The sequence below is a fragment of the Pseudomonas sp. I2 genome (genome assembly GCF_040984075.1).
Classification (GTDB): domain Bacteria; phylum Pseudomonadota; class Gammaproteobacteria; order Pseudomonadales; family Pseudomonadaceae; genus Aquipseudomonas; species Aquipseudomonas guariconensis_B.
Map to the genome: position 1 here is coordinate 1 of NZ_JBCGFQ010000039.1, position 49,590 is coordinate 49,590.

Here is a 49,590-nt window from a genome sequence, read left to right on the forward strand (position 1 = left end):
GTTCTGGCCTATTCGCGGCGGTTCGGCGCGAATAGGCCAGAACTGACACCCCGCCTTACTGGGCCGCCTTGATCGCCGCACCCAGTTGCCGGGCCGCCTTGGCCGGATCGGCCTTGGGGTCGTTGAGGAAGTTGGTGACCACGTCGAAGATGGCCCCCTGCACCGCCAGCGACGAGGCCATGTTGTGCGCCATGCTCGGCTGCAGGCCTTCGCCTTTTCCGGCCTCCTGGAAGTCCTTCTGCGACTGCTGGGTGCAGGCGTCGAACGGGCTCATGTCCATGCCCTGGCGCACCGGCAGCGAGCCCTTGGCCTGGTTGAAGGCGGTCTGGAAGGCCGGTTCCAGGGCGACCTTGGCCAGGTCGGCCTGGGCCTTGATGTCGTTGTCGTCCTTGAGCTTGAACATCGCCAGGGAGTCGATGTTGTAGGTGAAACTGCCCTGGGTGCCTGGGAACGGCACGCACTGGTAGTCCTTGCCGGCGACCTTGTGGGCTGCGGTCCATTCGCTCTTGGCCCAGTCGCCCATGATCTGCATGCCGGCCTTGCCGTTGATGACCTCGGCGGCGGCGATGTTCCAGTCGCGGCCGGCGCGGTTGGGGTCCATGTAGCTACCCAGGCGCTGCAGGACCTTGAAGGTCTCGACCATCTTGTCGCCGGTGAGGGTCTGCGGGTCCAGCTCGACGAACGCCTTGTGGTAACCCTCGGGGCCGAGGATGCTCAGCACCAGGCTCTCGAACACGGTGCTGTCCTGCCATGGCTGACCGCCATGGGCCAGGGGCTGGAAGCCGGCGGCCTTGAGCTTGTCGGCGGCGGCGAACAGCTCGTCCAGGGTGGTCGGCACCTTGGCGCCGGCCTTGTCGAACACCTGCGGGTTGACCCACAGCCAGTTCACCCGGTGGATGTTCACCGGCACCGCGACGTAGTGGTCGTCGTATTTCCAGATGTGGGTCAGCTTGGCCGGCAGCAGTTGATCCCACTGGTTGGCCTCGGCCACCTCGTCCAGCTCGGTGAGCAGGCCCAGGGCGCCCCATTCCTGGATGTCCGGCCCCTTGATCTGCGCGGCGGCCGGCGGGTTGCCCGCCACGGCGCGGCTCTTGAGCACGGTCATGGCCGCGGCACCACCGCCACCGGCCACGGCATTGTCCTTCCAGGTGAAGCCGTCCTGCTCGATCTGCTCCTTGAGGGTCTTGACCGCCGCGGCTTCACCGCCCGAGGTCCACCAGTGCAGGACTTCGACGGTGCCGTTGTTGGCAGCGATGGCAGAAAGGGGCATGAGCGAAGCGAGGGAAACGACAGCGGCGAGACGGGTGATCGCATTCATCGTGAAAACCTTTCTTGTTGTTATGCAGGTGCAAGCTGAGGCTTGCGCTTGCCCCGAAGTCTAACCAGCACACCGGCGCCGCCAGGTAACGAAGGGATGCGCGAATGTCACCGAACCGTGACATTCGCCGCTCAGTCGGCCGTGCGCGGCAAGCTCAAGGTGACCCGCAGGCCACCCTGGCGCAGGTTCAGCAGGCTCACCTCGCCACCGTGGCTGTGGGCGATGTTGCGCGCGATCCCCAACCCCAGACCGTAGCCCTGCTGCTGCCCGGCCAGGCGAAAATGCGGCTCGAACACCTGCTCCAGGCGCTGCTCAGGCACCCCGGGCCCCTGGTCGTCCACTTGCAGGACGAACCCGGTGGCGCTGTCGAGGATGCGCAGGTGCGCCCGCTCGCCGTACTTGATGGCGTTGTCGATCAGGTTGCCGATGCAACGGCGCAAGGCCAGCGGCTTGCCCGGATAAGGCGCCAGGGCGCGGCCCTCGACGGTGATGCGGCCATCGCCCAGGTAGGGCTCGGCGAGGATCTCCAGGACCTGGTTGAGGTCGATCGGCTCGATGTTCTCGTGGATGTCGGTGTCCTTCACGCACTGCAGCGCGCCCTTGACCAGCAGCTCCAGCTCGTCGAGGTCGCGGCTGAACTTGGCCTGCATCCGCTCGTCGTCGAGCAGCTCGACCCGCAGGCGCAGGCGCGTGATCGGCGTGCGCAGGTCGTGGGAGATGGCGCTGAACAACTGGCTGCGCTCGGTCAGGTAGCGACTGATGCGCTCACGCATGCTGTTGAAAGCGCGCCCCACGTCGGCCACCTCGCTGCCACCGCCTTCGGTCACCGGCGCCACGTCCGCCCCCAGCGACATCTCCCGCGCCGCCCGCGCCAGGCGCTTGAGCGGGCGGCTCTGCCAATGCACCAGCAGGCCGATGAACAGCAGCAGCAAGGCCGTGGTCAGGGCGATGAAGCCGATCTGCTGGCGTGGCAGCCGCTCGGCCTCCAGGCCCGTGTAGGGCTCCGGCAGCAACGAGGCGATGTACAGCCACTCGCCCTCGTCCAGGCGGATCTGCGTCACCAGCACCGGCGGGTTGAGCGGCTCCAGGGTCAGCGAGTAGTGCGCCCAGGAGCGCGGCAACTCGTCGAGCCTCAGGCCGCTGTTGAAGATGCGCAGCTCCTGGGGGCTGACGAACGCCACGCTGATCTCCACCTGCTGACCGAGGCGCTCGTGCAACACCTCCTGGAAGACCTCGATCACCGCCCGCTTGCGCGGCGTGACCGGCAGCAGCGGCATGTCCAGGGGCTTTTCGTTGAGCGAGACGAAGAAGCGCGTCCCGCCCATGCTGCGCAACTGGTCGAGGATCATCGGCCGGTAGGCCACCGGCAACGAGCGGAAGTAACTGACACTCGCGCTCATGGAGTGGGCCAGGCTGCGGGCGCTGGCCTGCAGGCCCTGCAACTGGCTGGCACGCAGCTGCGACACCCAGATCAGGCTCGACAGCCCTTGCGCCAGCAGGACCACCAGCAGGGTCAGCAGCAGCATGCGCCCGAGCAGCGAGCGCGGCAGCAGGCGCCAGCGCCGTTCAGCAGGCCGCGCAGACATGGGCCGCCAGCAGGTAGCCGCTGCCGCGCACGGTGCGGATCAGGCGTGGTGGCTTGTCGGTGTCGCGCAGCCGCTGGCGCAGGCGGCTGACCGCCATGTCGACGATGCGATCCAGGGGCATCGGCTCGCGGCCGCGGGTGGCATTGCCGATGGTGTCGCGGTCGAGGATCTGCTGCGGATGGTCGAGGAACAGCTTGAGCAGGGCGAAGTCGGCGCCGGAGAGGATCACCTCCTCGCCATCACGGTGGAACAGGCGATGGCTGATGGTGTCCAGGCGCCAGTCGTCGAAGGCCAGCACGGCACCGGCCGGCGCGGCCTGGGCGAATTCGGTACGACGCAACAGGGCCTTGATCCGCGCCTGCAGCTCGCGGGGGCTGAAGGGTTTGCCGAGGTAGTCGTCGGCCCCCAGCTCCAGGCCGATGACCCGGTCGGTCTCGTCGGAACTGGCGGTCAGCATGATGATCGGCACCCGTGCCTGGCGCGGGTGCTGGCGCACCCAGCGGCACAGGCTGAAGCCGTCCTCGTCGGGCAGCATCACGTCGAGGATCACCAGGTCGCAAGGCTGGCTGTCCAGTGCCTGGCGAAAGCCCTGGCCATCGGCCGCGGCGTGGACCTGGAAGCCGGCCCGGCTCAGGTAGGTTTGCAGCAGTTCACGGATCTCCTGGTCGTCGTCGACCATCAGGATCGATTTTCCGGCAGTGCTCACAACGTCCCATCCTCTGGTTGGCGCGGGTCTTCATGCCCGCTGTTGTCGGGGCTGCTGTGCAGCCCGCTTGAATCAGTCCTGCAATGCCTGCTGCAACGCCACCCCGGCACCGAGCAACCCGGAGAACTCCGCCGTCACCAGCCATACCGGCAGCCCTTCGAAATACCCGCTCATGCAGCCCTTGTCGGCAAAGCTTGCAGCGAACCCGCTGTGCAGGAACAGCTCGGCAAAGCGCGGGATCACGCCGCCGACGATATAGACCCCGCCCCGCGCCCCGAGGGTGAGCACATTGTTGCCCGCCACCCGGCCAAGAAAGCGGCAGAACTGCTCGATCACCGCCATCGCCCGTGGCTCGCCGCCCAGGGCGGCATCGGTGATCTGCGCCGGGGTCTTGTGCCGTGGCGTATCGCCGTCCAGGGCGCAGATGGCCTGGTACAGGCGCACCAGGCCGCCACCACTGAGCACGGTCTCGGCGCTGACATGGCCGATCTGCCGGTGGATCTGCTGGTGGATCGCCGCCTCGCGGGTATTGCCCACCGGCAGGTCGACGTGCCCGCCCTCCCCCGGCAGCGCCAGCCAGCGCTGTTCATCCAGGCGCAACAGGGTGCCCACGCCCAGGCCGGTACCAGGGCCGATGACCAGCGCCGGACGCGCAGGGTCCGCCTCGCCCGGGCAGACCTGGCGGTATTCGCCGTCCTGCAGGCGGGTCATGCCCAGGGCCATGGCGGAAAAATCGTTGAGCAACAGCAAGCGCTCGACCTGCAGCGCCTGGCAGAAGGCACGGCGGCTCAAGCGCCAGTGGTTGTTGGTGAAGCGGAACTCGTCGCCATCCACCGGCCCGGCCACCGCCAGGCACACCGCCGCCAGAGCGCCACGGCCGATGCCCTGCTCGGCAAGGTAGGCCTCGATGGCCTGTTCGGGGCGGGTGTAGTCGGCAGTCGCCAGCACCTGCACGGCATGCAGCCGGTTGTCGCGCCACAGGGCGAAACGGGCATTGGTGCCGCCGATGTCACCGACCAGCAAGGCCTTCATTTGAGGTTCTCCAGGGCCGAGGTGAAGGCGCTGGCGCCCTGCTCGGCCGGGCTGAACGCCATGCGCATGAAGCCGAACAGCTCGCGGCCACAGCCCAGATCGTTGCCCCGGGGTGGCTCGGGCAACTCGCGGGTGGCCATTTCCTCGGCCGGTACCATGACCTGCAGCGTGCCTTCGACACCGTCGACCCGCACGATATCACCATCGCGCACCCGTGCCAGCGGGCCGCCGTCATAGGCTTCCGGGCAGACATGGATGGCCGCCGGGATCTTGCCCGAGGCGCCAGACATACGCCCGTCGGTGACCAGCGCCACCTTGTAGCCACGGTCCTGCAGCACGCCGAGGAACGGCGTCAGCTTGTGCAGCTCGGGCATGCCGTTGCAGCGTGGCCCCTGGAAACGCACCACGGCGACGAAGTCGCGCTCCAGCTCCCCGGCCTTGAAGGCATCGGCCAGGGACTGCTGGTCGTGGAACACCCGCGCCGGCGCCTGCACCACCTGATGCTCGGGCGCCACGGCGGAAACCTTCATGACCCCACGGCCCAGGTTGCCCGCCATCACCCGCAGGCCACCTTCGGCCGAGAACGGCCGGGCCACCGGCCGCAGGATGTTCTCGTCGAGGCTTTGCGCCGGCCCTTCGCGCCAGACCAGCTTGCCGTCCTCGAGAAACGGCTCCTGGGTATAGCGGCGCAGGCCATGGCCGGCCACGGTGTTGACGTCCTCGTGCAGGAGCCCGGCGTCGAGCAGTTCGCGGATCAGGAAGGCCATGCCGCCGGCGGCCTGGAAGTGGTTGATGTCGGCCTTGCCGTTGGGATAGACGTGGGACAGGGTCGGCACCACCTCGGAGAGGTCCGCCATGTCCTGCCAGGTCAGCTGGATGCCGGCGGCCTGGGCGATCGCCGGGATGTGCAGGGTGTGGTTGGTCGAACCACCGGTGGCATGCAGGGCGACGATGGCGTTGACCAACGCCTTCTCGTCGACGATCTCGCCCAGGGGCATGAAGCTGCCGCTGGCCTTGGTCATGCGCGTGACCTGCTGCGCCGCCTCGGCGGTCAGGGCATCGCGCAGCGGCGTGTAAGGGTTGACGAACGAGGCGCCCGGCAGGTGCAGGCCCATCACTTCCATGACCAGCTGGTTGGTGTTGGCGGTGCCGTAGAAGGTGCAGGTGCCGGGGCTGTGGTAGGACTTCATCTCCGACTCGAGCAGTTCCTCGCGGCTGGCCTTGCCCTCGGCGTAGCGCTGGCGCACGTCGGCCTTCTGCTTGTTGGAGATCCCCGAGGGCATCGGCCCGCCAGGGACGAAGATGGTCGGCAGGTGACCGAAGCGCAGCGCCCCCATCATCAGGCCGGGGACGATCTTGTCGCAGATGCCCAGCATCAGCGCGGCGTCGAACATGTTGTGCGACAGGGCGACGGCGGTGGACATGGCGATCACTTCGCGGCTGGCGATGGCCAGCTCCATGCCCGGCTCGCCCTGGGTCACGCCATCGCACATGGCCGGCACGCCACCGGCGAACTGGCCGACCGAACCGATCTCGCGCAGGGCCTGCTTGATCAGTTCGGGGAAGTGCAGGTACGGCTGGTGGGCCGAGAGCATGTCGTTGTAGGCCGAGACGATGGCCACGTTGGCGGCGTTCATCATCCGCAGGGCCTGCTTGTCCTGGGTGCCGCAGCCGGCCACGCCGTGGGCGAAGTTGGCGCACTGCAGGCCGGCGCGCATCGGTCCGTCGCTGGCAGCGCCGCGAATCAGCTCCAGGTAGCGTTCACGGGTGGGACGGCTGCGTTCGACCAACCGTTCGGTGACCTCAAGGATGCGCGGATGCATGTACTGGACTCCAGGCTAACAGTGGGGGTGGTCTCACAGGGCATTTCCCCTTCAAACGATTGCGACCTAGGCTCAAGGAAAAGGTGCCTGAGGCAATCGAGGGAAGGCTGGCCCAACCACTCGTTGTAGGTTTAAACAAAATACTGCCATCAAAAAGGCTTGTTTTCTATCTGTCAGTGAATAATCTTGTAATTCCAACAACAAAACCGTTTCAGTGAAGCTGCTCTTTTTGCCACAGGCTTCACCCGGACCGCCAGAGGTAGTGCCATGACCCTTCGCATCGCCATCAATGGATTCGGCCGCATCGGACGCAACGTCCTGCGCGCACTCTATACCCAAGGCTACCGCCAGGACCTGCAGGTCGTCGCCATCAACGACCTGGGTGACAGCGCCATGAACGCCCACCTGCTCAAGTACGACAGCGTGCATGGGATCTTCGAGGCCGATGTCCAGGCCGATCACGAGAGCCTGACGGTCAATGGCGACCGTATCGCCGTCAGTGCCATCCGCAACCCGGCGGAGCTGCCGTGGAAAGCCGAGGCGGTGGACGTGGTGTTCGAATGCACCGGGCTGTTCACCGAGCGCGCCAAGGCCGCCGCTCACCTGGCCGCCGGAGCCGGCAAGGTGATCGTCTCGGCACCGGCCAAGGGCGCCGATGCCACGGTGGTGTATGGGGTCAACCACGATATCCTGCGCGCCTCGCACCAGGTCATTTCCAATGCTTCCTGCACCACCAACTGCCTGGCGCCGATCGCCCAGGTGCTGCACCGCGAGTTCGGCATCGAGCAGGGCCTGATGACCACCATCCATGCCTACACCAACGACCAGGTGCTCACCGATGTCTATCACGGCGATCCGTACCGTGCACGTTCGGCGACCCAGTCGATGATCCCGAGCAAGACCGGCGCCGCCGAGGCCGTGGGCCTGGTGCTGCCGGAACTGGCCGGCAAGCTCACTGGCATGGCGGTCAGGGTACCGGTGATCAACGTGTCGCTGGTGGACCTGACCGTCAACCTCAAGCGCGAGGCCAGCGCCGAGGAAGTCAACAGCTTGTTCCTCGAGGCCAGCCGGCATTCCCGGGTGCTGGGCTACAACGCCCTGCCGCTGGTGTCGTGCGATTTCAACCACAACCCGCTGTCGTCGATCTTCGATGCCAACCATACCCGGGCCAACGGTCGGATGCTCAAGGTATTGGCCTGGTACGACAACGAATGGGGCTTCTCCAACCGCATGCTGGACAACTGCCTGGCGCTGTGCAACGCCCGCTGATCGCTGGCGGGGTATGGGCAGGGCTGCTTTGCAGCCCATCGCCGGCAAGCCGGCGATGGGGCGCGAAGCGGCCCCAAATGGCCGTTGAGGCCTTGACTCACCGGCATTGGGAAAGCGACGTGTGAGGAGGTGTTGTGTTTGGCACTAAAGGAAACAGTGGGAAGAAGCGGGAAGAAGCTGGAAAAGCCAGGAAAAACGGGAGGTCTAGACGAATCGTCGGTGCCAAATAGGGCGTGATTGAAAAACGACCAATTTTAGGAAATTTGAGTTAAAGAACTGTTTTCGAGCGGGATGTTTGGCACCGACCGCAGCCGGCGTTGCTATCCCTGAAGCGCCCTAGAAGCGGGAGCTGAAACTGCCACGATGACTCACATCCCGTTCGTTTCAGCTGATAAAGCAAACGAACGCCCAGTTCTTTTGTGGTATCCAGCTGGAGCCCTTGATTTTAGAGGGCTCCAGACATACGTCCTGCCTATAGAGGGCGCACCAAAACGAAACTGAACCGCTGTTTAGATCATCCAGCCACCCGCCCACACTATCCGACCCACGACGTGAAAGCTGTCCATCTGATCAGGCCTAACCTTGATTGTCGCGTAAGCCGGATTCGAACTAATAATGTCTACTCCCCCGTCAATCTGGCGCTGTAGCCGCTTTGCGTAAAGCAGGTCATCCAGGCGGATCACATAAAAAGCCTCGCCTTGAAGCGTATTCCGGCTTAAATCGACCATAACCGTATCGCCATCACTAAGCACGGGCTCGTTCGAGTCCCCATCTACTCTCACAGCGGCCAACTGGCTAGGCTCAAGCCCTTTCCGGCGCAAGCTGTGCCTGGTGAAGGCCAGCATTGTAAGAATTCGCGCCCCTTCAAGCCACGCGCCATGTCCTTGGCTGATGCGTGCGTCATACAGCGGGATGTAAGCGTATCGGTCCTCGGAGGAGTCTTGAACATCAGTATCCATCGCGCCGAAAGCAAGCCAGACGGCGTCAACGCCTGAGGCGTTCGCAATTTGGGTGAGTCGGTCAAGGGTTGGATAGGTCTCCCCACTCAGATAACTGCGTATTGCTCCTTCAGACAACCCGCAATCGCGTGCAAATCCGCGCGCACCGGCCCCTTTCATGGCCTCTTTAAGCCTTTCCCTGAAACGTCCGATTCCATTGGCCAGAATCGGATGCTCGTTTTTCGGGTCATCCGATTCGTCCGATAGTCTGTAAGTCATTGATTTTACTGGGCTCACTCAAATTTACGCGCACAATGCTCAGAAAAAAGAATCGGATGCGCTTTTATCCGATTGACCTGCTCGTTTTTTCGCGCAATCATATCCGCAACAGGCAGTTAGACAGCCTAAAAACTCACTCATAAAAACGGATAGACCCATGGACATAACTGACCTGCCTCGCGACGTAGAAGCTCGCTGGGAATGGATCAAATTTCAGCTTCGGGTTCGAGGTTGCTCGCCAGCAGAGCTAGCGCGGCAAATCGGCGTTACAGACCGCGCCATACGGGCGGTTAAGCACGCACCTTATCCACGAATCGAGCGTGAAATCGCGAGCCGTCTCGGCACCACTCCGCAACTGCTCTGGCCGGATCGCTGGGATATGGATGGGAAGCCCCGTAGGCAACGTCCAAATCGCGCGGAAAAAAATCGCCTGAAGCGGACGTTAGAGGATAGCGGTTACGCCGCAGATGCGCACTGCAAAACTGATCTGGAGATTTAGCCATGCTTAAGTGGCTTACTGCACAGGAGCTTGCCGGCATGCCGGGTATGCCGAGCACTGACCGAAATGTGCGGGCGATGGCTGTTCGGGAAGGATGGGTAGGGCAACGTCGCTCAGGCACCAAAGCTATTGAGTATTCGTATTCCTCGCTGCCCTCGAAAACTCAGGCTGCAATCATCTCCAAGGCAGTGTCGGGCCGAGTCTCTGCAGAGGGGACGGAAGTTGCCGTGCCCGAAGCGAGCCCCCCCAAAGCAGCATCTCGCTTAACGGATAAACAAAGGAAGGTGATGTCCGCTCGCCTAGCATTTTGCCGAGAAATAGAACGCGTCTCTGCGCATTTCTCCCAAAAAGCAGCGATCCAAGCGATGGTGACGAACGCGCAGCAAGGTTTGTTGTCACCCTACTTACAAGCGTGTGTAGATGTTGCAAATGACCGGACAACAGAAGGTCGGGGCTTGTCGGAGCGAACACTTAAACGCTGGCTTTCAGTATGGCGCGCGTCTGGACGCGATGAAACTTCGCTAGCACCTTTGCGTCAGCGCGCCAATCTAGAAACACCCGATTGGCTGGCGGCTTTCCTGCGTTGTTACCAGCGCCCCACAAAACCAACTGTTGCCGCGAGCTATGTAGAGTTCAAAAGTGCCTGGAAAGGCGATCTGCCAAGCATCCATGCTGTTCAGCGTTTCCTGAAAAAGCTGTCGCCAGAAGCCTTGAACGTTGGCCGTATGAGTGCACAAGAACTCAAGGCACTTAAACCATTCCGTCGGCGCTCCACGAAGAACCTATTCCCTGGCGATGTGTACACCGCTGATGGACACAAGTTTGACGCAGAAGTCATTAATCCAGTCACCGGCAAACCATATCGCCCCGAGATAACAACAGTCCTGGATGTGGCTACGCGGCGCGTAGTTGGGGTTTCGGTTGGGGAGGCTGAATCGGCGATTGGCGTACTGGATGCTTTGCGTGATGCCATACGTGAGTGCATGTTCTCCATCTTCTATGTCGACAACGGGTCGGGCTTTGCAAACGACACGGTGCGTGAGGTCGTAGACCGCCTCGGCGGAACAATGACCCACTCTTTGCCATACAACAGCCAGGCACGGGGGCTATCGGAGCGAGGCCACCAAACCATATGGGTGCGCGCGGCAAAGAAACTTACCTCGTACATCGGCGCCGACATGGACAAGCACGCGAGCACAAAAGTGCATCGCATCGGGCGCAAGCAACTGCGTGAGACTGGCAGGTCCCGGCTCATTCCAGAGTTCGGCGTGTTCATGGCAGGCCTAGAACAAGAAATCGCTGACTACAACGGCACCCCGCATCGAGGTTTATCGAAGATTCGCGATCTTGAAAGCGGACTGATGCGGCATATGACTCCCGATGAGGCATGGAGATCGGCTATAGCCGAAGGGTGGGAACCAATGCGCGCGTCAAGCGAACTGGTTGAGTCACTGATGCGCCCACAGATTACTAGAACAACGCGGCGAGGCGAAATTGCTTGGGCCGGTAACAACTACTTCATGGCAGATCTCACGGCCTTACATGGGCAAGAAATACGCGTGGCTTACGACGTTAGAGATGCTAGCCAGGTCTGGGCATACACGTTAGACGGCGAATTGATTGGTGCCGCTCAGCTCGACGGAAACAGCACGGATTACATGCCGCGCTCAATGGTTGAAATGGCGCGAGATAAGCGGCAGCAGGGTCAATTCAGCAGGGCTGTTAACAAGCTGGAAACGCTAACAGGGCACCGAGTGGAAATGATAGCACCCACCATTGTGCCGTCTGCGAATTTGCCAACTGAGGCGCTGGAAGAGGCGCGAGAGTATGCGAAAGCGCTGGAACTGCAACAGCCCAAGTTTGTTGTGCCAGGCGACGACGTTGCGAGGTATCGGCTGTGGGTTCGGTTGGATCAGCGCAAGACCGCTGGAGAGGGACTCACCGCAGACGAAGCCAGGTGGCATGAGCGTTATCCAAACCACCCGGACTTCGTTGCGATGAAACAGGTATTTCAACAGCAAGCGGGCTAAGAACGGCCCGTTGTAGGAAGCAGTCGGCGTGCTGCAACACGCCAGACCAACAGGAGAAGCACAGTGAGTTTAACCAAAATCGTTCCGTTGACAAATGTCGGATTGCTGTCAGGCGCTATGAGTCGTGCGCAAGCGCGCCCAACTCATCTGCCTGGACTCGTCGCGATGTACGGCCCAAGCGGGTACGGGAAAAGCCTTGCGGCTGCCTTCGCTGCGAACCAGCACCGCTGCTACTACACCGAATGCCGCGATACCTGGAGCAAGAAAGCATTCCTTTCTGCTGTGCTCAGGGAAATGAGCGTTTTGCCCGGCCGTACTCTCTCGGAGATGGTTGATCAAATCGCAGTTCAGTTGTCCACCTCGCGCCGCCCACTGATTGTCGACGATGTTCAATATCTACTGGACAAAGCTGCAGCCAACGTTTTGACGGATATTTATAACGCCAGCGAAGGCACCATTGTTCTCATTGGTGAAGAGCGCGTGCCGTCCTCGCTTCAGCGGCTGGAACGGTTGCATAACAGAGTATTGGAGTGGGTTCCAGCGCAGGCGGCAACCATCGAAGATATTCGAAACCTTGCTCAAGCGAGCTATCCGGAGATTTCGTTCGGCGATGATCTTTTGGAAGATCTCAGAACGGCGACTAAAGGGTGCCTGCGCCGAGTCGCAGTGAACCTTCACCGCGTTCAATCCGAGGCTTCTGCTGCGATGCTTGATGCCATTGATTTGGCTGAGTGGGGGCAGCGCGGCTGGTTTACCGGCGAAGCTCCTGCACGGAGGGCTTTGTAATGGCCGGCCGCAAAGCGCATCTCGTTGTAACTGGTACGAAAGAGCCTCGCCAACGCATTTGGGAGTCTATTCGAATCCTTGGGGTTGCCTTCTCGATTAATGACATTGCAAGGCGCAGCGGCCAGATGCCTGACGACATCAATCGCTATTTCAAAGCGTTGGTTAAAGCAGGAATCATCAAGGTTATCGGCACCCCACCAGGGAAAGTTGGCCGCGTCTACTCCCTTGTCAAAGATGAGGGCGCAGACCATCCACGTCTAAATGGTAAGGGCGAGCGTACCTATGCCCACCTTGCGACCGAAAATATCTGGCGGACTATCCGAATTCTGAACGGCAACCTTACCGCCGAGGGCGTGACTCAAGCAGCGTCCGTTGGTGGCGCCACTTTGACAGTTATCAAGGTTCGCCAATACCTAAACGCCCTGACCGAAGCTGGCTATCTGGAAAAGACCCAAGTTGACCTGGCGAAACCAGAGATCTATCGACTAGTTCCAGGTAAATACACAGGGCCTCGTCCTCCAGAGATTCGAAAACTCGACTCGCTACAAGTTTATGACCCGAACTTGAGCAAGCTGGTTTACACAAAAACCACCGGCTCGTTTGGTGCTGATCGCAGCCTTATTGAACCAGGGGTCGCGCTGCTTCGCACTCGGGACTTGCTTAACGAGTGGCTGGAGTTGGCTCAAGGCGGCAACGTGATCAAGCCGTCGGCTGATCTTTTGCAGCGCACCCAACTGGAACTTGCTTCCACTGGAGAGTCTGGAGGTCTGCATTGAAAAGGGAAGTGAACCTATCGAACTGGGGAGCCGAGCCACCGCTGTTCGTGCGGCTCCTGGCCAAAGAAGTAACGGCCACAAGCCGCGCTCAAGCTGCAATCCGCATCAACATGAGCCGCACGGCGGTCAGTCTGGTGCTCGATAACAAGTATCCAAGCCCGACTACCGCAGGTGTAGAGCGCCGAGTGATGGAGGTTCTAGGTCGTATCGAATGCGTTGCTATCGGCGACACGCTGACGGTTGAGCAGTGCCAAGGGTTCTATCAGCGCCCGGCGCCCACTCATAACCCGCACGCCATGCAGCACTGGCGTGCCTGTCAGCAGTGCCCTTTTAACCCGAACTGCTCTGGAGGTCGAAATGACTCTGTGCATTAAAGATGGCCAGATAGAAATCCGCGCCCAGGCCAAAGGAATGCTGCGACTGTATCGAGAAGGAAAATGCGTAGGTTTCGCCGCTACCCTTGCTCGGGCGCAGGCGAAAGCAGGTGAGTTGCGGGCTCTTTTTAAGCTTCGCGAAAGTTCGGGCGAAAAACTGGCATTCGAACAGATTACCAAGCCGACCGTTAGTTCCGTAGTGGATGAATCCCCAGTGGTGGCGTCTAGCACACGGGAAACGGCATGGGTGATCGAGGCGTATTGCTGGAATGGGACCAAGTACGCCCCGGTCACGGTGGCTGCCAAATGTGGTGAGGTGGCTGCCAAGGCGCTGTTGTTGGAGCTACAGGACTATCACAAGCCCAAGCCCGAACTCACCGAGCCTGATGCGTTGATGAAATGGCGAGAAGGCCACCCACTCGGGGGCAAGGCGGTGCACGCGAGCCACTTCCGCGCTCGGGAAATCCCAATCCTGCCGGGGGTGCACTGATGCGCACTCGTTGCCCTAACTGCGGAACAACGCTTTCGCTGGATGCGCTGATCGCACACGACGGCGCCCGCGAAGCACTGGGGGTGGCGTTCAAGCTCTCCGGCTCGCTCGGTCACGCCTTGGTGCGCTACCTGGGGCTGTTCCGCCCTGAAACCCGCGAGCTGACCATGGATCGTGTGGCCAAACTCCTCACAGAGTTGTTGCCGGACCTCCAGGCCCAGCGCATCGAGCGCAACGGGCAGGTGTTCGAGGCACCGCCTGAGTGCTGGAGCTGGGCAATCGATCAAGCTCTGGCTGCGCGAGAGTCAGGGCGTCTTGTGACCCCACTCAAGGGGCACGGCTGGTTGTACCAGGTGATGTCGCAATACCAGCCAGGTATGGCTGGTGCTGCGCTGGTTTTGGCACCAGAGGCGAGCCGGAGCCTTTCTGTTCGCCGAGGCAGTCCCAGTCAGACGAACGCGGCCCTCGCCGCGCTGGAGGCGCGCGCCCGTGGGTAAATGGTTGGAGCGTGAAGTAGCGTCGGGGCTGATGGGCTTGATTGCTCTGCGCCTGGACGGAGCGCCGGCCGCAGACACTGTTTCTTCAACGCTCGATATATGGCTGGTCGCGCTCACGAAGGGTAGAGAGTGGGAAGAGCACATCGACGCAGCCCGAATCCGCAAAGCATTCGAGGTGCTTTTTGCAACGTGCGAGCGATGGCCTGCACCCGCTCGGCTCCTCCGTGAGCTGCCGCCACGGACACCAGCCTTGGCCCTGCCAAAGCCGAAGCGAACCGAAGAACAAATCAAGACGGGTAACGCCGCCCTTGACGGGATTATCTCCGGCATGAGGCGAGGCGCACGAGCGAACACCGCTCAGAAAACAGACAGGCAGCTCGACACTGCCAAACAAGAGGCTGAAGCGCTGCTGCAAGAGCTGCAAAGCAGGCCTCTACCTCAACAAATGCGGAGAAACACAACAAATGAACAACGTTCCTGAAGGTTTTCTGAAAGACGCCAAAGGCCACCTGGTTCCGCTGGAGCTGGTTAAGCCAATCGACATGGCACGCAATGACCTGGTGCTTGAGCTGGTGGCAAAGGCGCAGGTGGTATCGGCCACGCTCGCCGCGTTCAAGGCCGCTGCTTTTGGCGACATCAAAGCCTTCGTTGACATGTCGGCTGAGCAGTACAAGACCAAGGTCGGCGGCAAGAAAGGCAACGTCACGCTGATGTCGTTCGATGGCCAATACAAAGTTGTGCTGGCCGCTCAGGACAACATCCGCTTTGACGAGCGCCTGCAAGCCGCCCGCGCCCTGATTGATGAGTGCCTGACCGAGTGGACCCAGGACGCTCGATCCGAGGTGCGCGCCATCGTCAACGAGGCGTTCCGGGCCGACAAGCAAGGCGAAATCAGCACCGGCCGAGTCCTCGCCCTGCGTCGTATGGAAATCAAAGATGCCCGGTGGCAGCGCGCCATGGAGGCCATCGGTGACGCCGTCCAGGTCGTCGGCTCCAAAAGCTACATCCGCGTGTACCAGCGGATCGGTGAGTCGGAGCAGTACGTGCCGATCCCGCTCGACATTGCCAGCGCTTCGCTGACCCCAACCCACTCCGTGCACTGATTCGCCTGCAATCACCACCAATTTTCTGTGAGTAGTAAGAATGGCTAAGTTCCAGATCACCGTAGAAGACAACGAAACCGGCGTATCCATCAGCGTTGATAACCATGCCGAGATGCACGGCAGCGCAGCTGGGCGCGTCGTGGGCGCCATGATGAAGGGCGCAAAACTGCTCGACCGCATCCCGATGCCCATCGTATCCGCAACACCTGGTTGCGACTGCGAGGTGTGTGAAGCCTACCGCGAGTTGCTGCTGTTCAAGCCAACCATCCACTAAGCGAAACCGCCCCGGCCTAGCCGGGGTTGGTCTGCCCGCCGTGGTGGCCGGGTACTGACGAGCAGCCGAGGACAACATGCAACAAGCTGACTGGGATGAGCTGAGAGAGCAGATGGATAGCCCCTACGGGGCCATGAAGTTGAAGTGCGATGACTTCGTGGTGGACCTGGTGCAGATCACTGAGCCAGACAAGAAGAGCTGGGGCACGAATGTCTACGTGAATGGAGAAATCAAAGGCATCTGGCTGAGCTGCGACCATGAAACCGGAGCGACCGAGCATGAAGAAACGCGCCGTTTCTATCGTAAGACCACCCGCAGCCTTTACTCAAAGAAAGAGCTGGAGTGGACGCGAAAAATGTACGGCAAGCGAGCAGCGGACAAGGACGCTGCTCGCAAGTGGATCACCTATGACTGGACCTGGAAGAGCTTCAACTCGCTGAAGAAGCACCTTCAAGCCAACAACACCAGCATCGAGCGCCTGAACTGAGCGGCGACACGCAGATAGGAAATCTCATGGACCGTAACAAGGCCCTGGACAAGATCAAGAAATGCCTGAGGTTGGCCACCAGTGCCAACCCCAACGAGGCGGCGGCAGCGATGCGCCAGGCCAAAGCGCTGATGCAGAAGCACGGTATCGGCCAAGCCGATGTGAACATGGCCGATGTGATGGAGTGCACCGCCGTGGCCGGGTCGAAGAAAACACCGGCGAAGTGGGAGGCGCAACTGGCCAATACCGTATCGAGGGCCTACGCCTGCAAGGTGATCTTTGCTGGTGGTGTCGGGCGCTGGAACTTCATCGGCGAGATGGCCGAACTGGCCGGCTACACCATGACGGTGCTGTTGCGCCAGGTGCGCCAGGCGCGCCGTGACTTCACGCTGAACAAGCTCCAGCGGTGCAAGCAGGCTACCAAGGTGCGGCGCGCTGATGTGTTCTGCGAGGCATGGGTTCATGCCGTGCATGAACAGGTGGCGGCATTCGCAGGCGCCACGCTTTCCCCGGCCGTTGAGCAGTACTTGGCGCACCACTACCCCGACCTGGTGCAGCAGAAGCCTCGGGATCGCAATGCAACCACCCGCCGCAAGGCTGGCGTACGGGCCATAAACGATGCCCTGCATGGCCTGCTGGCTGCGGCTGATGTTCGTCTCAACCACGGCATGACCACGGAGACGCCACTGGCGCTGTCGCAGGTGGCCTCATGAACAGGCGCAACCAACAGCTCAGCAAGATCCACATTGCCAAGAAAGACCTCGGCCTTGATGACGACACCTACCGTGCCCTGTTGAACCGGGTTACAGGCAAGTCGTCTGCCAAGGACTTGAGCCCGCTTCAGGTGGCGAAAGTGCTGCAAGAGTTTGAGCGACTGGGCTGGAAGTCGAAGCAAGGCCGGGGCAAGCCCAAACCTGCTGCGGACAAGGCAAAGCTGGTCGGCAAGATCGAGGCTCAACTGGCCGAGGCTGGCCGGCCGTGGGAGTACGGCGATGGCCTGGCCAAGCGGCTGTACCAGGTTGAACGGCTGGAGTGGCTTGACGCCAAGCAACTGGGTGGCGTCGTCGCCGCTCTGGCCAAGGACGCGAAACGACACGGGAGGCGGCAATGAGCAACGGAGAGTTATTTGACGGTGGGGAGGTCGACAAGCTAGACCCGGACAAGGTACTGGCGCACATGGAGGATGCTGTGGTGCTCGCTCGGTGGCAGGGTACGCTTGTCGAGATGTCCAGCCTTGCCGAAAACCAGCTGTTCCAGGAGCTACCGGACAGAGCGGACGATGTACCCAAGATCGCCCGCGCAGTGGTGTACGCAATCTGCCAGACGATGGGCGGCGCTGTCGTCTACATCCCGCGTGGCGATACATTACGCCGGGCACTGCGAGACGCGGAGATCTTCCGCGAGTGGCGGGACAAGAACGTACGGCCTGACGCACTGGCTCGAAAGTTTGATCTGTCGAGCCAGGCGGTTTATGACATCATTGCTCGACAGCGCGCACTGCATCGACAGCAAGAGCCTGATCTATTCGGTTATCAGGATGCGCCCAAGCGGTTGCACTGACCGCCACCTCAACAAGCCCCGCTCTGCGGGGCTTTTTGCTTAAAGCCCCCGGAAATACAGCGCCCTTGCTGCTCGGGCGAACCTAGCCAGGTCCATTCATCTGGCAGATTCGAACATGCTTGAGCACGCCACCTCTTCAGCGGAATTCGCTCAGCGCGTCATTGACGAGCGCTGCGAGAAGACGCGCCAAAGAATGATCGACGACTGCCCGAGCGAATGGCGTACCGACGTCATCTCACGGGTTGCTGTTCATCGCCGGCAAGTCGCCCTGGACGCCTGCAAAGGTGGCCAGCGCTACAGGTCAACCCCGCCCCGCCCTCCAAAACCAGGTCGCTACATCCCACCGGCACAACGCCGGAACGGTCCAGGCGTAGCCGCAAGCGCTATCGCCGATATCCGTGCCGCCCTCAAACCCACCAAGGAGGTTCATTAATGAGCCGTCTTCCCGGCCGCCTGCGTCTTCGGCGGCCTTATCGAGCACCACGCTTGACCTTCTGGACGTTGATCACCATCGGCCTGCTGATCGGGCTGTACCTCATCGCGCCATCCAAGATTGCGGTCGTTCTGTACAAGGCCGCATTGGTCACGGGTGGCGCAGTGCTGGCCTACTGGATCGACCGCGCGCTGTTCCCGTATGCGCGCCCGGATCAGGTCCGTGCAGCACACCAGCCATGGGCAGGCATCCGCCGTGCGCTGATCGTGCTGGCCTGCGTCCTTGGCCTGACGCTGGGGCTCTGACCATGCGAATCCGTATGTTTGGTCTGGCCCTCTTGGGTGTCTCGATCTTCGGCATTCTGCCCACGGCTCTTGCTGCCGTGCCGGCCGAGGCGCAGCAGTACCGCCGCGACTTGACCCGCATCGCCCAGGCCGAGTGGGGACTGGATGCCCCGGTGGCGACCTTCGCCGCGCAGGTGCACCAGGAATCGCGCTGGAAGTTCAACGCCAAGTCGCCTGTAGGTGCGCAAGGCTTGGGCCAGGTGATGCCCACGACCGCCACCTGGCTTGCCCAGCTATTCCCCGACACGCTGGGCAATGTTGAGCCCTACAACCCCACCTGGTCGCTCATGGCTCTGGTCAGCTATGACCGCTGGTTGGCTGATCGCATCAAGGGCCGCAACGGCTGTGAGCGGCACGCCATGGTGCTGTCCTCCTACAACGGCGGCCTCGGCTGGCTGATCCGTGATCGCAAGCTGGCATCGGCACAAGGCGCCGATCCGCTGGTTTGGTTCGGATCAATCGAGCGGTTCAACGCGGGCCGCTCGGCCGCCGCCTTCAAAGAAAACCGAGGCTACCCACGCCTCATCCTCAAGACCTTTGAAGCCCAATACATCGCCGATGGCTGGGGCGAAGGGGTGTGTTCATGAGTGGAATAAAGCCCGTCGTCGTCTGGCTCCTGGTCCTCGCAGCTGCGGTCGGAGCATTGGCCCTCATCCACAGCCACGGCTACGACCAAGGTTTCGCCTTGGCGAAAGCTCAGGGCGATGCAGCCCTGGATAAGCAGGACAAAGAGCATGAGGCCGAACTGCGCTACATGGCTGAGTCTGCCGTCATCGGCCTGAAGAAAGCCGCAGACGAGCTGATCGCTTCCCAGGCATACGGCAACCAACTGGCGGCGGATCTGGTCGCCAAGCGGGACGAGCTGCGGGCCGTCACCGACAAGCTCAACGGAGAAATTCAACGTGTCACGACCCTCTACCGCCGCGCCCTCAATACGCAGCCTGAGCCGCTGCCTCCTGCTGTCTTCACTGCTGGCTTTGTCCGCGTGTGGAACAGCGCCCTCTTTGGCACCGCAACCGCAGTCGCAGTGCCTTCCTCCGGCTCAACCCCCAGCGGAGCTAATGCGACTGCCGCCGGAGCCTCAGCCGCTGATGACCTGATCGCGGGTGTCACCCGCGCTGACCTGCTGGCCAACCATGTACGCAACAGCGAAGGCTATGCCGACTGCCGTGCCCAGCTCACGAAACTGATCAAATGGAATGTAAGCAATGGACGTAACTGATACCGCCACAGAACTGGAAGAGGCTTTCCGCGAGCGGGCTCTGGCGGCGCGGGCAGCGGGCCGACCCCATTACAGCGGACCTCGCATCACGCACTGTGAAGGCTGCGGCGATGAGATCCCGGCAGCACGCAGCGAGATCCTGCCAGGCGTTGAGCTGTGCGTGAGCTGCCAGGAAGACATCGAACGGGTGGGCGGCCGATGAGCACCATCGAGCTGCCGGTCTGGCAGTTGATTGCTGCCGGGGCAAGCCTGGTGGGGGTGATGGTTGGTCTCCTCAAGCTGCTGTTAGCCGCCATCGAGCGCCGACTGGATCAGCGATTTGCGCTGATGGACGGCCGTTTCGAAGAGCTGGCCAAAGATTCCGACCGGCTGCGCCAGGTCGAACTTGGTCTTGAAAAGTTGCGCGGAGAAATGCCGCTGCACTACGTGCGTCGCGAAGACTTCGTGCGCAACCAAACCGTCATCGAGGCCAAGCTCGACGCACTGGCCCTCAAGCTTGAAAACGTGCAACTCCGGGGAACCCGTCAATGAACATCGACCCAGCAAAGGTGCGCCGCGAATCGCTGCGCTGGTACATCCTGCTCACTCTCAACACTAGCCGCCCTGTTGACCCTCATGAGGCAGTGGTGCTCTCGACCGTCCAAGGCATCTATCCCGACGCAACGGCGCTGGAGCTGCGCCGCGAACTGGATTACCTGGCCGACCGCTTGTTGGTCACGCTGGTGAAATCGCCATCTGGCCCTTGGGTGGCAGGCCTGACCGCTTTGGGCGTTGATATCGCCGAATACACCGTCGATTGCCGCGCTGGCATCGCCCGGCCCGAGAAGTACTGGTAATGCCGCCGCGTAGCAAGGTCGCCGCCCTGCCGCCAGAAGTGAAGTCCTGGCTGGATCAGTCGCTGGTGGAAAATAACTTCGGCGGATACGAGCAGCTATCGGCGGAGCTGGAATTGCGTGGCTACTCCATTGGCAAGAGCGCGCTGCACCGCTACGGCAGCGAGTTCGAGGACAAGCTGGCCGCCCTGAAGATGTCCAGCGAACAGGCCAAGGCCGTTGTCCAGGCCGCGCCGGACGACGAAGGTGCAGTCAACGAAGCGCTGATGCGCCTGGTGCAAGAGCACCTGTTCAAGTTGCTCATGGCCGCTGACGGCAAGATGGACCTGCCCAAGGTGGCCAAGGCCGTTGCCGAGCTGGGGCGGGCGTCTGTCGTCCAGGCGAAATGGAAGACGGAGGTTCGCGCCCGAGCTGAAGCCGCAGCCAACCAGGTCGAGAAGATCGCCAAGAAAGGCGGCCTCAGTGCCAAGACCGTGGACGAGATTCGCCGCGAGATTCTGGGGGTGGCGTCGTGAATGTGATCCATCAATGGAGCGACGAAGACGGCATTTGGATGGATGCCAACGAGCAGAGCCTGGTATCTGCCAGGGCCGCAGGGTGGAAGACCAGGACTGTTGTCGAGCTAGCCGACGCACCGCTGCCTGAGTCCGTGCGTTGTTCGCTTATGAGTCTCATCCGTGATGACGGCTACGCAGCATCGTTCCAGTCGCTTGGGCAATACCGGACAGCATTGCTGCGGGCTATCCGTGAGGACTTGGCCCGATGACCCATGCCCTTAACCCGCTCACGCAGGCGCTCAGGTCGGAAAACGAGTCCACGACTCCCGTAGTCCTGTTGCCCTATCAGCAAAAATGGATCGGTATTCGGGCGCCGCTGAAGGTGGGCGAGAAGTCCCGGCGTATCGGCTTGACCTGGGCTGAGGCCGCCGACAACGTCCTAGTCGCTGCTGCGGCGAAGAGCGCCGGAGGGCAAACCGTTTATTACCTCGGCTACAACCAGGACATGACGGTCGAATACATCCAGGCCTGCGCGATGTGGGCTCGGGCGTTCAACTACGCGGCCGAAGAGATCGAGGAAGGCATCTGGCCGGACGAAGATCCAGACAAGAACATCAAGACTTACACCATCGTGTTCCCCTCGGGGCACCGGATCGTTGCGCTTACCAGTCGGCCCAGCAACTTGCGTGGTCGTCAGGGCGTGGTCGTGATCGATGAGGCTGCGTTCCACTCCGATCTTGCCGAGCTGCTTAAAGCGGCGCTCGCACTGCTGATCTGGGGTGGTGAGGTGCATGTCATCAGCACGCACGACGGCACGGAGAACGCCTTCAACGAGCTGATCGAAGAGATCCGCGCCGGTAAGCGTAAGGGGCATCTGTTCCGCTGTACCTTCAGCGAGGCCGTGGCTGATGGCTTGTATGACCGCGTCTGCATGCGCCGTGGCATCCCTCATATAAAGGAGGAAGAGGACGCCTGGGTCGCGGATGTGTACAGCTTCTACGGCGACGCGGCCACCGAAGAGCTGGACTGTGTGCCCAGCCAGGGCGGAGGCGCGTACCTGTCGTTGGCCCTGGTCGAGAGTCGCACAAGCCGAGACTCTCCCGTGCTTCGCCTCAAGTACCCGCAGGGGTATGAGACGGCCCCGGAACATGTGCGCTTGGCTGAGTCGCTGGAGTGGTGTGAGCGCGAGCTGCTGCCACTGCTGAAGGACTTGCCAACCGACGTGCAGAGCTTCTATGGCATGGACTTCGCCCGCTCGGGCGACCTTTCCGTCTTCTGGCCGCTGCTCAAAGAGCAGAACCTGCGCAAGCGCACTCCGTTCGTGCTGGAGATGCGCAACGTGCCGTTCAAGCAGCAAGAGCAGATCTTGTTCTACATCGTCCGGCGCCTGCCCAACTTCCTAAAGGGCGCTCATGACGCCCGAGGCAACGGCCAGCAGATCGCCGAGTCTGCTGCCGTGGAGTTCGGTTTCAACCGCATTGAGCAGGTCATGCTCACCGAGGGCTGGTATCGGGACAACATGCCGCCGTTCAAGGCCGCGCTGGAAGACGACACCCTCTACGGCATCCCGGCTGACAAGGACGTTACCGGTGACATACGGGCTTTCCGGGTGGTGAAAGGCGTGGCGCGCATCCCTGAACAGCGCACCACAGAGAAAGGCGGCGACAAGCGCCACGGTGACGCGGGCGTTGCCTTGGTCCTGGGCGACTTCGCCAGCCGCCAGGAAGTAGAAATATTCGAATCCCACCGCGTCCAGCAGTCGGCCTCGCATGATCGTCAGGTCGTGCGCGGGGCCGGTTGGCGCTCTAAAGAAGGCATCTGGTAATGGCCCGCTCTCCAATTGTCGACCAGTACGGTCGCGCCATTGAATACGATCAGCTCGCCGAGGAAGTTGCTGCGCCGCGTATTACCGGCGTGCGCAATGCTTGGCACCCATCTGTAGCAAGCGGCCTGACGCCGGGTCGGCTCGCTGCTCTGCTCCAAGCCGCCGCCGAGGGTGATGCCCGCGACTACCTGACCCTTGCCGAGGAAATGGAAGAGCGTGACCTGCACTATGCCTCTGTGCTTGGCACTCGCAAGCTCGCCCTGGCCGGGCTCAACATCCGCGTGGAGGCGGCTACCGACGACGCCGAGGACGTTCGTCGGGCGGATGCCCTACGCGAGGTGGTCGAGTCGCCTGAGTTTGGCGAGATGCAGACCGATCTGACTGACGCCCTGGGTAAGGGTTATTCAGTCGCGGAAATCATCTGGGACCGTAGTGGCAAGACATGGATGCCCGAGCGCTTTGAGTGGCGCGACCCGCGCTTCTTCATGTTCGACCGGGAAACCGGGCAAGAGCTGCGCCTGCTCGATGACGCCGACGTGGTAAATGGTGTTGCGCTGGCTCCATACAAGTTCATCGTGCACCGCCCTCGGCTGCGCACAGGCTTGCCGATCCGTGGCGGCCTGGCGCGTTTGGCTGCGGTTGGCTACATGTGCAAGGCCTGGACTTGGAAGGACTGGATGGGCTTCGCCGACATCTACGGCATTCCCATGCGTGTGGGCCGCTACGGGCCGAACGCCAGCAAGGAAGATATCGGCGTGCTGCTGTCGGCGGTGGCCAACCTGGGGAGCGATGCGGCTGCTGTCATTCCTGAATCGATGCGCATCGAATTCAACCAGGCCGCCAACGTAGCTGGTGCCGGTGACTTCTTCAAAGGCCTGGCCGAATGGTGGGATAAGCAAATGTCCAAGGCCATTGTCGGCCAGACCATGAGCGCTGACGACGGTGCCAGCCTGGCTCAGGCCAAGGTACACAACGAAGTGCGGCTTGACCTCCTGGAAGCCGACGCCAAGGCCGAATCGAATACGCTAAACCGCATGTTCGTCCGGCCTTTCTGTGACCTGAATTTTGCACCAGGTCGGCCTTACCCTCGCCTGATCATTGATGTTCCACAGCCCGAAAACCTTGAACTGCTGATCAATGCCGTAACGTCACTGGTGCCGTTGGGGCTGCGGATCGAGCAGTCGGTTATCCGCGATAAGTTCGGCTTGCCTGAGCCTGCGGAAGGCGCCGAGGTCCTCGCTGTACAGGCTGCGGCACCGGTCCCGGTGGCCACCGCGCTCAACCGCGAGCAACCAAAGGCTCCCGCAGCGGTACCAGACATCGTGGACAACCAGGTTAAGACAATGGAGGGGGCAGCCGCTGCCCCCATGGATGACATGGTGGATGCCATAAAGGAGCTGCTGGACTCGGTGGCCAGCCTTGAGGAATTCCGTGACCGGCTTATTGAGGCATACCCAGCGATGAATGCCGAGCAGCTCGCCAACGCGATGGCTGACGGATTGATGGCCGCCAGTCTGGCCGGGCGCGATGATGTGATCAGGGGGCTGTGATGCGAGGTCTTACCGAAGATTCAGCTACTCGAAAGAAGATGATCAGCTTCTACAGCACAGATGGCGTTGCCTTCCATGTGACTTGTGAGCCCGCGCCTGGCTGCGTGTCCTTCTGTATCGGAATGGAGGATGGTGAGCGTGACGTAGAGCTGAGTCGCGCCGAAGCTCTTGAGCTGGCCGACTTCATCAAGCGGGGTGTGTAATGGCTGTATCCCATGGCGCCCTGCCGTTCAAGGAACAGATCGACTACTTCAAGGGCAAGACCAATCTGCCGTCCCGCGCCTGGACGGATCTTTATGCGGCTGAGCACGACTGGGCGTTTGTCGTGGCCGGGGCAACCAGGCGCGATCTGCTGACTGACATGCGCGGCGCCGTGGAGAAAGCCATTGCCACTGGCCGCACCCTGGATCAGTTCCGCACGGACTTCGACAGGATCGTCAGCCAGCACGGCTGGGAGTACAACGGTGCTCGGGCCTGGCGTACGCGCACTATCTTCGAAACGAACCTGCGGCAGTCCTACAACGCGGGGCGCGAAGCGCAGATGGCCGACCCGGAGCTACGCAAGGCACGGCCCTATGGCCTCTATCGACACGGCGATAGCGCCAACCCCCGTCCCCAGCACTTGGCTTGGAATGGCACGGTGTTGCCACTCGATGACGCCTGGTGGTTGACGCATAGCCCGCAGAACGGCTGGGGGTGCAAGTGCAAAAAATTCATGGTCAGCGCTCGGGACGTTGAGCGCATGGGCCTTAAGGTCGGACCGGCCCCGGTGGTCGAGTATGAAACCCGCATCATCGGCGTCCACAGCCCCAATGGCCCGCGTAGCGTGCGCGTGCCCTTGGGCATTGATCCAGGATTCGAACATGCTCCGGGCCAGTCGCGGCTGTCTTCTGCCATACCCCCAATGCGCGCCCATGACCCGCTCCCTATACCTGGTTCGCGCTCCAGCTCGGCGCCGAGCCCAGGACTGCCGAACCGTCGTCCTCCAGGTGCGCTGCCTGCGCCTCGGCTGGCACCCTCAAGCCGGATCATGCCGGAGGGGCTGGCTGATCAAGAGTACGTCGGGCAGTTCTTGGGTGAGTTCGGCGCTACCGAGACAGCCCCGGTGGTGTTCCGGGACAAGGTTGGCGACAGCGTAGTGATCGGCCGGGAGTTGTTTGCTGATGCCAAATCGGGCGCTTTAAAGGTTGGCGAGCGCGGCAATGCCCGTGAGCTGTTGCTGCTGGCCGACGCACTGAAAGAGCCAGACGAGGTATGGGTAAGGTTGGAATGGCAGGCTCAACAGAACAAGGCAGTGCTGCGCCGTCGCTACATCCGCCGCTTCGAACTGGATGGCGAGGCCGCCCCGGCGCTGGCCGTGTTCGAAGTCGGTGCTGATGGCTGGGATGGCATTACGACCCTTGCCCCGGCCGGGAGTGATGTCGAGTACCTGGAGCAACTGCGCTTGGGTGTGCGGCTCTACCGCCGCTTAGATGCCGAGTGATCCAGGCACTCTATATAGAAGGAGGTGCGCATGGCCGGTGCAATGCTTGATGTAACGATGGACGCCACTGCGGTTGGGCGCGAGCTGGAGCAGCTGATTGAGCGCTTAAGCTCATTGCAGACGCCGCTGAATGACATTGCCGAATACCTGCACATCTCTACTGATGCCCGCGCTCGTCGCCAAGTAGCACCTGATGGCTCGCCTTGGGCTCCACTGTCACCGCGTACCCTGACCAGAAAGAAAGGCAACAAGATCCTTCGGGAATCCGGTGCGCTGCTCGATACGCTCCGTCACCAGGTAGGCAACGACGAACTTCAGTTCGGCACCGACCGCCCCTACGGCGCTATCCACCAGTTCGGCGGCAAGATCGAGCACGCGGCTCGATCCCAGCAGGTGTACTTCAAGGAAAAGGGTGGCGTGGTCGGCAACCGCTTCGTGAAGAAGAGCAAGTCGAATTTCTCCCAGTGGGTGACGCACGGGGCGAGATCCGTCGAAATGCCAGCTCGACCCTACCTCGGATTGTCGAGCGAGGACGAAACAGAGATTCTGGAGATCGTTGCGACCTATTTGAGGGGTGAAACAGGCCGTTGAAATACGCGCTCATTTGAGCGCGTTGGAGGGCCTAGGCGGTGCATCCGGTTGGGAATCGTGCTGGAGCACCGTTAGATTACCGTTAGATTTTGTTCTGGCCCCATTCCCGCCCGCCAACCGACACCGGGATTCTTCGAAAGGCTGGAAAACCTGAAAAAATGACCCGCTCGCCCATCACGGCGATGTAGCATTCACCTCCCTCCCGCAGTCCCCCTCAGCCGACCAAATCCTTGCGTCGAGCTTAAAAACACCTGCCCAGATCTGCCGCACACACTGGCGGCATGAAAACACTCATCGCACTCAACACGGATCTGTCGGCGCTGCCCCTCATCGAGGGGAAGGCGCCCGACTGGATCGAACTGATTCCCACCGGCCCCACCATCACTGGTCGTGACGGTCGCACCTGGCTGTGGGATGAGATCGCCCATCAACTGGTGCTTACCGCCTTTGCCAGTCGCGGAATCGACGCGGTGATTGATTGGGAGCACTCCACCGAGATAGCAGCACCGCAGGGTGCGCCTGCTCCCGCCGCTGGCTGGATTGATCAGCTAGAGCTGCGCGGTGGCGCCCTCTGGGGCCATGTCACCTGGACGCCCCGAGCCGGGGAGCAGGTCGCCGCCCGTGAGTACCGCTTCGTTTCCCCCGTATTCGACTACGACGACACCTCCCGGCGAATTCTTCGCATGGTCAGCGTCGGCCTGACGAATAAACCAAACCTGGTGCTGACCGCACTGAACCATGAGCAACCGGAGATTCATAAATTGCCGCTTCCAATTGCACTTGCAGCGTCCCTCGGACTGGACGCCAACGCTACCGATGAACAAGCCGTCGCCGCAGTGAATCAGCTGAAGGCTACCGCTACGGCTCGCAACAACGAACAGCCCAGCCTGGACAAGTTCGTGCCGCGCCAGGACTACGACCATGCCGTTTCCCGGGCGACCAATGCCGAGCAGGCACTGGAAGCCCGCAAGGCCGAAGACCACAAGGCCGTAGTGGAATCCGTGATCGATGCCGCGCTGAAGGCCGGAAAGATCACCCCAGCCACCGTCGACTACTACCGCGCTACCTGCTCGGAGCAAGCCGGGCTCGACCGTTTCCGCGAGTTCGTAAAGGCGGCACCGACCATTGGTGCGCCTTCCGGTCTGGGCGAGCACAAGCCTGATGGCACCTCTACCGCGCTCAATGCCGAAGAGAAGAAGGTCGCCAAGCTCATGGGCCAGACCGAAGAAGACTTCCTCAAGGGCCGCGTAAGCGAATAAAGGACGCAACCACATGATTATTACCCCACAAGCGCTGGCCGCATTCTTCACTTCCTTCCGCAGCGAGTATCAGCGTGCCTTTGACGGTACGCCGACCGACTGGCAGCGGATCGCTACTGAAGTGCCGTCGACCAGCTCCAGCAACACCTATGGCTGGCTGGGTCAGTTCCCGGCATTCCGTGAATGGGTCGGTGAGCGTGTGCTGCGTGACATGGCCACCCACGCTTACACCATCAACAACAAGAAGTTCGAGTCTTCCGTCAGCGTCCCGCGCGATGCCATGGAAGATGACGAAGTCGGCGTGTACGGCGCGCTGTTCCAAGAAATGGGCCGTGCTGCCAAGGCTCACCCGGACGAGCTGGTTTTCGCCATGCTGAAAGCAGGTCTGACCACGGCTTGCTACGACGGTCAGAACTTCTTCGACACCGACCACCCGCTGTATCCGAATAGCGATGGCACCGGTACGGCAACCTCCATCAGTAACTACCAGGACGGTACTGGCCCGGCCTGGTATCTGCTGGATGTCAGCCGTGCCATCAAGCCGATCATCTTCCAGAAGCGCCGCAATTACGACCTGAAGGCTATGACCAAGGTCGATGACGAGAAGGTGTTCATGGAAGACGTTTATCGCTATGGCGTCGATGCTCGGGTCAACGCTGGCTTTGGCCTCTGGCAGTTCGCCTACTGCTCCAAGGCGCCGCTCAACGCTGAAAACTACGCCGCTGCCCGCGCTGCCATGAAGGACTTCAAGGCCGATGGCGGTCGTCCGCTGGGTGTTCGTCCTGGTCTGCTCGTCGTGCCATCCAGCCTGGAAGGTGCTGCGCGCAAGCTGGTCGTCAAGGATGCCGAAGGCGGCAACGAATGGGCTGGCACCGCTGAAGTGCTCTCGCCGAGCTGGTTGGGGTAACGGGCCATGGGAACAGTGATTAAAGCCAAACGTGACGGCTACCGCCGTGCTGGCCTGGCTCATTGCGTCGCGGGCACGTTCCATGAGGACGGTGATCTTTCGGAGCGGCAACTGGCCATGCTGCGCGGTGACCCGAATCTGCTCGTTGTCGAGGGTGCGCAGGAAGACGTTCTCCAGCTCGACCAGGACAACGATGACCTGATCCAGGAACTGGGTAACACCATCGCTGGACTGGAGCACGACTTGGGCCAAGCCCGCGCAGGCCTGAAGTCGGCATGTTCTGACCTGATGGCGGCGCTCGACCGCCAGAAGGCGGCGCCGGGCCTGGTCGTGGAAGCGTTGAAGCTGCTGGAGCCAGACGATCCGACGCTGGAAGGCGTCATCTGCATCAAGGCAGACAGCCTGGCTGAACTCATCGCCGAGCTACTTCAACCGCAGCAGAAGACGCCGGAGGCGCAGGACGATGCAAACCAATCGACGCTCGGCAGCGCCGGGGATAGCGAGCCGCCGACTCCGGCGCCGGCTGCGGCAGTGGCTCAGGCAGATGGTGCTCAGGCGGGGGTTGTAAGCCCGGAAAAGACCGGCAAGCGCGGCAAGAACGCTCAGAAGGACGCTGACTAATGAACCTCTCGCTGCCGAGTGCAATCGCGGTCATCACTCGCTTTGGCTCCAGGGAAATGGCGGACCTTGCTGTCCCCAAGACCAGCCGGCCCATTGAGGGTGAGCTGCTGGAGGCTGCGGCCAAGGGTGAGCCTTTGGATGACTGGGACGCCGAGGATGTGGCGTCTGCTGTCGAGGCGCTGGCACGGATTGCTGATGCCGCGACCCGCGCTCGCAGCGAGGTTCAGTTCTATCTGCGTTATCGGCTCAAGGGCGAGGATGCCCCCGAATGGGTGGCTGATGACCTGCCTGAGCTGACCAGGTTCCACCTATACGGCGAGAAGGCCAGTGCCGATTCGGCTGTGCGCTTGCGTTACCGCGACATCATCAAGCGGCTGGAAAGCCTGGCCGCTGAAGACGAGAAGCGCGGCGCGGCTGAGGCCGGGCAGTCCGGTCTTCAGATCAGTCATCAACCACGGCTGTTCAGCCGCAACACGCTCAGGGGGCTGTGATGCTGGGTGAACTGGAGGATGCCATCCAGGCGCGGCTCGCGCAGTTGAAGCAGCAACTGCCGCGTTTACACCTGGACAGCTACGGCGGGGAGTTGAGTGACCCGGACCTGCTGGTCGACATGCTCAAGTTGACCCCTTCGGTTCTGATCACCACGCCCAAGGTGACGTTCCGCAAGGCCGGACAGAGCCGCCGATTTGCCGCCGCTGTGGTGTTCCGTCTGGTCATTTCCAGCACCTCGGTTCGAGGTGAGCGGGAAACAAGACGGGGCACGGTGGCCCGTGATCCAGGCAGTTACTGGATTTGGGAGCAGTGCATGAACCTGCTGACGGGGTGGCAACACAAGGAAGGTGGCGCCCGCGTGGCGCCTACCGAGTTCGCCAACCTGGTCAACGGCAAGTTCCAAGCCAGTCACCTTTCGGTGCTGGGCCAGAGCTTTGCCATCGAGTTGGACTGGCTGGTCCCCGAATTCGAATTCGGGTCGCCAGAGCTGCCCGACCTGGAAGGCGTGGACATGGCTTTCCATGTGCCGGCCGACAACCCCGAACCAGTGGCTCAGGACCACGTTGAATTAAGGAAGCCGTGATGCTTGTTACTGCCGCACCTGGTCATCGGGTGCCAAGAGCCGACGACCCGCGCAAGTACATCGAGTGCGCCCCAGAAGAGCCAATCGATGTGCCAGACAACTCTTACTACCGGCGCCGGATTGCATCTGGCGAGTTGGTAGAAGCCAAGCCAAGCGGTGCCAAACCAACCGCTAAGAGAGCCGCGAAATGAACATCGAATTTGACACTATCCCGGAGAGCATGCGAAAGCCGGGTGTTTATATGGAGTTCAACACCAAGCTTGCGGTGCGAACTCTGCCTACCAACGCTCAGCGTGTGTGCCTGATTGTGCCGCTGGGCGCTGGTGCCACTGCTGCTCAAAACGTACCTGAACAGGTCTACAGCTCCGCCGACGCCAAGACCAAATTTGGTGATGTTGCTGAGGAAATGGTTGCTGCTGCCATCACAGCAAATCGCTATGTCGCCATTTCGTGTGTCGGGGTGACCGTCGAGGGCGAGGTCGAACCGAGCATTGCTGCTGCATTGGCGTCGACGGCGATGGGCGGCTTCAACATTCTTGTGCCTGCCTGGTTTAGCGCCGCCGCCATGACCGCGCTGCGCGACCACCTCGACACCTACACCGACTCCATCGAGCAACAATCGATCATCGGTATTGGCGCGGTAACAACCACTCTCTCGGCTGCAACTACTCTTGCCAGCGCCCTGAACTCAGGTGCCATTTCCATTCCCGTGCTCCCTGGAACCGCCTCGACTGCCAGGCAGGTTGCAGCGGCATACGCATCGGTCGTTGCCTTCGAGGAAGATCCAGCGCGTCCGCTGAATACCCTGGTGCTGAAGGGCATCAAGGTGCCTCCTATCGCCAATCGCCTGGGCCGCACAGAGCAGGAAACCTGCCTGGCCAACGGGATTACCCCGCTTGAGGTAGGCGCGGGTGACACGGTGCAGATCGTGCGAGCTGTGACCACTTACACCAAGGCAGCTTCGGAGGAGGATGACGAGTCGCTACTCGACCTGACCACTATTCGCACCCTCTATTACGTGCGCCAAGCCTGTCGAGAGCGAATCCGCCTGCGCTTCCCACGCTCGAAGCTGTCGAGTCGGACGCCCGCAGCTGTTCGGAGTGAACTCCTGGACGTGCTGAAGAAGCTCGAGGAGCTGGAGATCGTAGAAGAGGTCGCCGCTAATGCTGATGCTCTCATCGTAGAGCGCTCGGCTCAAAACGTGGGCCGCCTCAACAGTGCCATCCCCGCTGATGTCGTCAACGGCCTGCATGTGTTTGCCGGCCGCATCGACCTCCTTCTGTAACCGGAGTCCCCATGTCAGATATCTACGTTGGCCAGATCGTACTGTCGATCAACGGCACGGACTACGACATCAAGAGTCTTGATGACACCCTCAAGACTGGTCGCTCTGTGGTCAAGACCATGAACCGTACCGGCCGCCCCAAGGGCACTGCGGCCGGGATGGAGGAGTACGACCTGCGCGTCTCGGTGGCTATTCCCAAGGCCGGTGAGCCGAACTGGCGAGCCATGCTGGACGCGAAGATCACCATCGAGCCGCTCGATGGCGGCGGCAAGCGGCAGACCTGGACCGGTGTCTCTCTGGTCGAGATGGGCAGCAAGTACCAGCTTGAAGGTGAGGCAACTCGCGACCTCACCCTGTCCGCCCTGAACTATTACGAGGAGTGATGGCCATGTCCGGAATTGATAAGCGCTGGGAAGGCTTGACCATCACCCGCGAGTTGAGTATCGGCGTGTACTACGCCGGTACTCGGCACAAAACCTTCACCCTTCGTGTGGCCATGAGCGGCGACCTCATCACGGCTCAGCAGGAACATCCAGTCGGCCCTATCCAGTTGGTCACGCTGGAGGTTTACCGCCAGCAGCTACTTGCCCTGGGCGATATCCCAGCCAAAGAACTGACCACCGAGTTGCTGCGCGCCGAGCTGACCGAGGGCGACTTGGCCCTGATCGCCGAGGCGGATGCAGAACTGGAAAAAAAGCTGTCGCCGCAGAGCGCGGCGTCCACGACTGGCGGCGAATTGAGCACCACCTCGTCCGACACGGCTACCGGCTAGAGGAAATCAGTCGGATGACCCGGCCGGAGATTGATGCACGCATTGATCTCCTGGTTGGTCGTACAAAGGGTAAGAGGCGGTTCGTGTCTATGAGGAAGTTAAATGGCTGAGACAAAAGAGTTTCCGCTGAGCAAGCAAGAGGCGCAGGTGCTGAGCGAGGCATGGCTCTCCCGGCGTGCGACGAGGCTGCTCGATCTGTCGGCGCCAAAACTGGAGGCGGCATTCCAGGAGGACTTGGTAAACGCCGCCCGCCGTATGGGGGTGTACCAGGGACCACCTGGTCAATACAGCTACGGCCTGAATGCTGCGGGGATGCCGGTTTTACGGTGGACCCCAGAGCCGACCACCGAAGTAACCAAGGCCCAGTGATGGGCCTTTCTTCTTCATATAGGCTCGCGGGAGTGACCTCATGAGTTCCGATTTGCGTGTAGCCCTGCGGATCAACGCCACCTCGGGGAACAGCCGGCGTGAGATTCAGGCCATTGAGCGCGACCTGCGCCAGGCCGGGAAGAACGGTGCCAAAGCGCTCGCTGACGAAAGCGGAAAGGCTGGCACAGCGCTCAACAAGGCAGGCAAGGAAGGTGCGGCCAGCTTCAAGATCATCCGGCAGGCGATGCGAGATGCGGCCACCCAAGGCTCCAACGTGTTTCGCCACGGTGTAATCCAGACTCAAGGCGAGCTGAAGCAACTGGGCCAGGTGGCCAGGCAGGCGGCGAACCAGTCCAAAGGCGAGTTTGTTCGCACAGAGCGCGAAGGCATCGAGCCGCTACGCCGCAGCGTTGAGCGTACCGAGGGCAGCTTTCGCCGGCTGGCCCAGAACGGCGGCCGCAACCTGCGCATGCTGAAGAGCATGGCTGCCGGTGTTCGTACCGAGCTGGACCGGGTGAAGCGCTTGGGCGGCAGCGCCCAAGGGCAACTGGCCGGCCTCGGGCTCGGGTTCGGCGCCGCTACCGGCCTGGTGGGCAGTGCGGCCTTGGATCGCCAGTTGATCCGTACCCAGCAGACAGCCGGCATGACGGCCGCCCAGCGTGAGGAATGGCGTGAGGAAGGTTTCCGGATCGCCAAGCAGTACGGTCTGGGCCGTGAGGGCGTGGACAGCGGCTTCAACACGCTGATCGCCTCGGGTGTTGAGTATGGGGCCGCAAAAAAGACCGCTGACGCCATCGGCCAGGGCACGGCCGTTACCGGTGCGGACGCGGCGATCCTGGGCAAGGCCGTCGTGGCCGGTGCCAGCGCATTCAACATCGACCTCAACAAGGACGGCGCCGCGCTGGAGCTGCTGCAGAAGATGACCGTTGCCGGTCGCCTCGGTAATGCCGAACTGGAGAACCTTGCCGACCTGTTCCCCAAGATCGGCCAGTCCGCCCAGCGGGCCGGCATGTCGATCTCTCAGGCGCTGGCATTCACCGAGACGCTGTCCACAGTCGAGATGCAGCCAGACCGCTTGGGCACCCTGGCCGATTCGACGTTGCGGGTGTTCGGTATCAAGGCGTACCAGGAACAGGTGACCAAGGCCACGGGCGTGCAGTTCTTCGACAAGAGCGGCAGCTACCGTGACCCGGCAGCGGTGCTGGGCGACCTCAAGGGCAAGTACGACAAGCTCAAGACCGACAAAGAGCGCGCTCGCTTCCTGGGCGTGACCTTCAAGGGCATGGACCAGGACACCGTCCGGGGTATGCAGATCATGCTATCCGGCAACCGCCTGGACACCTTCAAGGAACAGACCGCCGAAATCGCCAAGGCCGAGCCAGTGTTCAACCGCGACCTGGCAGACAACGTCAACAGTGCCACCGGCACCGGCAGTCGCATGCGGGCCACGCTCAGCCAGGCTATCGACCGGATGGCGCAGCCCCTCAATAAGAGCTTTACCGACTTCGGCACCTACATCCTGGATGACCTCAACCTGACTGGCGAGCAGATGCTGGGCGCCGGTATCGCCACCGGCCTCGGCGGCTACTACGCCGGGCGCGGTGCCAAAGCGGGTGCAGGGGCGCTGCTGAACAAATTCCTGGGCGGCCCGGAAACGTTGAAAAACGTGGCGGTCGGCAAGGTGCTCGAGGAGGCGGCCGGCGTTACGTCCGTGTTCGTCACCAACTGGCCGGCCGGGGGCATGCAGACCTCGACGCCCGATGTGTCGAAGAGCTCGAAAAACTGGGGCAAGTACGCCGCCCTTGGCTCGGCGGCACTGACCATGAGCGTGCTGGGCGGATCAACGGAAAACTCCGACGAGGCGCGCCTGCGCCATGCGCAAGACAGCAGCCTGCTCACCGCAGGGCAGAAAAGCTACTACTCGTCGTTCTACCGCAACCGCATGAGCCTTGCGAGCACAAATCCAACCCAGTCGGATGACTGGGTTTCGCAGCAGGCTCAACGGCTTGCACAGCAGGAGACCGGTCTTACGGCCAACGGTATGTCGGCCGCAGGGGGCAGCGCTTGGGCTTCTGGTGTTGCAAACCGCGCAGTTGAGGCGGGTCTTAACGGATTGGTCCAGAAGCTAAACGCGCTGCTGGGCCAACCGCTGATTATCGATGTACGGGCTGACACAGACTACATCCATGCGCAGGTTGAGCGCAGAGCAGGCATTCAAATGAGGCGCGGAGAATGAGCTGGCAAGATGACCTGCTGGATTGCACCTATCGCGGCGTTGCCATGGACATCATGGGCGAGGACTTGGAAGCGCCTCGCGCAGTCGTCCAGCATGGCGTTCCCTACGTGGACGGTGATGACGTGGAAGACTTGGGCCAGGCCGCGAGAGAGTTCTCGATGCGCGCCGTGGTGTTCGGTCCTAACTACATGCTCCAGCTCAAACAGATCCTGGTAGCCCTCGACACCCTCGGCCCTGGCGAACTCATTCACCCGATCTATGGGAGCGTGACTGTCGTCAGTGGCGGCTACAAGGTCAGCCACAGCGCAGAGCGACCCGACTACGCCGAGATTGCCCTTCGTTTCCTTGAGCACACCCCGAATGATGCTTTCTTCAACCGCGACCTGATCTACACCGACACCGGGACGGTTTATGTCGAGGATGAGCGGACCTGGCAGGACGGCGTATTTGATCTGATCGGCCGCTTGGACTCGCTGATCGCTGAGGTACAAGGCTGGATTGGAGGTGGGTGGACTGGATTAATGGAGAAGGCGCTTGGCCTGCCGGGCATCACCCTTCGGTTGCAACAGATGCGCTCTCAGATTTTGGGCGTGGTGTCCGGGGTCACGTCGATGGCCAAGAGTTTGGGGTCGGCCTTCGATCCGTTGCTTGACCTGGCCAGGTCGCCAGCCGAGATTCGCTCGTCTATTGAAGAGAGCACTCCAAGCACTTCCGCCGACTTGCTGAGTCGTTCTGGGCTGCCATCGGCCATGCCGGGTGCTGAGTCTCTGCCGCCCGAAATCGCTCGCATCGGCAGCGCATTCCTGATTGCAGCGCGTGAGGGAACAGCGCCGGACGGCTCGGCATTGCCGACGGCTATGCCGGATGATCCTGTCGAAGCGGTGGCATTTGCTCTGGTCACATTGGTGATCACAGAGCTGGCCCTCAGCTACTCCAGCGCAATTGGGGTTGTCATCGAGAATGATGCGGACGATTCGGCACTCAGCCCGAACGACCTGGAGCGATTGGCCAACCTGGCTCGCAGCCTCATCCAGTCCGCCATCCTGCTGCATCGGCAGCTGTACGGCATCGAGGAGGCGCTGCCCATCATCGAAGGCCTAAGAACGACCGCTGCCCTGATCCAGGCTCGTGCTCGACAGCTGGTGCTTCAGCGCCCGCCGCTTCTATCCAGAACAGTCGAATCGCCAACAAACCTGCGGCTCCTGGCCCATCGCTGGTACAGCGATAGCCGCCGGGCGGATGAGCTGATACGCCTCAATCCCGAGCTGCGCTCGCCTTACAGCATTGCTCCAGGAACGGTGATCCGCGCTTATGCAAACTGAAGAATCCATCCGCCTCTCTATTGGCGGCAAGATCTATGACACGTGGGAAGGCTGGTCGGTCGAGTCGGATCTGCTCACCCCAGCCGACGGGTTTGAGCTAGAGCTGTTCACTCGCGATACGGTTCAGTTGCCAGGGACGCTGGTTGAAGGGGCGAGCTGCAGTTTGACACTCGGACGTGACAAGGTGCTGACGGGCCAACTGGACGAGGTTGAGCACGACATATCGAAGCGAGGGATATTCATCCGCGTGACTGGGCGGGACAAGGCGGCGGTCCTGGTCGATTGCTCAGCCCCGTTCGTGTCCATGCGCGAGGCGTCTCTATCCCAGATCCTGAAGGAAGTCGTTACCCCGCTTGGGATTACCCGCGTGGAAGTGCGAGCGGCCGGCAAGCCAATCCATCGTCGGGTCCAGGTCGAGCCTGGCCAGTCGGGATGGGAGGCGCTGCTCCAGGTCGCTGAGGCCAACGGACTTTGGCCGTGGGTCGAGCCGGACGGCCTGCTGGTAGTGGGAGGGCCGGACTACACGTCGACGCCTGTGGGTGAGCTGATAATGCGGACGGACGGGAAAGGGAACAATGTCGAGCGCTTGTCTACGCGACGTTCCATCGCTGGTCGGTACAGCCAGATCACAGTACTGGGACAACACGGACAATACGACAATGATGGTCTGGATACCGGTAAGGCACATCTGCGCTCGGTCATCCGGGATGATGTGTTGGCTCGTCGCGGCATCTTCCGGCCGAAGGTGGTTATTGACAGCGCCAGTGAAAGCCAGGATATGGCGACTACCAGGGCAAGGAAGCTACTGGCCGACAGCCGACTTGAGGGGTTTGAGATCCGTGCAATCGTCAAAGGCTACCGGGCTCCGAACGGGGCTGTGTGGAAGCCCGGGCAGCGTGTGATCGTGCGCAGTGAGCCGCATGGGCTGAACACTACTTATTTCCTCATGGCTCGCACTTTGCGCTTGGCTCGTAACCAAGGCGCTTACACCGAGCTCAGGCTGCGCGAAGACAAGATGTGGGTTCTCGATGGAAACCCGCTCAAGAAGCATAAAGGCAAGAAGTCGAATGCAGATGCGGCATTCATCCAGATGGTTAGGGGGCTTTGATGGCATCACTTCCTGGGGTCGTCCGCGAGCAAGTAGAGCGTGCTCTACGTGGGATTCGTCAGGCATTCCGAGCTGTCGGCACGCGCAACACGCACGGCCCTGTCATCGGGGTTCAGATGGAAGGCCTGGCAGGTGAAGCAGTCGCGGGTGAGCTGGCTCAGCACTATGGCTTTACTTCAGCGCCCTTGGCCGGTGCCGATTTCATCGCTCTGCCCATCGGTGGCAACAGCAAGCATGTGGTGGTCATTGCCACCGAAGATGCTCGGTATCGCCTGAAGGTCAAAGATGGTGAGGTAGCGCTCTATTCCGACGAAGGCGATCACATCCACCTCAAGCGCGGTCGGGTGATCGAGGTCGTAACCGATACGTTCCTGGTCAAGGCCGGCACGAAGGTCCGATTCGAAACGCCGATGATCGAGGCGACTGGTGAGGTCCAGGCCGATGGCAACATCCAGTCGGCGGCAGATGTGATAGACCAGACCCGCAGCATGCGGGCCGACCGACTGATCTACAACGCCCACAAGCACGGCAACAGCCCGACTCCAACGCCGGAGCAATAGCCGTTCGCTCTATTTCCGGCCCATGAAAGGAATTTCATGGGCTGGATATGCCGCCTTGCGCATGCGCGATGCAATCTGCCTCGCTATGGACGCAAGCATAAACCCCACTACAGGCGACTTGACTGGCCAGCGCATTACGACGCTGGCCAATGCCGTCTACCTCCGTTTGATGACTCCGCTCGGCAGCTACTGGGCCGATCCGGCGCTGGGCTCTCGGCTGCACGAACTCAAGCGGGAAAAGGACAAGTCTCGGATAGGTTCGCTCGCCGTTCAGTACGCCCAGCAAGCCCTTAAGGGGCTGATTGACGATGGGCGCGCCACGGCTGTGGAGGTCACTGCTGAGCAAAAGCACGACGGTTGGTTGAGGCTCCTGATTGAGGTTAGCGCTCCGGCCGGTCGTCAGACCTTCGAGCACCTGGTGAGCGTGATCTGATGCCTTACGAAGCCCCTTCATTCGACGCCATCCGCTCGCGGGCGCTGCGAGACATTCGCTCCCAACTGCCTGATGCGGATATCACGTCCGATAGCGATAACCACGTCCGGGCCAGCTCGGTGTCAGCGATTGCCGAAGGCATTCACCAGCAGGCCGCCTGGACTGCTCGCCAAATCTTCCCCGACAGCGCTGACTTTGAAGAACTCAAACGGCATGCCGAGACCCGGAATGTCTACCCCAAGTCGGCCACGCCCTCTGGCAGTGGGGTGACCGTTACCGGCACGCCAGGAGGCCAGGTTGTGGCTGGTCTGCAAATCAGGCATGTCGCCACCGGCCGGGTGTTTAGCACCACTGCGACAGTGGAGATCCCGGAGGCTGGCGTCATTAGTGTCCCGGTTGCCTCCATCGAGACGGGTGCCGCGCTCAACGGTATAGAAGGAGCCTGCACGTTCATCAGCCCGCCGCTGAACGTCGACGGCGCCTGCGTCCTGGCTGAAACAGCCGGAGGCACTGATGATGAAAGTGCCGAGAGTCTTCTGGCTCGATATCTGGACGTGCTCCGCAATCCACCAAGCGGCGGAAACATTGCCGATTATCGACGCTGGGCTACGTCGATTGATGGTGTTTCAACGGCCTTGATACTGCCAAAGCGCCGTGGAGGCAACTCTATTGACGTGGTGGTCACCTCGTCTGGCGGACCATCGTCTGAGGCGGTTATTGCGGCATGCCAAGCGTTTATCGAGAGCGTGGCGCCGGCCGGAGCCGATGTCTGGGTGTTTACTCCCCAGATCGTCGAAGTACACCTAAGCGCAAAAGTTAAACCGGCACCTAACTACACTTTGGAATCGCTCCAGTCGCCAATTGAGGATGCGTGCAAGAAAGTTATCGCCCCGATTGTTCCGCTCGAAACGCTTTACCTAATAAGGCTGTCAGCTGCCATTAGTGCGCTGGGCGGTGTGATCGATCTGCGCATTCTGTCGCCTACGGGCAACGTGGTAACGGATGCAGACCCGTCAGTCGTCAAGTGGGTTCGGTTTGGATCGGTCCAACTTCAACTGTTGGAGGGATGAGAATGAGCGACGAACTTCTTGAGCAGTTGCGATCATTGCTTCCCCCGGTTTCTTACGACCCCACAGGGAAAGTTCTGACTGCTCAGATGACTGCTGAGGCCAACGTGCTCCAGGACGCGCTAAGTAAGCTCGAATCCGTTGAGGCTGCAATCTTTCCTGAAACCTCGGGAGACTTCATTACAGACTGGGAGCGGGTGTACGGCTTGACGCCTGAAGATGGCGACACATACGAAGACCGGGTGCAGGCGGTTCTAGTTGCAATGGGGGACCTCGGTGGCCAATCAATTCCGTATTTTATCGCTATGGCCAAACGCTTTGGGCTCACCGCTACCGTTGATGTAAATCGGCCGGCGCTCACAGGTATCGCAACAGTAAATACACCTGCCACCGATGGTGATGCTCTTTATGAGTGGAGGCTCAATGTTCCATTAGAAGCTTTCTCGCGGCCGGCTCTTGAATTGTTGCTGCAGATTCGGAGGCCGGCAAATACAGAGGTAAAAGTAGGATACGGCAAGGCATTCGCACAGCGATTACTTGCTAGTACTGATCGTATTTTCAATACAGTTCATTACGTAATGCCGGAGGCCGTCAATGGCTGACACAACTATTCAGGCGTTGGAGGCCTATGCCTCAATTCTCGATGAGTCATCTGAACGATCTAAGAATGCTTCACTGAAGCAGCATCTCTATATCCATGGGACTGCCAGCCAGGATGTAGATACCGAGTCCGGCCCTGTGCCAACCATTGCCAAGCAAGCGCTAATGCACAAGCAGGCGATCCCGGATGCAGTGGTAGAGCTCAGCAGTCAGATGGCGAATGGTCGCGTTTACTCCACATTCGAAGAAGCGTTGCTGCTGACAGAGCTCGATAGCTATTTCTGGATGTCTCCTGAAGGGTCCGGATTAGGGCGGGTTTCGCTGTTTAAAAAGACCGGGATTGATAGCTACGAGTATTCCTATAGCTATGCCAGTGGTGCGGACTTGGACTCGCTCATCCGGACGGGGGGTGTTCCTGATAGTGATTTCGAGCACTTAGCTCTAGAGGATAGCGAGGGGGCCAGGTTTGCGCGTCTTTCGGTAAAGCGCTTTGACACTATTCCGTTTTCAATAGCGTCGCTAAATAACTCAACAATTATCGGTGATGGCGAGGGAGCAGCACCTTTTTATGCTGACGACGAATTGGCTATGGTTGGCCCGCTCGAAGTTCGACCAACGTCGCTACCAGGTATTTTCATTCTTGACACTGAGGGTGGTGTTCACAATGACCTTACGAGCCCTTATATACTTGCTGAACCGGAATCTCCTCCGTCCCCATTTTCAGAAGGTTTACTCTTCTCCCCGTTGATCGCGACAGGTCCTATCCGAGATGCTGTCTTGTATGTGGAAAATATCCTGCCTCGTCGCGACCAGGTGTCGCTTGTGTCCGCATCAGTCTTCAGTACTACTACTGATGCACACTCAAAAGGTAAAACGCTAACTGTCAGCGCTAGTCTCTTCGGCGACTCTGGCGTGCTGACCATGCGTGATATAGCTCGCCCCGGTGACCGCAGGGCAATGAAGCTTTCACTAAAGCATGTGCCAGTCCAGGTGCCACCGAAACCTGTAAAAATACTCTTCATCGGGGACAGTATCGGCAATCGTCAAGGTGGCTTGTTCTTGCGTCAATACCTGGTCGAGCTGGGTATAGTGCCAACCTTCATTGGTACGTTACCAGGGTCTGCGGATGCAGGTAATGCCAACGATACAAATGGTGAGTTGGGTGAGTGTCGCGAAGGTTGGGAGACCGGGGATTTTACGTACGCTATAACGGACCGTGTAGGTAAAGTCACCCCTGGTGAAGAATCTGCATACATGGAGCTGTCCAAGCCTCTGCGCTGGCCCATAAATCCATTTCTCCGTGCTGCTACAGAGAGTGACCCCGTTGCAATCGTGCGTAACGGCTATGTGTTCGACCCCACGTTTTATCAAGCGAGATTTGACCTCGACACACCTGACATCGTGATAAACATGTTAGGCACTAACAACGTCCGAGACAGGTCCGCTGCAACAATCTATGACCATGTGCTTGCAGACGACACTCTGATGCATAGTCAGATTAAGGCAGCCTGGCCGAACGCAAAGATAATTCGCTCAATTCCTGGAACGGCAATTGATGCGACAAGAAATTCTCTGTGGTTAAGCCACTACACCCCTGTCATACGTGCAATGCAACAAGCAGTAGAAAACCTGAACTATTCAAATCTGATTTTGGCCCCTCTATGGGCCATGACTGATCCAGAAAGCGGATACGCTATGTCTAAATCTGCTCCGGGTGCAGATGGATTCGTGAAGGGTAACTGGGCGGACTCGACTCATCCAACGGGCTCCTCGCGGCTTGGACTTTACGCGGCACTGGCACCTTTCGTCGCTGCAGCTGCAATCAACCTTATTTGAGACGTCGGAGGCTAGTTTATGGGACTTATAATTACTGCGCGTGACACTTTGGCGCCTTGGTATTCGAAAGTTGTCCCTCCCGTAACGCGGGGGTTGGAAGGCTGGTTTACTTTCGACACGGATGTTTCACGCTTTGGCTTCAATAGAGTGATGAACAAGGCCGACGCCAGCATTGTTGGGAACCCGCAGGCGTATCCAACACATGGCCGGTTCAAAGGCGGGGGTGCTAACTACCTGCAAACGAATATCTCGGAATCCGAGGAGCAGACACTAATTGTCGTGGGGCGTGCGGTGAATCCAATCCCGTCCGACGCTTCGACAACTGGAGATGAGTCCACTCCATTCTATGTTGGCACCTACATCGGCAAGTCTGCTACCCCAGGGGTTGTCGGGGTGTCCTATGGTGCAAACCTTTATCATGTAGCAACTGCTAGCTTGACCGGTGGTGCGTCCCGCAACAATGGGAGTGGCGGTGCTACTTCTGCGATGCTGAGTGTTTCCGACGTCCCAACCGACTGGGGCATTCGAGTAATGCGAGTCAGCTCGTCGATGCCACTCAAGGTTCAAAACATCACTCGAAACACTTCGAATCAAAACGCAGATGTTAGGCCGCGTGTACTAACCGACACACTTTTCCGTATCGGCAGCCCTAGCAACTCCGCCTCGTTTGGCGCTGAGGTTGATATTTCGTTCGTTGCTATTCACTCAGTAGTGCTGACAGACGCAGAACTGAGCAAGCAGGTCGAGATTATCCGAAAGCGTATGGCTCGACTGGGTATCTTGGTTTAAGGAGCGGCTATGGATCGTGTATCCGCATGGACCTCGCTGTGTACTTTGGCTGGGCTCTATCGACATGGGACACAAGCAGGCGGGGTCGCTCCGACCCCTATCACTGCGGGCTGGTTGAATGCTGTTCAGGAGGAGCTGGTTAGCATTGTTCAGGCAGCTGGTCTGACGTTGAATGCTGATGACTCCACCCAGGTCCTCGAAGCTATTCAACACCTTATAAGCGAGTCGGGGAAGGTGTTCCTTCCCCTGGTTGGTGGCGAGCTCACCGGGCCTCTGAGGGCAACCGGGGGGATTCGAGTCCAAAAGGGGGCGCCCAGCTCGGGCAATACCAGTCGAGTTGGGTATGCCTTTGGCTCAGACGGTGACTCTGGACTGTTTACGGTAGGTGGCACAGAAGGCGACGGGTCGGACTTGGCGCTCTTCATCGACGGAGTAGAGCTGTTCCGGCTGAAGAGCAGTGACGGCTCCCTCGTTCTTCCAAATGGGCTGGTTTTGGACGGAGGCCGGTCGCCATATCACACAGGCAACCACCCGGCGATGTTGGCAGTGGTGTACCCGGTGGGGTCGATCTACATGAACGCGAGCGTTGCCACCAACCCGGCCACGCTGCTGGGATTCGGCACCTGGGTGGCCTTGGGGACTGGGCGCATGCTGATTAGTGCCGGTAGCGGGACTGATGCCCGAGGCGAGGAAAGGGCGTTTGCCCTCGGCAGCACCGGCGGTGAGTACGGCCATGTATTGACCATTGCCGAAATGCCGGAGCACGACCATACCGTCCCGCAAGGCGTCACTGCCGGCCCGGCAGGTGAATACACTTCCGGTGATGACATGACCAGCCAAGTGGCAACAAACCCGGCGTCAGGACCGGCTGGCGGCGGCCAGGCGCACAACAACATGCCGCCGTATTTGGCCGTACATATGTGGCGTCGCACGGCCTGATGTCAGGTGCCAAAGCGAGCGCTGTGGGTGCACGGCATCGCGATGCCAAATCCGGCGCTCGACGGTGCCAAATCCGGCGCTCGCTTACACGACGGCTGCCGATCTTTACCTAATCGTGACACTTCCAGGCTTGACCTTGGCCAATGATGATAAGCATTATCATTCACCTCCTATCGGCCCAGGTTTCCCCGTGAGTCAGTCCCGGTTCAACACAGTCTTCCTAACCCAGCGCCTCACCCTGCTGCGTACGTTGCAGCGCATGGTCGGCAACCCCAGCACGGCCGAGGACTTGCTGCAGGAAACCTACCTACGGGTCACCCGTGCCTTGGGCGAACGCCCCATCGAGCACCTCGAGCCGTTCGTCTTCCAGACTGCGCGCAACCTTGCCCTCGACCACTTGCGGGCACGCCGGGTGCAGGCACGGACCCTGGTCGACGATGTCCCCGAGCAGGTGCTGCACAATGTCGCCGCCCAGGCCGGCAGCAGCGAGGACGCCGCCCATGCCGAACAATTGCTCAGGCACCTGAGTGTCAGCCTTGGCCAGCTCACTGCGCGCCAGCAGCGGATCTTCATCCTCAGCCGCCTGCATGGCGCCAGCTACCTGGAAATCGCCGAACAGTTGAAGGTCTCGGCCAGCACGGTGCAGAAGGAACTGAAACTGATCATGGCCATCTGCATGGGCGTGGCCGACCGGCTCAAGTGAGCCGACCGCTCGCCGGCCGACCGAGGCAAAGCCCTTGCCATGCCTCGCCGCAGCCCTGATCATTCAAAAAAAAACCTACCGCAAGGAACCTCCGTGACCGACAGCCCCGTCCCTCGCCCGTCACCCGCCGGGCCTGACGCCCGTGCCCGTGCCATGGACGAGGCACTGGACTGGCTCGTGCGCCTGCAATGCGCCAGCGAGGACGATACCCGTGCCTTCGAAGCCTGGTTGAGCGCCGCCCCGGAAAACGCCGAGGCCTATGTCGAGGCCGAAGCCCTGTGGAACGGCGCGCCCCTGCGCCAGGCCGCCAGCCACCTGCACCACAACCGCCGCCGCTCCCTTGGCGGGCGCCTGCGTGCCCACTGGAAACCTCTGGCCACCGCCGCCGTGTTGCTGGTCGGGCTGTTCACCTTCGGCAACCTGCCGGTACGCCTGCAAGCCGATCACCTGACTGTGGTCGGCGAGCGCCAGCGCCTGCAACTGGACGATGGCGCGCAGGTGCTGCTCAACACCAACTCGGCCTTCGCCAGCGACCTGCGCGAGGGCCGCCAGGTCGCCCGCCTGCTCCAGGGCGAGGCGTATTTCCAGGTGCCCGGCGGCATCCAGGCGCCCCTGGAAGTCCAGGCCGGACCACTGCGTGCGCAGGTGCACGACACCGACTTCGCCGTGCGCTACCTCGATGGCCAGGCCCAGGTGCGGGTGCAACGCGGCGACGTCGACCTGCAGGCCGCCAGCGACCAGCGCATCCGCCTGAGCGCCGGCGACAGCATCAGCGTCGGCCCCCAGGGCTTCAGCCAGCGCCAGCGCCCGGACATGAGCAAGGAACTGGCCTGGATCGACGGCCGCCTGGTGTTCGAGAACTGCCCGCTGAGCCAGGTCCTCGACGAGCTGCGCCGCTACTACCCCGGCTGGATCATCAGCCGCAACACGCAGCTGGAGCAGGTCGCGGTGACCGGCAACTACCGCCTCGACCAACCCCTGGAAACCTTGCGCGCCCTGGCCCAGATCACCTCGGCGCAACTGCACGAGTACCCCGCGCTGGTGATCATCAACTGACCGACGAACTTTTTTTACGCGATCGCGCCGCCCTGCCCGTCTCGTTATAGCCAATGCAACTGATTCTTGTTTTGAAACAAGAACAGCCATCACCTATAACAGTTCGCGCGTCAGGGAGCGCCTTCGATGTCCACAGGTCCAACTCGTCCGTCCACCTCCTCCCGCCGCATGGGGCAGCTATCGCTGCTGACCCTGGCCTTGCTCGCCAGCGGCGCCTGCAGCCTGCCGGCGCTGGCCGCAGAGCCCACCCAGGCCAGCGGCCCGCGCATGGGCGACTACCGCTTCGCCATCGCCCAGCAGCCGTTGGTCTCGGCGATCAACGCATTCAGCCAGGTCACTGGTTGGCAGGTCGGCTTCAATGCCGAGTTGGCCGAGGGAGTGTCCTCGCCGGGGGTGCAAGGCTCGCTGGCGCCGGAGGCCGCGCTCAAGCGCCTGCTCCAGGGCACCGGCCTGGGCTATCGCAAGATCGGCAACGGCAACGTGGTGCTCGAACGCCAGGTGGCAGGCAACGCCATCGCCCTGCAGCAGCTCACCGTCAGCGCCACCCGCAGCGCCCAGGACGTCAGCCAGGTGCCCAGCACCGTCAGCGTGCAGACCCGCGAACAACTGGACCGGCAGAACGTCAACAACATCCAGCAACTGGTCCGCTACGAGCCTGGCGTGTCGGTCGCCGGCACGGGCCAGCGCAGCGGCCTCAATGGCTACAACATCCGCGGCATCGACGGCGAACGCATCCTGACCCAGGTCGACGGCGTGTCCATTCCAGACAGCTTCTTCTACGGCCCCTACGCCCAGACCCAACGCAACTATGTCGACCCGGAGATCGTCAAGCGCGTCGAGATTCTTCGCGGCCCGGCCTCGGTGCTGTACGGCAGCAATGCCATCGGCGGCGCGGTGAGCTACTTCACCCTCGACCCGGACGACATCCTCAAACCCGGCAAGGACGTCGGTGCGCGCCTGAAGACCGGCTACAGCTCGGCGGACGAAAGCTGGCTGACCTCCGCCACCGTGGCCGGCCGCCAGGGCGACTTCGACGGCCTGCTGCACCTGAGCCAGCGCAATGGCCACGAGACCGAATCCTACGGCAGCCATGGCGGCACCGGCCTGGATCGCACGCAGGCCAACCCCGAGGACGTGCGCACCACCAACGTGCTGGCCAAGCTGGGCTGGAACTACGCCGACGATGCGCGCCTGGGCTTTACCTACGAGCGCTACAAGGACGATCGCGACCAGAACATCCTCAGCGCGGTGGGCGGCCCCTTCATTCCCGGTTTTGGCGCCATGAATTCCTATCGCACACGCCAGGGCAACGACACCGTGACCCGCGAACGCTTCGGGATCAATCATGAATTCGGCCTCGACAGCCTGGTCGCCGACCATGCGAAGTGGAGCCTGAACTACCAGATCGCCAAGACCGACCAGCGTACCGATGAAATCTACGCGGCCTCGGGGCGCGAGGTATTCAGGGATCGTCAGACCACCTACAAGGATCGCCAGTGGGTCTTCGATGCCCAGTTGGACAAATCCTTCAGCATCGGCCCGACCGATCACCTGCTGACCTACGGCACCACGCTCAAGCACGAGAAGGTCACCGGTTCGCGCAGCGGCACCGGCACCTGCCTGAACGTGGGCGGCAGCTGCGCGTTCATCGGCCAGGACAGCAGCCGGGACGGCCAGGCACTGGTCAGCGATTTCCCGGACCCGACCGTCGACACCTACAGCCTGTTCGCCCAGGATGAGATCCGCTGGAACAACTGGACCTTCCTGCCAGGCGCGCGCTACGACTACACCCGCATGGAGCCGCACATGACCACCGAGTTCCTGCGCGGCGTGCAAGGCAGCGGCGAGGCCCCCGAGCGGATCGACGACTCGGACAAGAAATGGCACCGCGTCTCGCCCAAGTTCGGCGTGACCTATGCCTTCAACGACAACTACACCTGGTACGGCCAGTACGCCGAGGGTTTCCGTACGCCGACCGCCAAGGCCATGTACGGGCGCTTCGACAACCCGAGCCTGGGCTATCGCGTGGAGCCGAACCCCGACCTCGAGCCGGAAAAGAGCAAGAGCTACGAGACCGGCCTGCGCGGCAACTTCGAGGCAGGCAACTTCGACGTGGCGGTGTTCTACAACAAGTACCGCGACTTCATCAACGAAGACGCCGTGCAGTCGGCCAATCTGGGCTCGACCTTCCAGGCCAACAACATCAAGCACGCCACCATCAAGGGGGCCGAGTTCAAGGGCCGCCTGAACCTGGACCACTTCGGCGCAACCCAGGGCCTGTACACCCAGGGCTCGCTGGCCTACGCCCATGGCCGCAACGACGACAACGGCCAGCCGCTCAACAGCATCAACCCGCTCACGGCAGTGATCGGCCTGGGCTACGAGCAGCAGAACTACGGCGGCCTGCTCAGCTGGACCCTGGTCAAGCGCAAGACCCGCGTCGACGACACCACCTTCTTCGCCCCCGACGGCACCAGCTCGCAGTTTCGTACCCCGGGCTACGGCGTGCTGGACCTGACCGGTTTCTACAAGGTGACCGACGACATCACCGTCAATGCAGGCCTGTACAACCTCACCGACAAGAAGTACTGGCAGTGGGACTCGGTGCGCGGCTACGACGCCCTGGGCGAGGCAGCGGTGACCCAACCGGCCAACCTCGACCGCCTGACCATGCCGGGCCGCAACTTCGCCATCAACCTGGTGTGGGATATCTGACTGCAGTCAGGGGGCGCTTCGCGCCCCTTTCCAACCAGTACGGCGCCCCGGCAAGGCCGCTCCCACATGGCCCTTCAGCGCCCATTATTTGTGATCGACTCGGCCCCTGTTGGAGCAGGCCGCGAAGCGGCCCCCTGACGATAATTTCACCTCTAGATGAGATTTTTTTACTGTTCCGTCTCACCTGGTTCGTCTTGTACTAGACAGCCTATTCCCAAGGACCCGCCTCCATGACCAGCACCCTTGCCTCTGAACGCCCAAGCCTGCGCTCGCAGCGCCTGAACCAGATCACCCATGCGCCGCACAGCGAGCTCGATGCCCTGGTCAAGTCCCATGCGCCGTTCGACAATCGCGAAAACTTCGCACGCTTCGTGGTCGCCCAGTACCTGTTCCAGTCCGAACTGCAGGCCCTGTACAACGACCCACAACTGATCGCCATCGTCCCCGACCTGGCCGAGCGCTGCCGCGCCGAACAGGCCCGCCTGGACCTGGCCGACCTGGACACCGAAGTCCCCGCACCGGTCTTGGGCGCCCTGCACAACCCGAGCCTGGGCGAGGCGATGGGCTGGATCTTCGTCTCCGAAGGCTCCAAACTGGGCGCCGCGTTCCTGATCAAGCGTGCCGTGGCCCTGGGTCTGTCGGACAGCTTCGGTGCCCGCCACCTGGGCGAACCGGCCGGTGGCCGTGCCGAGGGCTGGAAGCAGTTCATCCGCATCCTCGACAGCCTGGAGCTGTCGGCCGAGGAGGAGGCCGCCGCCGAACGTGGCGCGGTCGCTGCCTTCGAGCGCTTCACCGAACTGCTCAAGCATGCCTACGCCGCGGATGCCGCACTGGCCTGACACGCCTTACCCGGCCACCCCTGGTGGCCGGACCGCCCCTTGCAGTGAGACCATGACCCAGCCTGCCCGCTCGAAGCTGTCCCGCCTGCTGTACGCGATCCTGGCCTATGTCAGCCTGGGGATAGGCCTGGTCGCCATCGTCGTGCCCGGCCTGCCGACCACCGAGTTCATTCTCCTTGCCGCCTGGGCCGCCACCCGCAGCTCACCGCGCCTGAGCGCCTGGCTGGAGAACCACCGGCTGTTCGGGCCGATCCTGTACAACTGGCGCAACGGCAAGGTCATCCAGCGCCGCGCCAAGGTCAGCGCCACCGTCAGCATGCTGCTGTGCGCCACGCTGATGCTGGTTTTCCTCGAGCATCGCTGGCCGGTGTTCCTGGCCCTGGCCGGCATGGCCCTGGGCAACCTGTGGATCTGGTCGCGCCCGGAGCGGCCTACCCCGCCCTGCCCCGGCACCGGCCCGGCCTGACGCTCACAAGCCCAGCAATCCCGAATAC

The 49,590-nt window shown here is 61.3% G+C and carries 57 protein-coding genes and 1 other RNA gene; 52 read left to right on the plus strand and 6 right to left on the minus strand.

Features of this window, described 5'->3' with window-relative positions; all coding sequences use genetic code 11:
• Positions 1-55: 55 nt before the first annotated feature.
• The 5 genes from WCE05_RS18855 to edd all read right to left on the minus strand — a co-directional run bounded on the left by WCE05_RS18855 (position 56) and on the right by edd (position 6,465).
• Positions 56-1,318 (minus strand): ABC transporter substrate-binding protein, encoded by a 1,263-nt coding sequence (locus WCE05_RS18855; RefSeq protein WP_253101986.1) that lies wholly within the window; start codon positions 1,316-1,318, stop codon positions 56-58.
• 131 nt (positions 1,319-1,449) lie between these two features.
• Positions 1,450-2,904: an ATP-binding protein gene (locus tag WCE05_RS18860; RefSeq protein ID WP_368816307.1), complete on the minus strand. Its 1,455-nt coding sequence runs from the start codon at positions 2,902-2,904 to the stop codon at positions 1,450-1,452.
• The gene (gene gltR / locus WCE05_RS18865; protein ID WP_225787223.1) at positions 2,885-3,610 is read right to left on the minus strand and encodes a two-component system response regulator GltR; all 726 of its coding nucleotides are present in this window, start codon (positions 3,608-3,610) and stop codon (positions 2,885-2,887) included. The genes WCE05_RS18860 and gltR overlap by 20 nt, the downstream gene beginning before the upstream one ends.
• Before the next feature lie 72 nt (positions 3,611-3,682).
• The gene (locus WCE05_RS18870; RefSeq protein WP_225787222.1) at positions 3,683-4,642 is read right to left on the minus strand and encodes a glucokinase; all 960 of its coding nucleotides are present in this window, start codon (positions 4,640-4,642) and stop codon (positions 3,683-3,685) included.
• Entirely contained in the window at positions 4,639-6,465 is a 1,827-nt protein-coding gene (edd, locus tag WCE05_RS18875; RefSeq protein ID WP_368816308.1) for a phosphogluconate dehydratase, read from the minus strand. The genes WCE05_RS18870 and edd overlap by 4 nt, the downstream gene beginning before the upstream one ends.
• A 267-nt stretch (positions 6,466-6,732) precedes the next feature.
• Here edd and gap point away from each other — a divergent pair, with 267 nt between their 5' ends.
• A complete protein-coding gene (gene gap / locus WCE05_RS18880; RefSeq protein WP_225787220.1) occupies positions 6,733-7,734 on the plus strand; it encodes a type I glyceraldehyde-3-phosphate dehydrogenase in 1,002 nt (333 codons plus the stop codon).
• Positions 7,735-8,243: 509 nt separating this feature from the next.
• Here the strand turns inward: gap and WCE05_RS18885 are convergent.
• Positions 8,244-8,951 carry an XRE family transcriptional regulator gene (locus WCE05_RS18885; RefSeq protein ID WP_368816309.1) on the minus strand — a complete coding sequence of 236 codons (708 nt, stop codon included), beginning with the start codon at positions 8,949-8,951 and terminating at the stop codon, positions 8,244-8,246.
• 157 nt (positions 8,952-9,108) lie between these two features.
• Here WCE05_RS18885 and WCE05_RS18890 point away from each other — a divergent pair, with 157 nt between their 5' ends.
• The 51 genes from WCE05_RS18890 to WCE05_RS19140 all read left to right on the plus strand — a co-directional run bounded on the left by WCE05_RS18890 (position 9,109) and on the right by WCE05_RS19140 (position 49,562).
• Positions 9,109-9,450, plus strand: a complete 342-nt coding sequence (locus tag WCE05_RS18890; RefSeq protein WP_368816310.1) for a transcriptional regulator — start codon at positions 9,109-9,111, stop codon at positions 9,448-9,450.
• 2 nt (positions 9,451-9,452) lie between these two features.
• Positions 9,453-11,480 carry a DNA-binding protein gene (locus WCE05_RS18895; RefSeq protein ID WP_368816311.1) on the plus strand — a complete coding sequence of 676 codons (2,028 nt, stop codon included), beginning with the start codon at positions 9,453-9,455 and terminating at the stop codon, positions 11,478-11,480.
• A gap of 63 nt (positions 11,481-11,543) precedes the next feature.
• Positions 11,544-12,266 (plus strand): AAA family ATPase, encoded by a 723-nt coding sequence (locus tag WCE05_RS18900; protein WP_368816312.1) that lies wholly within the window; start codon positions 11,544-11,546, stop codon positions 12,264-12,266.
• Positions 12,266-13,042 (plus strand): hypothetical protein, encoded by a 777-nt coding sequence (locus tag WCE05_RS18905; protein ID WP_368816313.1) that lies wholly within the window; start codon positions 12,266-12,268, stop codon positions 13,040-13,042. Before WCE05_RS18900 ends, WCE05_RS18905 begins: the two co-directional genes overlap by 1 nt.
• Positions 13,039-13,416 carry a hypothetical protein gene (locus WCE05_RS18910; RefSeq protein WP_368816314.1) on the plus strand — a complete coding sequence of 126 codons (378 nt, stop codon included), beginning with the start codon at positions 13,039-13,041 and terminating at the stop codon, positions 13,414-13,416. Before WCE05_RS18905 ends, WCE05_RS18910 begins: the two co-directional genes overlap by 4 nt.
• Entirely contained in the window at positions 13,400-13,906 is a 507-nt protein-coding gene (locus WCE05_RS18915; RefSeq protein WP_368816315.1) for a hypothetical protein, read from the plus strand. The genes WCE05_RS18910 and WCE05_RS18915 overlap by 17 nt, the downstream gene beginning before the upstream one ends.
• The gene (locus WCE05_RS18920; protein ID WP_368816316.1) at positions 13,906-14,403 is read left to right on the plus strand and encodes a hypothetical protein; all 498 of its coding nucleotides are present in this window, start codon (positions 13,906-13,908) and stop codon (positions 14,401-14,403) included. Before WCE05_RS18915 ends, WCE05_RS18920 begins: the two co-directional genes overlap by 1 nt.
• Positions 14,396-14,884 carry a hypothetical protein gene (locus WCE05_RS18925; protein WP_368816317.1) on the plus strand — a complete coding sequence of 163 codons (489 nt, stop codon included), beginning with the start codon at positions 14,396-14,398 and terminating at the stop codon, positions 14,882-14,884. Before WCE05_RS18920 ends, WCE05_RS18925 begins: the two co-directional genes overlap by 8 nt.
• Positions 14,868-15,506, plus strand: coding sequence for a DUF3164 family protein (locus WCE05_RS18930; RefSeq protein ID WP_368816318.1), 639 nt, complete (start codon positions 14,868-14,870; stop codon positions 15,504-15,506). The genes WCE05_RS18925 and WCE05_RS18930 overlap by 17 nt, the downstream gene beginning before the upstream one ends.
• Before the next feature lie 40 nt (positions 15,507-15,546).
• On the plus strand, positions 15,547-15,780 hold the full coding sequence (locus WCE05_RS18935) for a hypothetical protein (RefSeq protein WP_368816319.1): 234 nt from the start codon (positions 15,547-15,549) through the stop codon (positions 15,778-15,780).
• An RNA gene (locus tag WCE05_RS18940) (hammerhead ribozyme type II) lies at positions 15,779-15,851 on the plus strand. Before WCE05_RS18935 ends, WCE05_RS18940 begins: the two co-directional genes overlap by 2 nt.
• Positions 15,852-15,856: 5 nt before the next feature.
• Positions 15,857-16,267, plus strand: coding sequence for a hypothetical protein (locus WCE05_RS18945; RefSeq protein WP_368816320.1), 411 nt, complete (start codon positions 15,857-15,859; stop codon positions 16,265-16,267).
• Positions 16,268-16,293: 26 nt separating this feature from the next.
• Complete coding sequence (locus tag WCE05_RS18950; RefSeq protein WP_368816321.1) at positions 16,294-16,980, plus strand: DUF2786 domain-containing protein; 687 nt, start codon at positions 16,294-16,296, stop codon at positions 16,978-16,980.
• Positions 16,977-17,378, plus strand: coding sequence for a gp16 family protein (locus WCE05_RS18955; protein WP_368816322.1), 402 nt, complete (start codon positions 16,977-16,979; stop codon positions 17,376-17,378). The genes WCE05_RS18950 and WCE05_RS18955 overlap by 4 nt, the downstream gene beginning before the upstream one ends.
• Positions 17,375-17,827, plus strand: coding sequence for a Mor transcription activator family protein (locus tag WCE05_RS18960; RefSeq protein WP_368816323.1), 453 nt, complete (start codon positions 17,375-17,377; stop codon positions 17,825-17,827). The genes WCE05_RS18955 and WCE05_RS18960 overlap by 4 nt, the downstream gene beginning before the upstream one ends.
• A gap of 432 nt (positions 17,828-18,259) precedes the next feature.
• A complete protein-coding gene (locus tag WCE05_RS18965) occupies positions 18,260-18,565 on the plus strand; it encodes a putative holin (protein ID WP_368816324.1) in 306 nt (101 codons plus the stop codon).
• A 2-nt stretch (positions 18,566-18,567) separates the two neighbouring features.
• Entirely contained in the window at positions 18,568-19,191 is a 624-nt protein-coding gene (locus WCE05_RS18970; RefSeq protein WP_368816325.1) for a transglycosylase SLT domain-containing protein, read from the plus strand.
• Entirely contained in the window at positions 19,188-19,826 is a 639-nt protein-coding gene (locus WCE05_RS18975; RefSeq protein WP_368816326.1) for a DNA-packaging protein, read from the plus strand. The genes WCE05_RS18970 and WCE05_RS18975 overlap by 4 nt, the downstream gene beginning before the upstream one ends.
• Positions 19,813-20,028, plus strand: coding sequence for a TraR/DksA C4-type zinc finger protein (locus tag WCE05_RS18980; protein ID WP_368816327.1), 216 nt, complete (start codon positions 19,813-19,815; stop codon positions 20,026-20,028). The genes WCE05_RS18975 and WCE05_RS18980 overlap by 14 nt, the downstream gene beginning before the upstream one ends.
• On the plus strand, positions 20,025-20,357 hold the full coding sequence (locus WCE05_RS18985; RefSeq protein WP_368816328.1) for a hypothetical protein: 333 nt from the start codon (positions 20,025-20,027) through the stop codon (positions 20,355-20,357). The genes WCE05_RS18980 and WCE05_RS18985 overlap by 4 nt, the downstream gene beginning before the upstream one ends.
• Positions 20,354-20,662, plus strand: coding sequence for a hypothetical protein (locus WCE05_RS18990; protein WP_182337083.1), 309 nt, complete (start codon positions 20,354-20,356; stop codon positions 20,660-20,662). The genes WCE05_RS18985 and WCE05_RS18990 overlap by 4 nt, the downstream gene beginning before the upstream one ends.
• Positions 20,662-21,174, plus strand: coding sequence for a DUF3486 family protein (locus WCE05_RS18995; protein WP_182390536.1), 513 nt, complete (start codon positions 20,662-20,664; stop codon positions 21,172-21,174). The genes WCE05_RS18990 and WCE05_RS18995 overlap by 1 nt, the downstream gene beginning before the upstream one ends.
• A 247-nt stretch (positions 21,175-21,421) precedes the next feature.
• The gene (locus WCE05_RS19000) at positions 21,422-22,981 is read left to right on the plus strand and encodes a hypothetical protein (RefSeq protein WP_368816329.1); all 1,560 of its coding nucleotides are present in this window, start codon (positions 21,422-21,424) and stop codon (positions 22,979-22,981) included.
• The gene (locus WCE05_RS19005; RefSeq protein ID WP_368816330.1) at positions 22,981-24,531 is read left to right on the plus strand and encodes a DUF935 domain-containing protein; all 1,551 of its coding nucleotides are present in this window, start codon (positions 22,981-22,983) and stop codon (positions 24,529-24,531) included. Before WCE05_RS19000 ends, WCE05_RS19005 begins: the two co-directional genes overlap by 1 nt.
• A 202-nt stretch (positions 24,532-24,733) precedes the next feature.
• The gene (locus tag WCE05_RS19010) at positions 24,734-26,014 is read left to right on the plus strand and encodes a PBECR2 nuclease fold domain-containing protein (RefSeq protein WP_368816331.1); all 1,281 of its coding nucleotides are present in this window, start codon (positions 24,734-24,736) and stop codon (positions 26,012-26,014) included.
• Positions 26,015-26,044: 30 nt separating this feature from the next.
• Complete coding sequence (locus tag WCE05_RS19015) at positions 26,045-26,605, plus strand: phage virion morphogenesis protein (protein WP_368816332.1); 561 nt, start codon at positions 26,045-26,047, stop codon at positions 26,603-26,605.
• Positions 26,606-26,886: 281 nt separating this feature from the next.
• Entirely contained in the window at positions 26,887-27,864 is a 978-nt protein-coding gene (locus WCE05_RS19020; RefSeq protein WP_368816333.1) for a phage protease, read from the plus strand.
• A 13-nt stretch (positions 27,865-27,877) separates the two neighbouring features.
• Positions 27,878-28,771 (plus strand): Mu-like prophage major head subunit gpT family protein, encoded by an 894-nt coding sequence (locus WCE05_RS19025; RefSeq protein ID WP_368816334.1) that lies wholly within the window; start codon positions 27,878-27,880, stop codon positions 28,769-28,771.
• A gap of 6 nt (positions 28,772-28,777) precedes the next feature.
• Positions 28,778-29,392 carry an HI1506-related protein gene (locus WCE05_RS19030; RefSeq protein ID WP_368816335.1) on the plus strand — a complete coding sequence of 205 codons (615 nt, stop codon included), beginning with the start codon at positions 28,778-28,780 and terminating at the stop codon, positions 29,390-29,392.
• A complete protein-coding gene (locus WCE05_RS19035) occupies positions 29,392-29,883 on the plus strand; it encodes a phage protein Gp36 family protein (RefSeq protein WP_368816336.1) in 492 nt (163 codons plus the stop codon). The genes WCE05_RS19030 and WCE05_RS19035 overlap by 1 nt, the downstream gene beginning before the upstream one ends.
• Complete coding sequence (locus WCE05_RS19040; RefSeq protein WP_368816337.1) at positions 29,883-30,467, plus strand: phage protein Gp37; 585 nt, start codon at positions 29,883-29,885, stop codon at positions 30,465-30,467. Before WCE05_RS19035 ends, WCE05_RS19040 begins: the two co-directional genes overlap by 1 nt.
• Positions 30,467-30,658: a DUF2635 domain-containing protein gene (locus tag WCE05_RS19045; RefSeq protein WP_368816338.1), complete on the plus strand. Its 192-nt coding sequence runs from the start codon at positions 30,467-30,469 to the stop codon at positions 30,656-30,658. The genes WCE05_RS19040 and WCE05_RS19045 overlap by 1 nt, the downstream gene beginning before the upstream one ends.
• Positions 30,655-31,752: a phage tail sheath C-terminal domain-containing protein gene (locus WCE05_RS19050; protein WP_368816339.1), complete on the plus strand. Its 1,098-nt coding sequence runs from the start codon at positions 30,655-30,657 to the stop codon at positions 31,750-31,752. Before WCE05_RS19045 ends, WCE05_RS19050 begins: the two co-directional genes overlap by 4 nt.
• An 11-nt stretch (positions 31,753-31,763) precedes the next feature.
• Entirely contained in the window at positions 31,764-32,135 is a 372-nt protein-coding gene (locus WCE05_RS19055) for a phage tail protein (RefSeq protein ID WP_368816340.1), read from the plus strand.
• A 5-nt stretch (positions 32,136-32,140) separates the two neighbouring features.
• Positions 32,141-32,524 carry a hypothetical protein gene (locus WCE05_RS19060; protein ID WP_368816341.1) on the plus strand — a complete coding sequence of 128 codons (384 nt, stop codon included), beginning with the start codon at positions 32,141-32,143 and terminating at the stop codon, positions 32,522-32,524.
• 102 nt (positions 32,525-32,626) lie between these two features.
• Positions 32,627-32,893, plus strand: a complete 267-nt coding sequence (locus WCE05_RS19065) for a hypothetical protein (RefSeq protein WP_368816342.1) — start codon at positions 32,627-32,629, stop codon at positions 32,891-32,893.
• A gap of 40 nt (positions 32,894-32,933) precedes the next feature.
• Positions 32,934-35,129: a phage tail tape measure protein gene (locus tag WCE05_RS19070; protein WP_368816343.1), complete on the plus strand. Its 2,196-nt coding sequence runs from the start codon at positions 32,934-32,936 to the stop codon at positions 35,127-35,129.
• Positions 35,126-36,451 (plus strand): DNA circularization protein, encoded by a 1,326-nt coding sequence (locus tag WCE05_RS19075; protein ID WP_368816344.1) that lies wholly within the window; start codon positions 35,126-35,128, stop codon positions 36,449-36,451. Before WCE05_RS19070 ends, WCE05_RS19075 begins: the two co-directional genes overlap by 4 nt.
• Positions 36,441-37,559 (plus strand): phage baseplate assembly protein, encoded by a 1,119-nt coding sequence (locus WCE05_RS19080; RefSeq protein ID WP_368816345.1) that lies wholly within the window; start codon positions 36,441-36,443, stop codon positions 37,557-37,559. Before WCE05_RS19075 ends, WCE05_RS19080 begins: the two co-directional genes overlap by 11 nt.
• On the plus strand, positions 37,559-38,119 hold the full coding sequence (locus WCE05_RS19085) for a phage baseplate assembly protein V (RefSeq protein ID WP_368816346.1): 561 nt from the start codon (positions 37,559-37,561) through the stop codon (positions 38,117-38,119). The genes WCE05_RS19080 and WCE05_RS19085 overlap by 1 nt, the downstream gene beginning before the upstream one ends.
• A 61-nt stretch (positions 38,120-38,180) precedes the next feature.
• The gene (locus WCE05_RS19090; protein ID WP_368816347.1) at positions 38,181-38,552 is read left to right on the plus strand and encodes a phage GP46 family protein; all 372 of its coding nucleotides are present in this window, start codon (positions 38,181-38,183) and stop codon (positions 38,550-38,552) included.
• Positions 38,552-39,622 carry a baseplate J/gp47 family protein gene (locus tag WCE05_RS19095; protein ID WP_368816348.1) on the plus strand — a complete coding sequence of 357 codons (1,071 nt, stop codon included), beginning with the start codon at positions 38,552-38,554 and terminating at the stop codon, positions 39,620-39,622. The genes WCE05_RS19090 and WCE05_RS19095 overlap by 1 nt, the downstream gene beginning before the upstream one ends.
• 2 nt (positions 39,623-39,624) lie before the next feature.
• Positions 39,625-40,221, plus strand: a complete 597-nt coding sequence (locus tag WCE05_RS19100) for a putative phage tail protein (RefSeq protein ID WP_368816349.1) — start codon at positions 39,625-39,627, stop codon at positions 40,219-40,221.
• The gene (locus tag WCE05_RS19105; RefSeq protein ID WP_368816350.1) at positions 40,214-42,055 is read left to right on the plus strand and encodes a hypothetical protein; all 1,842 of its coding nucleotides are present in this window, start codon (positions 40,214-40,216) and stop codon (positions 42,053-42,055) included. Before WCE05_RS19100 ends, WCE05_RS19105 begins: the two co-directional genes overlap by 8 nt.
• A 150-nt stretch (positions 42,056-42,205) precedes the next feature.
• Complete coding sequence (locus tag WCE05_RS19110) at positions 42,206-42,844, plus strand: hypothetical protein (protein ID WP_368816351.1); 639 nt, start codon at positions 42,206-42,208, stop codon at positions 42,842-42,844.
• 9 nt (positions 42,845-42,853) lie between these two features.
• Positions 42,854-43,783, plus strand: coding sequence for a phage tail protein (locus tag WCE05_RS19115; protein WP_368816352.1), 930 nt, complete (start codon positions 42,854-42,856; stop codon positions 43,781-43,783).
• Between the two features lie 190 nt (positions 43,784-43,973).
• A complete protein-coding gene (locus WCE05_RS19120; protein ID WP_225787219.1) occupies positions 43,974-44,486 on the plus strand; it encodes an RNA polymerase sigma factor in 513 nt (170 codons plus the stop codon).
• Between the two features lie 93 nt (positions 44,487-44,579).
• Positions 44,580-45,542: a FecR domain-containing protein gene (locus tag WCE05_RS19125; RefSeq protein ID WP_225787218.1), complete on the plus strand. Its 963-nt coding sequence runs from the start codon at positions 44,580-44,582 to the stop codon at positions 45,540-45,542.
• Between the two features lie 126 nt (positions 45,543-45,668).
• On the plus strand, positions 45,669-48,257 hold the full coding sequence (locus WCE05_RS19130) for a TonB-dependent receptor (protein ID WP_368816353.1): 2,589 nt from the start codon (positions 45,669-45,671) through the stop codon (positions 48,255-48,257).
• A gap of 230 nt (positions 48,258-48,487) precedes the next feature.
• A complete protein-coding gene (locus WCE05_RS19135) occupies positions 48,488-49,096 on the plus strand; it encodes a biliverdin-producing heme oxygenase (RefSeq protein ID WP_368816354.1) in 609 nt (202 codons plus the stop codon).
• A 52-nt stretch (positions 49,097-49,148) separates the two neighbouring features.
• The gene (locus WCE05_RS19140; RefSeq protein WP_225787215.1) at positions 49,149-49,562 is read left to right on the plus strand and encodes a YbaN family protein; all 414 of its coding nucleotides are present in this window, start codon (positions 49,149-49,151) and stop codon (positions 49,560-49,562) included.
• Positions 49,563-49,590 lie beyond the last annotated feature (28 nt).

Bases quoted from the DNA above. Each gene is read 5' to 3' on its own strand.
- WCE05_RS18970 (WP_368816325.1), top strand. From the start codon at position 18,568: ATGCGAATCCGTATGTTTGGTCTGGCCCTCTTGGGTGTCTCGATCTTC.
- WCE05_RS19045 (WP_368816338.1), top strand. From the start codon at position 30,467: ATGCTTGTTACTGCCGCACCTGGTCATCGGGTGCCAAGAGCCGACGAC.
- WCE05_RS19040 (WP_368816337.1), top strand. From the start codon at position 29,883: ATGCTGGGTGAACTGGAGGATGCCATCCAGGCGCGGCTCGCGCAGTTG.
- WCE05_RS18960 (WP_368816323.1), top strand. From the start codon at position 17,375: ATGAGCAACGGAGAGTTATTTGACGGTGGGGAGGTCGACAAGCTAGAC.
- edd (WP_368816308.1), bottom strand. From the start codon at position 6,465: ATGCATCCGCGCATCCTTGAGGTCACCGAACGGTTGGTCGAACGCAGC.
- WCE05_RS19000 (WP_368816329.1), top strand. From the start codon at position 21,422: ATGACCCATGCCCTTAACCCGCTCACGCAGGCGCTCAGGTCGGAAAAC.
- WCE05_RS19115 (WP_368816352.1), top strand. From the start codon at position 42,854: ATGGATCGTGTATCCGCATGGACCTCGCTGTGTACTTTGGCTGGGCTC.
- WCE05_RS18930 (WP_368816318.1), top strand. From the start codon at position 14,868: ATGAACAACGTTCCTGAAGGTTTTCTGAAAGACGCCAAAGGCCACCTG.
- WCE05_RS18870 (WP_225787222.1), bottom strand. From the start codon at position 4,642: ATGAAGGCCTTGCTGGTCGGTGACATCGGCGGCACCAATGCCCGTTTC.
- WCE05_RS18990 (WP_182337083.1), top strand. From the start codon at position 20,354: ATGAACATCGACCCAGCAAAGGTGCGCCGCGAATCGCTGCGCTGGTAC.
- WCE05_RS18915 (WP_368816315.1), top strand. From the start codon at position 13,400: ATGACTCTGTGCATTAAAGATGGCCAGATAGAAATCCGCGCCCAGGCC.
- WCE05_RS19025 (WP_368816334.1), top strand. From the start codon at position 27,878: ATGATTATTACCCCACAAGCGCTGGCCGCATTCTTCACTTCCTTCCGC.
- WCE05_RS19110 (WP_368816351.1), top strand. From the start codon at position 42,206: ATGAACAAGGCCGACGCCAGCATTGTTGGGAACCCGCAGGCGTATCCA.
- WCE05_RS18860 (WP_368816307.1), bottom strand. From the start codon at position 2,904: ATGTCTGCGCGGCCTGCTGAACGGCGCTGGCGCCTGCTGCCGCGCTCG.
- WCE05_RS18950 (WP_368816321.1), top strand. From the start codon at position 16,294: ATGGACCGTAACAAGGCCCTGGACAAGATCAAGAAATGCCTGAGGTTG.
- WCE05_RS19055 (WP_368816340.1), top strand. From the start codon at position 31,764: ATGTCAGATATCTACGTTGGCCAGATCGTACTGTCGATCAACGGCACG.
- WCE05_RS18855 (WP_253101986.1), bottom strand. From the start codon at position 1,318: ATGAATGCGATCACCCGTCTCGCCGCTGTCGTTTCCCTCGCTTCGCTC.
- WCE05_RS18890 (WP_368816310.1), top strand. From the start codon at position 9,109: ATGGACATAACTGACCTGCCTCGCGACGTAGAAGCTCGCTGGGAATGG.
- WCE05_RS19060 (WP_368816341.1), top strand. From the start codon at position 32,141: ATGTCCGGAATTGATAAGCGCTGGGAAGGCTTGACCATCACCCGCGAG.
- WCE05_RS19030 (WP_368816335.1), top strand. From the start codon at position 28,778: ATGGGAACAGTGATTAAAGCCAAACGTGACGGCTACCGCCGTGCTGGC.
- WCE05_RS19080 (WP_368816345.1), top strand. From the start codon at position 36,441: ATGCAAACTGAAGAATCCATCCGCCTCTCTATTGGCGGCAAGATCTAT.
- WCE05_RS18980 (WP_368816327.1), top strand. From the start codon at position 19,813: ATGGACGTAACTGATACCGCCACAGAACTGGAAGAGGCTTTCCGCGAG.
- WCE05_RS19130 (WP_368816353.1), top strand. From the start codon at position 45,669: ATGTCCACAGGTCCAACTCGTCCGTCCACCTCCTCCCGCCGCATGGGG.
- WCE05_RS19075 (WP_368816344.1), top strand. From the start codon at position 35,126: ATGAGCTGGCAAGATGACCTGCTGGATTGCACCTATCGCGGCGTTGCC.
- WCE05_RS19010 (WP_368816331.1), top strand. From the start codon at position 24,734: ATGGCTGTATCCCATGGCGCCCTGCCGTTCAAGGAACAGATCGACTAC.
- WCE05_RS18935 (WP_368816319.1), top strand. From the start codon at position 15,547: ATGGCTAAGTTCCAGATCACCGTAGAAGACAACGAAACCGGCGTATCC.
- WCE05_RS19090 (WP_368816347.1), top strand. From the start codon at position 38,181: ATGCGCGATGCAATCTGCCTCGCTATGGACGCAAGCATAAACCCCACT.
- WCE05_RS18945 (WP_368816320.1), top strand. From the start codon at position 15,857: ATGCAACAAGCTGACTGGGATGAGCTGAGAGAGCAGATGGATAGCCCC.
- WCE05_RS18955 (WP_368816322.1), top strand. From the start codon at position 16,977: ATGAACAGGCGCAACCAACAGCTCAGCAAGATCCACATTGCCAAGAAA.
- gap (WP_225787220.1), top strand. From the start codon at position 6,733: ATGACCCTTCGCATCGCCATCAATGGATTCGGCCGCATCGGACGCAAC.
- WCE05_RS19020 (WP_368816333.1), top strand. From the start codon at position 26,887: ATGAAAACACTCATCGCACTCAACACGGATCTGTCGGCGCTGCCCCTC.
- WCE05_RS18920 (WP_368816316.1), top strand. From the start codon at position 13,906: ATGCGCACTCGTTGCCCTAACTGCGGAACAACGCTTTCGCTGGATGCG.
- WCE05_RS18905 (WP_368816313.1), top strand. From the start codon at position 12,266: ATGGCCGGCCGCAAAGCGCATCTCGTTGTAACTGGTACGAAAGAGCCT.
- WCE05_RS18895 (WP_368816311.1), top strand. From the start codon at position 9,453: ATGCTTAAGTGGCTTACTGCACAGGAGCTTGCCGGCATGCCGGGTATG.
- WCE05_RS18885 (WP_368816309.1), bottom strand. From the start codon at position 8,951: ATGACTTACAGACTATCGGACGAATCGGATGACCCGAAAAACGAGCAT.
- WCE05_RS19015 (WP_368816332.1), top strand. From the start codon at position 26,045: ATGGCCGGTGCAATGCTTGATGTAACGATGGACGCCACTGCGGTTGGG.
- WCE05_RS18975 (WP_368816326.1), top strand. From the start codon at position 19,188: ATGAGTGGAATAAAGCCCGTCGTCGTCTGGCTCCTGGTCCTCGCAGCT.
- WCE05_RS19095 (WP_368816348.1), top strand. From the start codon at position 38,552: ATGCCTTACGAAGCCCCTTCATTCGACGCCATCCGCTCGCGGGCGCTG.
- WCE05_RS19140 (WP_225787215.1), top strand. From the start codon at position 49,149: ATGACCCAGCCTGCCCGCTCGAAGCTGTCCCGCCTGCTGTACGCGATC.
- WCE05_RS19035 (WP_368816336.1), top strand. From the start codon at position 29,392: ATGAACCTCTCGCTGCCGAGTGCAATCGCGGTCATCACTCGCTTTGGC.
- WCE05_RS19050 (WP_368816339.1), top strand. From the start codon at position 30,655: ATGAACATCGAATTTGACACTATCCCGGAGAGCATGCGAAAGCCGGGT.
- WCE05_RS19065 (WP_368816342.1), top strand. From the start codon at position 32,627: ATGGCTGAGACAAAAGAGTTTCCGCTGAGCAAGCAAGAGGCGCAGGTG.
- WCE05_RS18995 (WP_182390536.1), top strand. From the start codon at position 20,662: ATGCCGCCGCGTAGCAAGGTCGCCGCCCTGCCGCCAGAAGTGAAGTCC.
- WCE05_RS19085 (WP_368816346.1), top strand. From the start codon at position 37,559: ATGGCATCACTTCCTGGGGTCGTCCGCGAGCAAGTAGAGCGTGCTCTA.
- WCE05_RS19105 (WP_368816350.1), top strand. From the start codon at position 40,214: ATGGCTGACACAACTATTCAGGCGTTGGAGGCCTATGCCTCAATTCTC.
- WCE05_RS19070 (WP_368816343.1), top strand. From the start codon at position 32,934: ATGAGTTCCGATTTGCGTGTAGCCCTGCGGATCAACGCCACCTCGGGG.
- WCE05_RS19100 (WP_368816349.1), top strand. From the start codon at position 39,625: ATGAGCGACGAACTTCTTGAGCAGTTGCGATCATTGCTTCCCCCGGTT.
- WCE05_RS19135 (WP_368816354.1), top strand. From the start codon at position 48,488: ATGACCAGCACCCTTGCCTCTGAACGCCCAAGCCTGCGCTCGCAGCGC.
- WCE05_RS18965 (WP_368816324.1), top strand. From the start codon at position 18,260: ATGAGCCGTCTTCCCGGCCGCCTGCGTCTTCGGCGGCCTTATCGAGCA.
- WCE05_RS18985 (WP_368816328.1), top strand. From the start codon at position 20,025: ATGAGCACCATCGAGCTGCCGGTCTGGCAGTTGATTGCTGCCGGGGCA.
- WCE05_RS19005 (WP_368816330.1), top strand. From the start codon at position 22,981: ATGGCCCGCTCTCCAATTGTCGACCAGTACGGTCGCGCCATTGAATAC.